General features: G+C 65.8%; 46 protein-coding genes and 3 pseudogenes. 26 read left to right on the plus strand and 23 right to left on the minus strand.

Features of this window, described 5'->3' with window-relative positions; all coding sequences use genetic code 11:
- The 4 genes from ACIRGA_RS31265 to ACIRGA_RS31280 form a co-directional block, all read left to right on the plus strand.
- On the plus strand, positions 1–627 hold a 627-nt coding region (locus tag ACIRGA_RS31265; protein ID WP_400947737.1), incomplete at its 5' end, for an AMP-binding protein.
- 670 nt (positions 628–1,297) lie between these two features.
- On the plus strand, positions 1,298–3,946 hold the full coding sequence (locus ACIRGA_RS31270) for a DEAD/DEAH box helicase (protein ID WP_400947739.1): 2,649 nt from the start codon (positions 1,298–1,300) through the stop codon (positions 3,944–3,946).
- 162 nt (positions 3,947–4,108) lie between these two features.
- Entirely contained in the window at positions 4,109–4,447 is a 339-nt protein-coding gene (locus ACIRGA_RS31275; RefSeq protein WP_400947741.1) for a hypothetical protein, read from the plus strand.
- A 1,268-nt stretch (positions 4,448–5,715) separates the two neighbouring features.
- Positions 5,716–6,990 (plus strand): methyltransferase domain-containing protein, encoded by a 1,275-nt coding sequence (locus ACIRGA_RS31280; protein ID WP_400947743.1) that lies wholly within the window; start codon positions 5,716–5,718, stop codon positions 6,988–6,990.
- 245 nt (positions 6,991–7,235) lie between these two features.
- On the opposite strand, the pseudogene ACIRGA_RS31285 reads toward ACIRGA_RS31280, so the two are convergent.
- Positions 7,236–7,457: pseudogene (locus tag ACIRGA_RS31285) on the minus strand (integrase core domain-containing protein); the annotation flags it as partial.
- 68 nt (positions 7,458–7,525) lie between these two features.
- On the opposite strand from ACIRGA_RS31285, the pseudogene ACIRGA_RS31290 reads away from it, so the two are divergent.
- Positions 7,526–8,637, plus strand: a pseudogene (locus tag ACIRGA_RS31290) (IS3 family transposase); the annotation flags it as partial.
- A 6-nt stretch (positions 8,638–8,643) separates the two neighbouring features.
- On the opposite strand, the pseudogene ACIRGA_RS31295 reads toward ACIRGA_RS31290, so the two are convergent.
- A pseudogene (locus ACIRGA_RS31295) lies at positions 8,644–9,013 on the minus strand (DDE-type integrase/transposase/recombinase); the annotation flags it as partial.
- A 672-nt stretch (positions 9,014–9,685) separates the two neighbouring features.
- Here ACIRGA_RS31295 and queF point away from each other — a divergent pair.
- The 5 genes from queF to folE are packed head-to-tail and all read left to right on the plus strand — an operon-like array spanning position 9,686 to position 12,654.
- On the plus strand, positions 9,686–10,090 hold the full coding sequence (gene queF / locus ACIRGA_RS31300; RefSeq protein ID WP_039923411.1) for a preQ(1) synthase: 405 nt from the start codon (positions 9,686–9,688) through the stop codon (positions 10,088–10,090).
- Positions 10,087–10,794: a 7-cyano-7-deazaguanine synthase QueC gene (queC, locus tag ACIRGA_RS31305; protein ID WP_400947745.1), complete on the plus strand. Its 708-nt coding sequence runs from the start codon at positions 10,087–10,089 to the stop codon at positions 10,792–10,794. The genes queF and queC overlap by 4 nt, the downstream gene beginning before the upstream one ends.
- A 17-nt stretch (positions 10,795–10,811) precedes the next feature.
- The gene (locus ACIRGA_RS31310; protein WP_400947833.1) at positions 10,812–11,255 is read left to right on the plus strand and encodes a 6-pyruvoyl trahydropterin synthase family protein; all 444 of its coding nucleotides are present in this window, start codon (positions 10,812–10,814) and stop codon (positions 11,253–11,255) included.
- Positions 11,252–11,977, plus strand: a complete 726-nt coding sequence (locus ACIRGA_RS31315; protein ID WP_400947748.1) for a 7-carboxy-7-deazaguanine synthase QueE — start codon at positions 11,252–11,254, stop codon at positions 11,975–11,977. Before ACIRGA_RS31310 ends, ACIRGA_RS31315 begins: the two co-directional genes overlap by 4 nt.
- Positions 11,978–11,982: 5 nt before the next feature.
- Entirely contained in the window at positions 11,983–12,654 is a 672-nt protein-coding gene (gene folE / locus ACIRGA_RS31320; RefSeq protein ID WP_400947751.1) for a GTP cyclohydrolase I, read from the plus strand.
- A 38-nt stretch (positions 12,655–12,692) separates the two neighbouring features.
- Here the strand turns inward: folE and ACIRGA_RS31325 are convergent, their stop codons facing one another.
- A complete protein-coding gene (locus ACIRGA_RS31325; RefSeq protein WP_400947753.1) occupies positions 12,693–13,577 on the minus strand; it encodes a helix-turn-helix transcriptional regulator in 885 nt (294 codons plus the stop codon).
- Between the two features lie 102 nt (positions 13,578–13,679).
- On the opposite strand from ACIRGA_RS31325, the gene ACIRGA_RS31330 reads away from it, so the two are divergent.
- Both ACIRGA_RS31330 and ACIRGA_RS31335 read left to right on the plus strand, forming a co-directional pair.
- Complete coding sequence (locus tag ACIRGA_RS31330) at positions 13,680–14,378, plus strand: SDR family NAD(P)-dependent oxidoreductase (RefSeq protein WP_400947755.1); 699 nt, start codon at positions 13,680–13,682, stop codon at positions 14,376–14,378.
- 152 nt (positions 14,379–14,530) lie between these two features.
- Positions 14,531–15,961: a DHA2 family efflux MFS transporter permease subunit gene (locus ACIRGA_RS31335; RefSeq protein WP_400947757.1), complete on the plus strand. Its 1,431-nt coding sequence runs from the start codon at positions 14,531–14,533 to the stop codon at positions 15,959–15,961.
- Here the strand turns inward: ACIRGA_RS31335 and ACIRGA_RS31340 are convergent.
- The 8 genes from ACIRGA_RS31340 to ACIRGA_RS31375 form a co-directional block, all read right to left on the minus strand.
- Positions 15,945–17,063, minus strand: coding sequence for a cytochrome P450 (locus ACIRGA_RS31340; RefSeq protein ID WP_400947760.1), 1,119 nt, complete (start codon positions 17,061–17,063; stop codon positions 15,945–15,947). The two genes, ACIRGA_RS31335 and ACIRGA_RS31340, sit on opposite strands and share 17 nt — an antisense overlap.
- Positions 17,063–17,371, minus strand: a complete 309-nt coding sequence (locus ACIRGA_RS31345) for a MoaF-related domain-containing protein (RefSeq protein ID WP_400947763.1) — start codon at positions 17,369–17,371, stop codon at positions 17,063–17,065. Before ACIRGA_RS31345 ends, ACIRGA_RS31340 begins: the two co-directional genes overlap by 1 nt.
- A 175-nt stretch (positions 17,372–17,546) precedes the next feature.
- Complete coding sequence (locus ACIRGA_RS31350) at positions 17,547–19,082, minus strand: FAD-binding oxidoreductase (protein ID WP_400947765.1); 1,536 nt, start codon at positions 19,080–19,082, stop codon at positions 17,547–17,549.
- Entirely contained in the window at positions 19,079–19,414 is a 336-nt protein-coding gene (locus tag ACIRGA_RS31355; RefSeq protein ID WP_400947767.1) for a MoaF-related domain-containing protein, read from the minus strand. The genes ACIRGA_RS31350 and ACIRGA_RS31355 overlap by 4 nt, the downstream gene beginning before the upstream one ends.
- Complete coding sequence (locus ACIRGA_RS31360; protein WP_400947770.1) at positions 19,411–21,084, minus strand: aromatic amino acid lyase; 1,674 nt, start codon at positions 21,082–21,084, stop codon at positions 19,411–19,413. Before ACIRGA_RS31360 ends, ACIRGA_RS31355 begins: the two co-directional genes overlap by 4 nt.
- A 59-nt stretch (positions 21,085–21,143) precedes the next feature.
- The gene (locus ACIRGA_RS31365) at positions 21,144–22,322 is read right to left on the minus strand and encodes a cytochrome P450 (RefSeq protein WP_400947772.1); all 1,179 of its coding nucleotides are present in this window, start codon (positions 22,320–22,322) and stop codon (positions 21,144–21,146) included.
- On the minus strand, positions 22,319–23,023 hold the full coding sequence (locus ACIRGA_RS31370; RefSeq protein ID WP_400947774.1) for an O-methyltransferase: 705 nt from the start codon (positions 23,021–23,023) through the stop codon (positions 22,319–22,321). The genes ACIRGA_RS31365 and ACIRGA_RS31370 overlap by 4 nt, the downstream gene beginning before the upstream one ends.
- 191 nt (positions 23,024–23,214) lie before the next feature.
- Complete coding sequence (locus tag ACIRGA_RS31375) at positions 23,215–24,183, minus strand: aldo/keto reductase (protein ID WP_400947776.1); 969 nt, start codon at positions 24,181–24,183, stop codon at positions 23,215–23,217.
- A 143-nt stretch (positions 24,184–24,326) separates the two neighbouring features.
- Between ACIRGA_RS31375 and ACIRGA_RS31380 the strand changes: the two genes are divergently transcribed.
- Positions 24,327–25,478 (plus strand): cytochrome P450, encoded by a 1,152-nt coding sequence (locus tag ACIRGA_RS31380; protein ID WP_400947778.1) that lies wholly within the window; start codon positions 24,327–24,329, stop codon positions 25,476–25,478.
- 13 nt (positions 25,479–25,491) lie between these two features.
- Here the strand turns inward: ACIRGA_RS31380 and ACIRGA_RS31385 are convergent, their stop codons facing one another.
- Positions 25,492–26,193, minus strand: a complete 702-nt coding sequence (locus ACIRGA_RS31385; RefSeq protein WP_400947781.1) for a LuxR C-terminal-related transcriptional regulator — start codon at positions 26,191–26,193, stop codon at positions 25,492–25,494.
- A gap of 81 nt (positions 26,194–26,274) precedes the next feature.
- Positions 26,275–27,486 carry a cytochrome P450 gene (locus ACIRGA_RS31390; RefSeq protein WP_400947783.1) on the minus strand — a complete coding sequence of 404 codons (1,212 nt, stop codon included), beginning with the start codon at positions 27,484–27,486 and terminating at the stop codon, positions 26,275–26,277.
- 513 nt (positions 27,487–27,999) lie between these two features.
- Here ACIRGA_RS31390 and ACIRGA_RS31395 point away from each other — a divergent pair.
- Complete coding sequence (locus ACIRGA_RS31395; protein ID WP_400947785.1) at positions 28,000–28,773, plus strand: helix-turn-helix domain-containing protein; 774 nt, start codon at positions 28,000–28,002, stop codon at positions 28,771–28,773.
- Positions 28,774–28,857: 84 nt separating this feature from the next.
- On the opposite strand, the gene ACIRGA_RS31400 is transcribed toward ACIRGA_RS31395, so the two are convergent.
- Positions 28,858–31,677, minus strand: a complete 2,820-nt coding sequence (locus tag ACIRGA_RS31400) for an AfsR/SARP family transcriptional regulator (protein WP_400947787.1) — start codon at positions 31,675–31,677, stop codon at positions 28,858–28,860.
- Between the two features lie 269 nt (positions 31,678–31,946).
- Between ACIRGA_RS31400 and ACIRGA_RS31405 the strand changes: the two genes are divergently transcribed.
- Both ACIRGA_RS31405 and ACIRGA_RS31410 read left to right on the plus strand, forming a co-directional pair.
- A complete protein-coding gene (locus ACIRGA_RS31405; RefSeq protein ID WP_400947789.1) occupies positions 31,947–32,210 on the plus strand; it encodes a hypothetical protein in 264 nt (87 codons plus the stop codon).
- A 232-nt stretch (positions 32,211–32,442) separates the two neighbouring features.
- Entirely contained in the window at positions 32,443–33,318 is an 876-nt protein-coding gene (locus ACIRGA_RS31410; RefSeq protein ID WP_400947791.1) for a hypothetical protein, read from the plus strand.
- Between the two features lie 428 nt (positions 33,319–33,746).
- Here ACIRGA_RS31410 and ACIRGA_RS31415 read toward each other — a convergent pair whose 3' ends face one another.
- The gene (locus tag ACIRGA_RS31415; protein WP_400947793.1) at positions 33,747–34,439 is read right to left on the minus strand and encodes a hypothetical protein; all 693 of its coding nucleotides are present in this window, start codon (positions 34,437–34,439) and stop codon (positions 33,747–33,749) included.
- A gap of 606 nt (positions 34,440–35,045) precedes the next feature.
- On the opposite strand from ACIRGA_RS31415, the gene ACIRGA_RS31420 reads away from it, so the two are divergent.
- Positions 35,046–36,074, plus strand: a complete 1,029-nt coding sequence (locus tag ACIRGA_RS31420; protein ID WP_400947795.1) for an alcohol dehydrogenase catalytic domain-containing protein — start codon at positions 35,046–35,048, stop codon at positions 36,072–36,074.
- Between the two features lie 59 nt (positions 36,075–36,133).
- Here the strand turns inward: ACIRGA_RS31420 and ACIRGA_RS31425 are convergent, their stop codons facing one another.
- Positions 36,134–36,325, minus strand: a complete 192-nt coding sequence (locus tag ACIRGA_RS31425; protein ID WP_400947797.1) for a hypothetical protein — start codon at positions 36,323–36,325, stop codon at positions 36,134–36,136.
- A gap of 515 nt (positions 36,326–36,840) precedes the next feature.
- Here ACIRGA_RS31425 and ACIRGA_RS31430 point away from each other — a divergent pair.
- From ACIRGA_RS31430 to ACIRGA_RS31455, 6 genes are all read left to right on the plus strand, one after another.
- Positions 36,841–37,617: a GntR family transcriptional regulator gene (locus ACIRGA_RS31430; protein WP_400947800.1), complete on the plus strand. Its 777-nt coding sequence runs from the start codon at positions 36,841–36,843 to the stop codon at positions 37,615–37,617.
- 227 nt (positions 37,618–37,844) lie between these two features.
- Positions 37,845–38,471, plus strand: a complete 627-nt coding sequence (locus tag ACIRGA_RS31435) for a response regulator transcription factor (RefSeq protein ID WP_400947803.1) — start codon at positions 37,845–37,847, stop codon at positions 38,469–38,471.
- A 48-nt stretch (positions 38,472–38,519) separates the two neighbouring features.
- Complete coding sequence (locus ACIRGA_RS31440) at positions 38,520–39,785, plus strand: extracellular solute-binding protein (RefSeq protein ID WP_400947805.1); 1,266 nt, start codon at positions 38,520–38,522, stop codon at positions 39,783–39,785.
- Positions 39,786–39,831: 46 nt separating this feature from the next.
- Positions 39,832–40,689 carry a carbohydrate ABC transporter permease gene (locus ACIRGA_RS31445; RefSeq protein ID WP_400947835.1) on the plus strand — a complete coding sequence of 286 codons (858 nt, stop codon included), beginning with the start codon at positions 39,832–39,834 and terminating at the stop codon, positions 40,687–40,689.
- The gene (locus ACIRGA_RS31450; RefSeq protein WP_400947807.1) at positions 40,689–41,531 is read left to right on the plus strand and encodes a carbohydrate ABC transporter permease; all 843 of its coding nucleotides are present in this window, start codon (positions 40,689–40,691) and stop codon (positions 41,529–41,531) included. The genes ACIRGA_RS31445 and ACIRGA_RS31450 overlap by 1 nt, the downstream gene beginning before the upstream one ends.
- A 10-nt stretch (positions 41,532–41,541) precedes the next feature.
- Positions 41,542–42,930, plus strand: a complete 1,389-nt coding sequence (locus ACIRGA_RS31455; protein WP_400947809.1) for a GH1 family beta-glucosidase — start codon at positions 41,542–41,544, stop codon at positions 42,928–42,930.
- Here the strand turns inward: ACIRGA_RS31455 and ACIRGA_RS31460 are convergent.
- The 3 genes from ACIRGA_RS31460 to ACIRGA_RS31470 form a co-directional block, all read right to left on the minus strand.
- Positions 42,902–46,579, minus strand: a complete 3,678-nt coding sequence (locus tag ACIRGA_RS31460) for a BTAD domain-containing putative transcriptional regulator (protein WP_400947812.1) — start codon at positions 46,577–46,579, stop codon at positions 42,902–42,904. The genes ACIRGA_RS31455 and ACIRGA_RS31460 overlap by 29 nt on opposite strands.
- Positions 46,570–49,680, minus strand: coding sequence for a BTAD domain-containing putative transcriptional regulator (locus tag ACIRGA_RS31465; RefSeq protein ID WP_400947815.1), 3,111 nt, complete (start codon positions 49,678–49,680; stop codon positions 46,570–46,572). Before ACIRGA_RS31465 ends, ACIRGA_RS31460 begins: the two co-directional genes overlap by 10 nt.
- Positions 49,681–49,982: 302 nt before the next feature.
- Complete coding sequence (locus ACIRGA_RS31470; protein ID WP_235096879.1) at positions 49,983–50,459, minus strand: hypothetical protein; 477 nt, start codon at positions 50,457–50,459, stop codon at positions 49,983–49,985.
- An 898-nt stretch (positions 50,460–51,357) separates the two neighbouring features.
- On the opposite strand from ACIRGA_RS31470, the gene ACIRGA_RS31475 reads away from it, so the two are divergent.
- Positions 51,358–51,696 (plus strand): hypothetical protein, encoded by a 339-nt coding sequence (locus ACIRGA_RS31475; RefSeq protein ID WP_400947818.1) that lies wholly within the window; start codon positions 51,358–51,360, stop codon positions 51,694–51,696.
- A 182-nt stretch (positions 51,697–51,878) separates the two neighbouring features.
- Positions 51,879–53,159, plus strand: a complete 1,281-nt coding sequence (locus ACIRGA_RS31480; RefSeq protein ID WP_400947821.1) for a helix-turn-helix transcriptional regulator — start codon at positions 51,879–51,881, stop codon at positions 53,157–53,159.
- A gap of 38 nt (positions 53,160–53,197) precedes the next feature.
- Here ACIRGA_RS31480 and ACIRGA_RS31485 read toward each other — a convergent pair whose 3' ends face one another.
- The 3 genes from ACIRGA_RS31485 to ACIRGA_RS31495 all read right to left on the minus strand — a co-directional run bounded on the left by ACIRGA_RS31485 (position 53,198) and on the right by ACIRGA_RS31495 (position 54,811).
- Positions 53,198–53,437 (minus strand): histone-like nucleoid-structuring protein Lsr2, encoded by a 240-nt coding sequence (locus tag ACIRGA_RS31485; RefSeq protein ID WP_400947823.1) that lies wholly within the window; start codon positions 53,435–53,437, stop codon positions 53,198–53,200.
- A 16-nt stretch (positions 53,438–53,453) separates the two neighbouring features.
- Positions 53,454–54,074 (minus strand): response regulator transcription factor, encoded by a 621-nt coding sequence (locus ACIRGA_RS31490; protein WP_400947825.1) that lies wholly within the window; start codon positions 54,072–54,074, stop codon positions 53,454–53,456.
- Between the two features lie 101 nt (positions 54,075–54,175).
- Entirely contained in the window at positions 54,176–54,811 is a 636-nt protein-coding gene (locus ACIRGA_RS31495; protein WP_400947827.1) for a response regulator transcription factor, read from the minus strand.
- A gap of 342 nt (positions 54,812–55,153) precedes the next feature.
- Here ACIRGA_RS31495 and ACIRGA_RS31500 point away from each other — a divergent pair, with 342 nt between their 5' ends.
- Positions 55,154–55,837: a GntR family transcriptional regulator gene (locus tag ACIRGA_RS31500; RefSeq protein WP_400947829.1), complete on the plus strand. Its 684-nt coding sequence runs from the start codon at positions 55,154–55,156 to the stop codon at positions 55,835–55,837.
- A gap of 72 nt (positions 55,838–55,909) precedes the next feature.
- Here the strand turns inward: ACIRGA_RS31500 and ACIRGA_RS31505 are convergent, their stop codons facing one another.
- Entirely contained in the window at positions 55,910–57,352 is a 1,443-nt protein-coding gene (locus ACIRGA_RS31505; protein WP_400947831.1) for an amino acid permease, read from the minus strand.
- Positions 57,353–57,671 lie beyond the last annotated feature (319 nt).

The following is a 57,671-nucleotide window of genomic DNA, read 5'->3' on the forward strand; positions in this document are numbered from 1 at the left end:
GAGCGGGGCGCGGTACCTGGTGACACCGTCGCCATCTCACTGCCCAAGGGGCCCGATCAGCTGGTCGGGGTGCTCGGCGTGCTCGCCGCCGGATGTACCTACGTGCCGATCGGGGTCGATCAGCCGGCTGCCCGCCGTGAGCGGATGCTCGGTCTCGCCAAGGCCGAACTGGTCGTCACCGCCGACCTGCTCGCACAGCACGCCGACCCGTTGCCGGCCTGCCGTCCCGCCGCCGAACTGGCGTACGTGATCTTCACGTCCGGTTCGACCGGCGAGCCCAAGGGCGTGGAGACCACCCATCGGGCCGCGCTGAACACCGTCGCCGACATCAACGAGCGGTTCGCCGTCGGGCCCGAAGACCGGCTGCTTGCCGTGTCCGCACTGGACTTCGACCTGTCGGTGTACGACATCTTCGGCCCGCTGTCGGTCGAAGCTGACCAGGTCGCGATGAGGTGGACCGCGATCGTTGCCGCCACCACTCAGGCGCGCCAGGGGCGGCTAGCCGACGATGCCCGTGCCGACGTGGTCGGGCGCCGGATCGACGAGCTCTACCGCAAGGCCCGTAAAACAGCTCGGCTCAACGGTCGACGGCCGCATCGTTCCCCGAGCTCCGCCCAGTACGGCTGACCCGGCTCCTTGTCGAACCCAACGTCCTTCCGCTCTATCGACGGTGCGCTCACTCTCAGAAGAATCTACGTGTTCTTCGGGTTGGAGGTCGGCAGCCGCTACGCGCACATCTGGGCACGAGAACGAATCCGGATTGCGGGTGGACTACGTGATAGATCCGCAACCTCGTGATGGATCTCGGTGATCGAGGCGCCGACTTCAGGTTTCTCAACCAGGACCGGGCTGGCCAGTTCACGGCCTCGTTCGACGCCGTCCTGGCCGTCGTAGGTATCGAGACGGTAGAAGGTCCCTCCGCGCTGCCTGCGGGCTGTGGCTGTACGAGCAACGGCCCGCTCCGGCTTCTGGGGTGCGGTGGAGCGGGCCGTTGCTCCTTCCTTTCGACCATGGCCCTCGAGATCTTGCTGAATTTCCGGAAGCAAGGTGGACTGGGGAGCCCCGAGCCTCGGAGATTCGATCGGGAGCCATGTACCTCAAAGCGTAGGCCTTCGTGCGGTGTGCATGGGGGCAGACAATTCTCGCGGAAAACGCTTGGCCTGCCCGTGAGATCTCTGCTATGGGTTCGAAGCCCGGTAGCCAGTCGTACCAACAGTTTGATCTCGATCGGCAGTGTCCGAGCCATCGCTCGTGCCCAGGCATCGACGGCCGGCGGTGATCGGCTAACGTGCCACGTGTGCCGGGAAACAGCGGATCGGGTGATATGGACTCCTCGCCTTCGCCGGAGCGGTACTGGCTCAAGATCGCTGACCCGCGAGCCGAGCCGCAGACCTTTCCCGACGGTGCCGATATCCGCGTTCTTCTCCCCACGTCCGATGAATTCCATGATCTCAGGGCCAAGCTGACAGCGAACGGCGTCGACTGGCGTGCGGTGCGCTATCTGGTGGACGACGAGATCATCACCCACCGAAGCTCGCAGGTTTCAGAGTGCTACCTGGCGCGATCCGCGCGCCGGCAACCGTTCACCACCACGGGCCCGGAAGCAGCTGTCGCCCAGGACGCCTTCAAAGTCCTCTGGGACAGCAACGCCGGAACATCCGAGACCGCGTCTTCGGTACCGACGGAGAATCTTGTTGCCCGCGACTGGCTTCGTTTTTTGCCATATCCTTCCTTCAATCCCGCTCAAGCAGAGGCTGTTCCGCCGATTTTGGGGGATTCGTCGCACGTCGTCGTGGTCGCGCCCACCGGTGCGGGCAAGACCACGGTCGGAATGGTCGCAGCGCTTCGCGCGGTGGTCGAGGAAGGCCGCAAGGCCGCATGGTTGGTGCCGCAACGATCACTGACGGACGAACTCGATCGCGAACTCGACCATTGGCGCAGGGAAGGACTTCGGGTCGAGCGCCTTTCCGGCGAGTACAGCGTCGATGTCGAACGTGTCCGGGAAGCGGACGTCTGGGTGGCGACAACGGAGAAGTTCGAGGCGATGTGCCGAGCGTCGTCCTTGCGCGAGGCTCTCGCCGAAGTCGCGTGCCTGATCGTCGACGAGATCCATTTGCTGGGCGACCCCGAACGCGGTCCGATCCTGGAAGCGCTCCTTGCCAGGATGCGTGGCAACGATCAGGTGCGCATCGTGGGGCTGTCCGCTACGGTCGCCAACGCCGACGAGATCGCGGCCTGGTTGGGAGCGCGGCTTGTGCGGGTGGCCTGGCGGCCGAGTACGTTGACCTGGCAGCTGCCGGTCATCTCCACTCATCGAGACTGGTCTTTGGTCGAGAGCGCACGGATCCGGATGGCGAACGCGCTCACCGGGATGATCACCCAGGACGGGGGCAGTGCGCTGGTGTTCTGCGGCAGCAAACGCGGCGTCCGGCGCACGGCTCTCGTGATCGCCGGCTCTCGGGGGGTGCGTACCGACGGCGTGCACCCTGACGATCTCGACCGGCTGTACGAAGTGTGTCGCGAGGCCCGGATCGGTCTTCACTACAAGGGCTGGGATCACAAACGGGAGGCGGAGAAGGCGTTCCGCGCCCGTGAGATCGATGTTCTCGTCGCGACGTCGACGGTCGCCGCCGGAGTGAACCTTCCGGCTCGGGCGGTCATCGTGCAGGACACCGAGGTCGGGATGAATCCGATCGACGTGGCGACCGTCCAGCAGATGTTCGGCCGCGCAGGCCGGGTGGGGCACGGAGAACGCGACGGCTGGGCTTTCTTGATCGTCACCGAACAAGAGCGGCAGCGCTGGCAGGCCAAACTCGTCGCCGGGAACACCGTGCGCTCCCGGATCGAAGCCAGCCTGCCGGATCATGTTCTCGCCGAGGTGGTCCAGCGGCGGGTCGGGTCATTACGGGAGGCCGAGGACTGGTGGGTAGGCACCTTGGCGTGCCATCAAGGCAGCCGTAGCCTGCAACCGCTGCGTGAGGCCATCCGGTTCCTCATCGAAGGCCAGTTCATCAGCGGAGCCGAGGCGGCCGACGGCGAGTTCGTACTCGCGCCGACGGACCTGGGAAAGGTCACGGCACGGCTCATGGTGCCCGCGGCGGTGGGACATGAGATCCGGGTGGCTCTCGCAGAGAGCGCCTTGCCGGATTCGCCGGACGAGGCGGAACGCACGGTCATCGACCTGATCGCGGGACTGGTGCCCAAGCTCGCCCAAAGCGCGATCAACGAAGAGCTGAAGGTCGTGGTCAACCGATTGCTTCATCCGGATGGCTCTGGCGTCTATCAACGGGGCGACCTGGCCAGGGTCGCACTCGGTCTCGTCGCGAGTACCCCGGAAGCGTTCCGCCGCGATGCCAGGACGATCGCCGGGATCCCCTATCTGGCCCTGTATCCCGTGCTGGAGGATGCTCCTCGATATCTCCATTGGATCGGCTGCCAAGGGCAGCTCGGCACTGTCCACCCTTGGAGCGCGGTCGTCGCGGCGGATCTGAGCCGCCGCGTGAAATGGCGACGATGCCAGCCGCCCCGCGGGGCCGGGCGGCTGCTGTGGATGTGCGAGCAGATGGCCACTCCCGCGCACGCTGAAGATCTCGTTCCCGCGCTCTGGAACGCCGCGAGAGCACGAGGCATCAAGGACCCGGACTGGTCGGCCAGGGGCGTTCCGAGTCGATGCCGTCTCGATGATGAGGCTTATCGAGCCTTGTTGAAGGAACGGGTGACCGGCGTCATTCTTGAGAGAAGTGCGGATCTGATCGCGGTCTCGGCACCGGACGCGAGTGTCGTCGTGACCTGGTCGGGCAGGCGATTCTCTCGGGTTTCCCTGTCGCAAGGAAATGCGTCGGTTCCGGTGTTCGACGACGACACACAGGTGGCCGTCTTCGCCTGGCGAGGTGACTATCGTGCGACAGGCTGGCTCGACCGGTACTCGCAGATGGAACCGTCCTGACCGAGACGGACCCGGGACGGCCGTAGTTCCCAAGCAGCCGCCGCGAGCTTGTCGATTGGATGGGGGCCGTGCTGACGGCACGAAAGGCGAGTGCGCAGCTGTGGCGCGGGCCCATACCGCTCCGGCAGATCATCACGACCTACTCATCGTCTGCACACAATCATGAACAAGATCCAGCTGGAGGACGGCTCCGGCTTCTCTTCGCCGGGCTGGACGGCGACTCGCGATGTCGCCCGTTTCGAAGACTTTTACCTGCACGTCGAAGGACTCGTCAACCTCGATGCCGACCACATGCTGTGGCGTACACGGCATCTCAAGGTCATCGAGCGCACCATCGGCGCCGAGGCGACAGGGTTGGCCGGTACCCCGATCGACGTAATCGCGAAGCTGCCCAAGCGACAGTTCTTCCCGGCACTCTGGGAGACCCGTTACCAGCTCATCGACGAAGCGGGCAAGGGACCGCTTGCCTATTCAGGCCTCGCCCCGCGCCAGCAGGCATGACGATGGATGCACTCGCCGCTTCCCCGACGGACTGGGACGACCTCACCCGGGCCGTGCGGCCGTACTTCGAAGCACTGATCGACACGCAACGTATACCGTCGACGCGGCCGATCCTTACCGATGACCAGACCGTCTACGAGAGTTCGAGGCCCCCCGGGGCCACGCCGGATACGAGCACCTCGTTGCCGGAACTGCTGGACGAAATCGTCGGAACCGTGCTGGAACGCGGCTACCTCAAACGGCGCGCATCCGCAGTACGTCGGCTATTTCCATCCACGTCCGCTGCCCGTAGCCGTGCTCGGGGACAGCATCGCCTCCCTGTTCAACCAGAGAGTCCGGCGGCGTGGCGGATGGGCCCAGCCTCGGCCGCGATGGAAGTGCGGACCCTTGCCTGGGCGCCGACTTCATCGGCTACCGAGGTGCGGCCGGCTCGGCTCTTCCCGCGGTGATCTTCACTTCGGGCTCGACCATGGCCAACGCTTCCGCGTTGAAGATGGCCAGAGACGCCCGTGCTCGGCTCGGAGAGCAGGTGCGGGGCGATGGGGACATGCTGGGGATGGGCCGGTGCTCGCTCCGGCTTGTCCCGGCCGATCGGACCGGACGCATCCGCCTCGACGCGTCGGGCATCGGCCGGTCGCGATCGTCGGCATGGCAGGGAGCGCATCCACTTGCGCAACACCTTACACTCGAATGGGCAATCTCGTTGGGTATGAACGGGCATAATCAAGGAAGTAGTGGGCAGTGACGAAGCACAGGTTGGACACTGATCCGCTCTGCCCGATAGAAATAGAGGCTCGCACAGGCAGCAGAGGAAAGTAACTGAAGGGAGCTCCCGATGTTTCTTGTGGTAGCTCGCGGTGCATGACTTGTTGATCGGCGCAGCCATTGGAGAATGGTAGTAGCTGCTCTATTCAATGAGCCTGTGCGCGTCATTCGATCGTTTGGCATGGGTCGAGTGGTCCATTTGGTTCGTCGCAGACCTGCCGGTCTCGTCATGTGGTGCCGCCGATAGGGCACTGAGTCCGCAAGCTTCAGCTGACTTGCAACCAGCCTGGGTGAGTTGAGCTGGCACTTTCAGTGATCCGCACGCTTTGACGGTCGATATGTCGAAGAGATTGACCTACTTTCCCGCGAGAGTCGAATACCTCATAGGGGCGCAGGTCATAATGGCCAAAGTCTCCGGCGAGAATCCGGTCGCTTACCCCTTCGAAGTCGGCGGCTGTTCAGGCGGCCCTGCGCTGAGACTCGATACCGCGTAAAGGAGATTTGTGTTAGAGGATGCCATCACGTCAGCCGTTGCCGGACACGCATGGGTCGGCTCGGTTCGTCGTGCGCCGTCCGGCGCGCTCATCGTTCGACCCTCTCCCGACACAATGCTCCTCAATGGTCAACCTTGGGCACTGCTCGGCGAGTATGTCGAGAACTGGACAAATCTGTACGATTGGGCTTTCAGGGCGGCCGATCTGGATGAAGTCGCCGACGCGGATATCGCCGGACTGACATCCACCAACCGGAAATTGCCAGAGAGTTGCGTGCGCGAATGGGTCGATGACACAGTGGCTCTGATCATAGAGTCTCGGCCTCGTAGACTACTGGAACTCGGATGCGGAACCGGGCTCTTGCTACGACACCTGTACGACAGTATCGGATGTTATGTCGGGGCTGATGTGTCCAGATATGCGGTGGATCGAATTCGGTCAGCACGTCTGCCTCGTGCTCACGCGGTCATTGCGGGTGCGCATGATATCGGTTCACGCCAGATCAAGCGGGCCATGAGCGACGTCATGGGCGCTGGACAGCGGCCGGACTGCGTGCTCATCAACGGTGTTGCACATTGCTTTCCAAGTACCGAGTATCTTGCTTCGGTACTCTCTCGCGCGATTGACCTGGTCGAGGATGGCGGCAGGGTGATCCTGGGTGATCTCCGACATCTGGGCCTTCGCGATGAGTATCTCGACTGGCTGGCATTAGACGAGGAGTTGGGAAGCGGCCGCTTCCATGATGAGGAAGAACTATTCGTCGATCCTCGGCTGATCTCATATTTCGCCGAAATTGCCGATAGGGAGGTCAAGGTCTCGGTTCGCGCGAAATGCATGAGTGGAGATATCGAGATTACCCGGTATCGGTACGATATGGTGCTGTATGTCGACGCGAAGACCGAAAAACTGACAACTCGCGAGATGCGATGGGAAGATCTCTCAGGAGATCGACTCGAGACGCTGTCGCTCTTGGCCAAGGCCGGGCCTGTCGTGGTAACCGAGATCCCGAACGCGTTACTGGACTCACATCCGGACAGTGTCACGGCCAACGCATTGAGCGCCGTACTCAAGGGCACGGGCTTGGTAGTCGCGATGTCACATGAGACCCCCACGCGGCTTGAGGTCCGACCAGCGGGCGGCGACATTCCAAACACTCGTGCCATGCCACCACAGGACGAGCCACTCAAACGGTTCGCTGCTCGCCGGCTCCCAGAACTGCTCCGCGGCTACTTGGCCGAAACCTTCCCTGGGGCTCGACTGCCGGAAATCATCGTCTACCCGTAGCCTGCCGGGTGAACTTCAAATCGCTCGCGCTCGCTCCACTATACAGTTACCGGGCGGGAGCGTCTTGCCTCGGAATATGCGCTCGTCGTTTGGAATCGTGACCGGGTTCTTGTTGCTGGTATTGGAGCAGCCTGCGATGAGCTGGTGTTCGCACGAGCGCGACAAACCGCGAGGTGGACACCTCACCCGTGCCGGTCGTCCTGCAAGGGACGTGCTCGATACTCGACCCCTGGTACTCCAGCTGATCATGGTCGGTTGTCAGGTGGGAGATGGGGGCGTTTGCCGCCGAGCGCGGACTGGGCTCGGCGGTGATTGTAGAAGAGCAGCCGGCGGGGCAGGGTGGCATGGCGTTGGTCGTTTGACTGGTAGATGGGGGCGTAGGCTCAGCCGTCGGCGAGGGTGCGGTGGAATCGTTCGATTTCACCGTTGCTTTGTGGCCGGCAGGGCCTGGTCCGTTTGGTGTGACGCTGAGCTTCCCCCGGTTGTCCGGACACCTCACCTGAGGTGACCACTGGTCACCAGGGAGGATGTTCTGGTGCCTGCACCTCACCCGCCTGAGTTTCGTCAGCGTGCCGTCGAGCTGGTCGGGATCAGCGAGTCCTGCCTGCGGAACTGGATGGCCCAGGCCGATGCCGACGAGACCGGCTCGACAACGAAGCTGACGAGCACGGAGAAAAGGGAACTTGCCGAGCTGCGGCGGAAGAACCGGCAGCTGGAGCTGGAGAATGAGATCCTGAAACGCGCGGCGGCCTACTTCGCGCGGGAGAACATCCTCCCAAAGTAACGTTCCCGCTGGTCCACGAACTCGCCGCGGACGGTATCGATGTCGCGGTGGCCTGCCGGGTCTTGAACGTGTCCCGCTCCGGCTATTACGAATGGCGCGATCGGCCTGTCTCACCCCGAGAGGAGAGCAATGCGTTGCTGCTGAAATACATCGAACAGATTCATGCTGATTCCCGGGGCACCTATGGCTCGCCGCGGGTGCACGCGGAATTGACGCTCGGGCTGGGTCTGCCGGTGAACCGGAAACGGGTTGAGCGGCTCATGCGCGAGGCCGGGATCCAGGGCCTCTACCGGCGCCGGCGCACCTGGACCACGATCCGTGACCCGCACGCGGATTCCAGCCCGGACCTGGTCAACCGCCAGTTCACCGTCGACGCGCCGAACCGGTTGTGGATCACCGACATCACCGAGCACCCCGCCGACGAAGGAAAACTCTACTGCGCGGCGGTCATGGACGCCTATTCCCGGCTCATCATCGGCTGGTCCATCGCTGATCACATGCGAACAGAACTAGTCACCGACGCCCTCGGCATGGCCATCCTGCGCCGACAGCCCAAGAGTGAAACCACGATCCTGCATTCCGATCACGGCTCCCAATACACCTCATGGGCGTTCGGGCAACGACTCCGCGCCGCCGGGCTGCTCACTTCGATGGGAACGGTCGGAGATTGTTACGACAACGCCATGATGGAATCCTTCTGGGGCACCCTCCAACTCGAAATACTCGACACCAAACAATGGAAAACTCGCGACCAGCTTGCCAACGCGATATTCGAATGGATAGAGTGCTGGTACAACCCCAAACGGCGCCATTCCAGCATCGGGATGCACGCCCCGGTCACGTTTGAGGCCCTCCACACGCCGTGTCCGGCGAACGGGGGGAACCTCATTTGGTGTGACGCCGAGCTGGGTGCAGGCTTCGCGCCAGGCGTGGGATTTGCAGGCGGCGCCGTTGTCGCACAGGACGCGTTCGACGGTGACGTTCTGGTCGGTGAACCGAGTCACTGCACGGCGTAGCACTCCGATCGCGGTGGCGGCTTTCTCGTCGGTGTGGATCTCGATGTAGGCGACTCGGGAGTGGTCGTCGATGACGGTGTGCAGGTAGCTGATTCCGGGACAGGGTTCGTGGCGGTGGTTACGCCGGCCTTGGCTCCGGCCGACGAACCGGTGGCTCCCGCCGTCGGGGATGTTGGATCAGCGAGCCGGGATGGTCGTGTTCGCAGCGGTTCCCCGGTGACCCGTTCGATGACCAGGCGAGGGTGCTGCTGCCGTACTTGGCGGGCGTGCTGATCGAGAAGATCGAGCAGGCCGGGACTGGCGTGCGGATGTGGGCGCGCGTCAGCGCGGAGGGCGGCACCTGTCCCTCATGTCGGTCCTGGGGCTGCTGATCGCGATCCGGCAGTTGTCACTGCGTGTCGCCTCTGCGGAGTGAACCGGCATGCGGGGCGTCTGCTGTTGGTCTCGAGGGGCCGAGCGAAGCCGCGGCAGCAAGCTCGCGGAGCGACGTCAGCCCATCCGAGAAAGACCTGGTGGTCCGGTCGCGTCACATGAGCCACGACGGGAGGTGACTCCCAAGATCGCCTCGCGCCCACGGAATCAGACAGCTGTTTCGCTACCGGGGCCAACGAGAGGTGCCAGCCCGCCGATTCTGCGTCCAGCCACTCGTCGGCGCGGACCGCAGGGTACGCCACTCCCGCGTAGCGGACAGGGGATTTTCATCCCATGGAACAACAAGATGCGCACGGCCGGGTAGTCGGGTGGATCGGTGTAACCGAACTGGAGGTTAGTGCTGTTCTCGTTGACCGAAGTGGACACTCCTGGCTTAACTGAGCATGCGGCCGAGTGATGTGGAGCACGCATCAGCCCGCAGTTGACTGCGTATGAGGCCCGGGCAGGGCGGACAGGGGTTTCCATGAGTGCCGATCCCACAGATTCGCTGACGTTGCTGGGAAATACGGTCCGAGGTGCCGTGGACGCCGGCGGGTTGGAGACCTTCCCCGCTCCTGCCGGGATCGGTGTCGTCCGGTTCCGTACGGCGGAGCTGACCGCGTTCTGCCCGGTGACCGCGCAGCCGGACCTTTACGCGATGGACTTCGGGTATCTGCCGGATGACCGATGCCTGGAATCCAAGTCGTTCAAACTTTATCTGCACAGTTTCCGCGACCGGGGAATCTTCTGCGAGACCCTGGCGGTCACCTTGTTGCAGGACCTGGTCGCCGTCCTGCGGCCACGGGCGGCCACCGTCCGGCTCGAACAGCAAGTGCGTGGCGGCTTGGTGCTGCACGCGCAGGCGGATCACGAAGGAGGAGTGCGATGAGCGCCCGAGAACTGGTCGCGGTGGTCCTGTCCGGAGGGATGGACTCCACCACTGTCGCGGCGCACTATCACCACGACGGTCATCCTCTGCTGATGATCACCGTGGACTACGGTCAGCGGCACCGTAAGGAGATCGACTCGGCAGCCGCTGTCGCACGTCACTACTCCGCCGAGCACGTCGTGGTCGATCTGCGTTCCGTGGGGTCCGCGCTCACCGGTTCGGCGTTGACCGACGATACCGTGGCGGTGCCCGACGGTCACTACGCGGAGGCGACGATGAAGGCGACGATCGTCCCCAACCGTAACGCCATTCTGGCCAATGTGGCGGTCGGTATCGCGCTCTCGCACCGGGCCGCCGTGCTCGCGCTCGGCACCCACGCCGGCGATCACTTCATCTACCCGGACTGCCGCCCGGCCTTCATCAACGCACTGTCCACCCTGGTCGAAGTCGCGAACGAAGGGATGAACCCGCCGCGAGTGGAAGCACCCTTCCTGCACTGGAGCAAGAGTGATATCGCGCGTCATGGCACGATGCTCGGCGCTCCGATGGAGCTCACGTGGTCCTGCTACAAGGGCGGAGACCGGCACTGTGGCGTCTGCGGTACCTGCTATGAACGCCGTGAGGCGTTCCGCGACGCGGATGTTCCCGATCCCACCGCTTACCTCGATAACACGACGGAGTTCCCCGCGCCGGCGGCGCTGTGAGTACTCATGCCGTGACGGTGCGGCACAATTTCGAGACCGCGCACAGGCTGCCCCATCTAGGGGGAAAATGTGCGAGCCTGCACGGCCACTCCTGGTGGGTGGAAGTCACCGCGGCCTGCCAGGAACTGGCAAGTACCGGCACGGTCGTGGAGTTCGGGGAGTTCAAGAAACAACTCCGTGAGTGGATCGATCTACGTCTCGACCACGGAACGATGCTGGGATATCAGGATCCACTCCGCGACGCGCTTACCGCGGATGGCTCGAAGCTGTTCATATTCGGGGAAGCGGAGGCAGGACCGGCTGTCGCGGACCTGGAATGGCCGACCGTCGAGAATGTCGCCGTCCTGCTCGGCAGGATCGCCGGGAAAGTCATCGAAGGCACTGAAAGCGCGCAAGGGGCCAGGATCACTCGGGTCGTGGTGAAGGAAACGCACGTGAACGCAGCGGAGTGGTGCCCATGATCCCGAAACAGGCAACTGGAGTGGAGTCGCTGGTCGTCTCCGAAATCTTCGGTCCGACGTTCCAAGGGGAAGGAGTGTCCACCGGGAGACACGCGTCCTTCGTGCGGCTGGGCGGATGCGACTTGCACTGTTCATGGTGCGACAGTCCCTACACGTGGGACTCGTCGCGTTTCGATCTTCGTGCCGAACTGGCGCGACGGCCTGTCGCCGACATTCTTCAGGACGTCGACGAACGTGGAGCGGCCCTGACGGTATTGACCGGGGGAGAACCGCTGTTGCATCAGCGGCAACGTGGCTGGGGCACGCTCTTGCGCGGGCTCACCACACGTGGCCGTGAATTGGAGATCGAAACGAACGGTACCAAGGCGCCGGATGCGGAAACCGTGGAAAACGCTCACCGGTTCACGGTTTCGCCGAAACTGGCGCATTCGGGCGACCCGCAGGGAATGCGCATACGGCCGAACGCGCTCAAAGCGTTCGTTGACAGCGGCAAGGCTTCGTTCAAGTTCGTGGTGGCGAGCGTGCACGACCTTCCGGAGGTCGACCTGCTCGTCACGACGGTGGGCATTCCGCCGGAGCGCGTGTGGATCATGCCTGAGGGTACTGGATCCGACGTGATTCTCGCACGATCGCAGGAACTCGCCGACTCGATACTCCAGCGTGGATACAACTTCTCCAGCCGCCTGCATGTTCTCCTGTGGGCCGACGAACGAAAGCGTTGACGATCATGACCACTGATTCTTCGCCCTCGAGGCTTGCCGGGATTCCGTTGCCGCCCCTCGACGGTGTGGTGCCGGACAGCCCTGAAGTGGACATCGACCTCGCCGCCAAACATGCGGAGGCAATGCTCACCGCGTTGGGTCTTCCCTATGACAGCGAGCACAATGACCGCACTCCGCGGCGCTTCGTCCGCGCGCTGGCGGAGATGACCGAGGGCAGGCTCGTTGACCCGGGCCGGCACTTGGAAGTCACGTTTCCCTCCGTCTCGGACAATCCCACCATGATCCTGGTGGTCAACGTCCGCTTCGTTTCACTGTGCGAGCACCATTTGCTTCCCTGGGTCGGTCGCGCGTCCGTCGCGTACCTGCCCGCTACGGGGGCCAGGATCGTCGGGCTTTCCAAACTGGCCCGCCTGGTCAAGGAGTTCGCGGCGCGGCCGCAGGTCCAGGAAAGGCTTGGCGAGCAGGTCGTCACCACGATCGAACGCATGCTTGACACGACAGGGGTGGCGTGCTTGATCCGCGGCGCCCATTCCTGCATGAACCTGCGGGGGGTCGAGGCCGAAGACGCCAGTATGGTCAGTTCGCACCTGCTCGGCCGGTTCCGGGACGAGCCGGCGGTCCGCGCCGAGTTCATCGCGGCGGTCGGTTCGGCCAACTCACTCGGCGGCGGTGGCTGACGTCGCGGAATCCCATGGCCGCGCACCATTCCTGAAGCCTAATCGCCCACCTGCGTAGGTGAGTTCGTGGGGTTCGGGTGGCCGACGACCCCGGTGAGCCGCAGCTTGGTCTCGTCCTCACTGCCGGGCACGGCGGTCATGATCACGATCTTGAGTTCGGAGTCGCCGTCAGTCAGCACGTCACAGTCCACCGTGACCGGTCCGACCGACGGATGCTCGATCGTTTTGTGGTCCTCGCGGTGAGTCGCCACCGTACCGGTCGCCCACAGTTCGGCGAACCGTTGGTTCCCCGCGCTCAGTTCACGGATCAGGCCCGCCAGGCGTGTGTCGGCGTGGAAGCGGCCGGTGGCGCGTCGCAAGTCGGATACGACGGCGGCGTCGGTGGCGTCGCTGTCCTGTTCGGCCACGGGCCACAGCGCGAGCCGAGCGGGACCCACACTCACGGGGAACCTGTCGCGAGCGAAGTTGCGCAGCTCCGGGGGAGCGGTCGAAGGATCGCCCAGCAGTGCCGCCCAGCTGCGGTTCCACCAGATCAGCCGCCAATCCGCGGCGAACACCGCGACCGCGACGTCACCGAGCCGGGTGAGTACCCGGTGCACGCCGGGCGGGATCTGGTCGGGGACCGTGCCCTCCGCGGGCGAGATGAGGGTGGCCAGCTGGTACAGGTGATCCCGCTCGGCAGAGGTCAGCTGAAGGGCGCGTGCCAGGGAGGCCACCACCGGCGCCGAGGGTGTGGTGGCCCGTCCCTGCTCCAGTCGTACGAGGTAGTCGACCGATATCCCGGCGAGTTCGGCGAGTTCCTCGCGACGCAGCCCGGCCGCGCGGCGAGCAGGACCCACCGGCAGCGCCGCGGCCGAGGGCGGCAACCGGTCCCGCCACGTGCGGATCATCGCACCCAGTCCGGCACCAGACTTCGTGGTCACGACCTCATCCTCCCACGTTTCCGGCCCTCGAGGGTGGTATTGCCATTCCTACCGTCGAGGCGGCCCTGGCAAAGGCTCCGGCGAAAGACGGATGCTGATCGCATGACGATCACATTCATCACAGGAGCGAACAAGGGGCTTGGCCGCGAGACCGCCCGACGCCTCGTCGAGCTCGGTCACACGGTTATTGTCGGCGCACGCGATCCCGAACAGGGCGCGGCGGCCGCCACCGCGCTCGGTGCGCGGTTCGTCCGCATCGACGTTACTGAAGACGCGGCGGTCACCGCCGCGGCTGCGGACGTCGCCGAGCACGAGGGCGTGATCGACGTCCTGATCAACAACGCCGGTATCCACGGGCCCAGCGGTGATCCCAGCATCCTGACGGGGATCGATTCCCTCAGGGTCTTCGACGTCAACGTCGCGGGTGTGGTCCGCACGACCACCGCGTTCCTGCCGCTGCTGCGCCGATCAACGGACCCCGTCATCATCAACGTCAGCAGTGGCATGGGTTCACTCGCCCACACCCATAACCCGGCACGCCCCGAGTCCAAGGTCATCGCACCGCTTTACACCGCGTCGAAGGCGGCGCTGACCATGCTGACGACCCAATACGCAAAAGCACTGCCGAGTATGCGCGTCAACGCCGCCGACCCGGGTTACACGGCGACCGACCTCAATGGACACAGCGGTCCCCAGACCGTCACGGAGGGTACGGACGCGATCGTGCGTCTCGCCACTGAGAAGCCCGGTGCCCGGTCCGGGCGTTTCGTCGACCGGACCGGCGAGATCTCTTGGTCCTGATGGTCCTCCACGGCTGAGTTGTCCTGTACGCGGCGTCCGTCACGACTGAGGCTTCAGTCGGAGAAACCGTTTCAGCCGGTGATACGACGCCCGTCTCCCGTGCCTCCCACGGCTATGGTTCGAAGTCGATCGGCCTGCGCTTGGGAGGCGACGTGACCGGATCAGAGGGCAAGCCGTGGGGAGCGTTGGCCGCGCTGTGTTCGGGAGTGTTCCTTTTCATGCTCGACACGGCGATCGTGCCGGTCACGGTGCCTGTCATAGTCCACGAGTTGTCGACGAGCCTGAACTCCGTGGTGTGGGTGACCAGCGTGTACCTGCTCGCTTCCGCGGTGCCGATGTTGTTCACCAGCAAGCTCGGCATGCGCTACGGGCCCAAGCGAGTGTTCGTCACCGGCCTCGCGTTGTTCACCGCGGCCTCGGTCGCCTGCGGTGCCGCCACCGATGTCGGCACCCTCATCGCGGCCCGAGGCGTGCAGGGCCTCGGCGCGGCGCTGATGACACCGCAGACACTGACGCTGCTCACCCACCTTTTCCCACCGTCGAGCCGTGGTGTGGCGATGGGTGTCTGGGGAGCCGTGTCGGGCCTAGCCACGGTCATGGGCCCCCTGCTGGGCGGCGTGGTGGTGGACGCGTTCGGTTGGTCGTGGATCTTCTACCTCAACGTGCCGGTCGGTGGTCTCGCGCTGGTCCTCGCGGTGGTGTTGATACCGGACTGGCGGCCAGGCGACACCGGCCGCTTCGACACACCGGGCATCGTGCTTTCGGCCGCGGGGCTCCTGCTGTTCGTGTTCGGCGTGCACAACGGGCAGCTGTTCGGCTGGGGCGAGATCCGGGCCGGCGTCACCGTGCCACAGGTCATCGTGGGCGGGCTGATACTGCTGGTGGCGTTCGTGTGGTGGCAGCGGATCACCGGGAGTCCGCTGGTGCCACTGAGGATGTTCGCGAATCGGGACTTCGCCGCCGGTGTGGTGACCCTGGTGTTCTTCAGTTTCGCCGTGACCGGCATGTTCTTTCCGTTGATGATCTATTTTCAGACCGTGCTCGGCCTCTCGCCATCGGCTGCGGGGATGCTGACGGCACCCATGTCCTTGTTGTCCGGTGCGGTCGCGCCGTTCGGTGGTTGGCTGGCAGGCCGGTTCGACGCGAAGATCATGCTGGTGTTCGGTCTCGTGCTGGTCGCCGGTGGGCTGACGGTCATTGCGACGATGGCGGAGGCGGGCGCGAACCCGTGGTCGCTTCTGCCGGGGCTCCTGCTGTGCGGAACCGGCATGGGACTGGTGTTTTCGCCGATGAGCACCTTGACGATGGGTTCGGTGCGGCCCGAGCTTCTCGGACCCGCGTCCGGCACGTTCAACACGGCCTTCCAGCTCGGTGGCGTGCTCGGCAGCGCCACCGTCGGGATGGTGCTGCAAGCCAGGATCGCGGTGGCGGGGGAGAACTCCGGCGCCACCGGGCTGGCGGAGGCCGTGCGGGAGAGCTTGTGGCTGCCGGCCGGAGTGCTGCTGGCGGGCGCGCTCGTCGCGACAAGACTGCGTTCCGCCCGGCGGCGGGCGGAACGCGGTCTCGTCAGACCGGAGAGGTGAACCGTACCGGCAACGAGGTGAGCAGATGCATGATGCCACCCGGCTGCCATCGCACCCCTTCCTCTCGCACCGTGATAGGTGAATCAGAGCGAAGACGAAGGAGCGCGGCGACGGCGGCTTCCGCTTCGACTCGTGCCAGGTTGGCACCCAGGCAACGGTGGACGCCGAAACCGAACGACAGGTGCGCGTTGTCCACGCGCCGGATGTCGAAGGTGTCCGGATCGGGGAATCGGTCCGGATCCCGGTTGATGGCGGGCATCGAGCAGATGACGATCTCGCCGGTGGGGATCGTGACGCCGTCGATTTCGAACGGTTCGGTGGTCATGCGGAACGCGGTGACGTCCAGCGGCGATTCGAACCGCAGTGCCTCGTCGACCATGCCGGGCAACAGCGAATCGTCCGCCCGTAACGTGGCGAGCTGGTCTGGGTGCGTCAGCAGCAGGTGTACCGCTTTGGCGATCAACTGGCTCGCCGCGGTCTGTCCCGCGATCAACAGGACGAATACCATCGAACTCAGCTCGTCGTCCTCCAGATCGGCGGCGATCAACCGCGACAGGAGGTCGTCACCGGGCTCGAGTCGCTTGCGCCGCACCAATTCCGCCGCGTACTGACTCAACCACTCCGCCGAAGCCTGCAACTTGTCGCTGATCAGCAGCAGTTCGGAGACGAAGGTGTCCGACCAGTACTGGACGTCCGGACAGTCCTCCTCCGGGATCCCGATCAGCGCGCCCAGTACCAGGGTCGGCAACGGTTGCGCGTACTCCGGGACGAGATCCACCTCTGCCGAAAGGTCCACTTTGGACAGCAAGCTGTCGGCGATCCCGTCCGCGAGCGGTCGCATCTCCTGCACGCTTCGAATGGTGAAGTTCTGGGCGACCAGGCGCCGCAACCGGGTGTGCTTCGGCGGGTCGGTGTTGAGCATGTCCTGCGCCATCACCTCCCGCACCGAGGCGGGAAGGGCGGCGAGTGGCGCCTTCCCGCCCATCCGCGAGGTGTCGTTGGACAACGTGGTGTCGCTCAGCACTTTTTTCGCGAGTGCGTACTTGGTGACCATCCAGACGCTTCTCCCGTCGGGAAGTTCGATCCGATCGACCGCGGGCATCAGGCGTCGATCCTGCTGATCTTCCCGGTGAAGTTCATCATCGAGCTGTCGTGGTGTACGAACATGGTCGTGTTGACGGTGTTCGCCGCGAGATCCTCGATGGCGACCATGGACGCGTATCCGCCGTCTTCGAACCGGAGCAGATAGAGGTTGTCGCGCAGCTTGGTGACGGCAAGGTCGACCGTCATGGTCGAACCGTCGGTCGGCAGCACGAAACTGAGCTTGCCCGGAACCCGGTAGTCGTGCTCGAACGCGATCTCGCCGTAGTCGATACGCCAGATCTGTCCGGTCAGCGGGAAGTCGTTCATGATTTTCTCCCTAAAGGTGGTCGATGTTCAGGACCGCAGGTTTCACCCTGCGGGGAATCTCGTTTCCACAACAGCGCGAACGAACCGACGGGAAGGGTCCACACCCACGCTTCGATCGCGCCCGAGTGCCGTCTGGTCGACGTTGCGCGCCGACCGCGGCGGCGCCAAGGCACGATCATCGTGACTCCCCTGTGGTGGTGGGGCAGGTGACGGACAACTCGTGCCGGAACACGTCACCGGGGTCCCAGCGGGCCTTGACCTGTTGCAACCGTGCGTAGTTCTCCTTGTGGTAGAGCTCGTGCCAGCGCACGCCCGAGGTGTTCCACGCCGGGTCGGCCAGATCGGCGTCGGCGTAGTTGATGTAGGCCCCGTCGCTCACGTCGCCCGGTACCGGCACCCCGCCCGTCTCGCGGTAGACATCCCGGTAGAACTCCCGGACCCAGCTCAGGTGCGTGGCGTCTTCATCGGGCTGGGTCCAGTTGACTCCGAAAAGGACCTTGAGCACGGAGTCGCGCTGGGCGAGGGAGGTGGCCGCCGGGGCCACCGCGTTCGCCGTTCCGCCGTAGGACACCAGGCAGAGGTAAGCCTCCGGATGGGCGTAGTCCGCTGTGGTGAGATGAGCGTGGGCGGTGGCGAGTTGTTCGTCGGTGAAACGCTTGCGCAGGTAGCCGGACTTCACCTTGGCCCGGCTCTGGGCGTCCTGCGGGATCGGATTCTTCGAGACGGTGGTGGCGAGCATGGCCTGCCACCACGACCGGACGGACCGCAGCCGCAGGCTGGGTTCGGCCACTCCCTCCGCGAGTGCGGCGACGAAGTCGTCCGCCAGTTTTTCCGCTCCCGGCTCGTTGGTGCCGGTCTGCACGTCGAGCACGATCTTGCCCGCGGACCGGTGCGGGATCATCAGGACACTGTGCAGCGCGGTGGCGGAGGAACCGGGGTCGCTGTTGCGTTCCGACCAGGTTCCGTGGTTCGCCATGAAGCGTACGAACGTGTCCTGGGAAGCGAGGTCCGGCCAATCCCACATCACCAGGTCGCATTGGATCGCCGGGGGCGGGGCGGGCAGCGACCGCGCCGGGTCGTCCCCGGTCGCGGCCGCCGAGCGCAGCCAATATCGGGTCACCACACCGAAGCTGCCGCTCCCGGCCCCGGTGTGCGCCCACCACAGATCGTGCTGGGGGTCCCGAGGATCACGGGTGGCGACCACGGCGCGAACCTTGCCGTCCGCTCCGGCCACGACGACTTCCACCGCCTCGATGTATTCGGCCAGCGTGCCCAGGCTGCGGGACAGTGCGCCGAAGCCCCCGCCCGCGAAGTGTCCACCGGCGCCCACCGAAAGGCAGACACCACCGGGAACCGTTACCCCCCAACCGAAGTACAGCGTTCGGTAGACCTGCTCCATCGTCGCGCCCGCCTCCACGACGAAGGCGTTGCGCCGGTGGTCGAAGTCCACAAGCGACATCCGCGACATGTCGATGAGCACGCGGACGGCCGGGTTGTCGACGAAGTCCTCTCCACAGTGGCCTCCGCTGCGCACGGCGATCCTCCGGCCGGTCCGTACCGCGTCGGCGACCACCCGGACCACCTCCTCGGTGGACCGCACCGGGTGGATCTCGTCGGGCCGGTTCGCGAACCGTGGGTTGTGACCCCGTCGGATCAGGTCTTCGTAGCGGGGGTCACCGGGAACGACCGCGGGAGGGGTGGGGCCGGTCATGGTTCCACCCGGCTCAATACGCCGGTCATGTGCAGCAACGTGTGGTCGCGCAGGATCATCGTCGAAGTGACCCGGTGCGTGGCCAGATCCTCGACCGCGACCACCGAGGCGTCCGCGTCCTGGAAGGCGAGCACGAACACGTCGTCCCTGATCCGCGTGACCGTGAGCTCCACCGTGAGTCTCGTGCCGTGCTTCGACACGAAACTGATCTTGCCCGGCTCCCGGTAGTCGTGCTCGATCACCAGATCGCCATAGTCGGCCTGCCAGATCTCCCCGACGAGCGGGAACTCCGCTTGTGCCGCCGGCTTCTGTGTCGCGTCGGTTCCGGTCATCGCGCGTCTCCGTGTCCGTGGTGTCCGTTGGCCGCGGGTGCGGCCGGTGACGTGACGCTGATCAGCGCACCGGATCTGATCAGCTCGACGACCGCGTGGATGTCGCTCTCCATCGCCCGGTCGTCTTCGACGAAGGGCACCCGCTCGCGGATCAGGGCGTGTGCCGCTCTGGTCCGGCTGGACGCCTGCGCCGTCCCGCGCAGGTCCAGGGCCTGGCACAGTGCCAGCAGGTGGATCGCGGCCACCTCTTCGGCCATCGAGACGACCTGGAAGGCGTCCCGCGCGGCGATCGCGGACATGCTGACCTTGTCCTGGTTGTGCGCCTCGCTGGACCGGGAGAACACGCTCGCGGGTGTGCTGGTCTTCAACGCCTCTGCGGTGATCGAGGAGCACGCGATCTGCATCCCCTTGAACCCGTGGTGCAGGCCGGCGCGCCAGTCCGTCGGGGCATGGCGGGGGATCAGGTTCGGCGTCAGCCCGTTGTTGAACTTCTCGTCCACGACGAGTTCGAGCTGGCGGTCGAGCAGGTCCGCGATGTTCGCCACGGCCACCTTGAGCGAGTCCATCGCCTGCGCGACGTGTCCGCCGTAGAAGTTGCCGCCGCTGTGCACCTCGCGTGCGGCCACGTCGAACAACGGGTTGTCGTTGGAGGAGTTGATTTCGATCTCCACCCAGCGGCGGGCCCAGTCGAGCGTGTCCCGCAGGACGCCGACCACATGCGGAGCGCACCGCACCGAATACCGGTCCTGAATGGACCGCTTCAGCTCCGCGTATTCCTCACCGCCCAGACCTCCGGTCAGTTCGATGACCTGGCTGTGATCCAGTGCCAGCTTCGAATCGGTCAGCAAACGGGCGATCTCTCGCGCGGAGGCGACCTGTCCGGGATGCGGTTTGGCCTGGTGGATGAACTCCGCGAAGTGCCCGCGGTTGCCCAGCAGCGCCTCGGAGGCCATCGCCGTGCTCAGCTCGGCGATCCGGACCAGCCGGGTCGCCCCCAGACAAGCCAGTGCGGCGAACGCCGACGAGAAGGACGTGCCGTTGATCAGCGCCAGGCCCTCCTTGGCCTCCAGTGTCAACGGCGCGAGACCGACCTCCGCGAGTACCTCCCCGGCCGGGCGCAGCCGCCCGTCATAGGTGACGTCGCCTTCGGCCAGGAGGCTCGCGGCGAGGTGGCACAACGGCACCAGATCACCGCTGGCCCCGAGCGAGCCGCGCTGGGGCAGCCGGGGCAGGATCCCCAGGTTGAGCTGGTCCACCAGCCGGGCGACCACCTCCGGCCGGACTCCGGAGTTGCCTTTGGCCAGACAGTTCGCCCGGATCAACAGCGTCGCGCGCACTACGTCGGGCGGTGTCGACGGTCCCGTTCCGTTCATGTGGTAGCGGATCAGGTTGTGCTGCAGTTCGGCCGACTTCACCGGCGCGATCTGCCGGATCACGCTGTCCCCGAAGCCGGTGGTCACGCCGTAGATCGCGTGGCCGTCGGCGACGAGATCGACCTTCAGCTCACGGGACCCGGCCATCAGCGGCAGGGACTCGTCCCGCAGCGCGGCACCGCTGCCTTCCACCGCGACCGCGTGCAGGTCTTCGAGGGTCAGCGTGTTGCCGTCGATGACGATCGGTGCGCCGGTCTCCAGCGCTCCATCGGGGGCCGTCTTCACATCCACAGACATCGAAGCTCCGTTCACAGATCTTGCGGCGCGGTGATCACGTTCGCGGCGGTTCCGGACGGTCACCATCCGACCGGCATGGTCCGCAACCCGCGGATGCCCATCTCGGTGTTCCACACCGCCTCGCCCGCCGGACGGAGAGTGGGCATCCGCCTCAGCAAGGCGCCCAGCTCCTCGTACAACGCCATGCGGGCTAGCTGGGCGCCGAGGCAGAAATGGATGCCGTGCCCGAAACCCAGGTGGCGGTTGTCCTCGCGGTCGAGGACGAGCTCGTCCGCGTCGGCGAACACCGACGAGTCGCGGTTGGCCGACGCCATCGACACCAGAACCGGTTCTCCGGCTCGCACCGCTACGCCGCCGATCTCGATGTCTTCGGTGGCATAGCGGGGGAATGGCGCGCCCTCGACGAGTGGCACGAACCGGACCAGCTCCTCGATGGCACTCGGGAGCAGTCGCGGTTCGGCGACCAGCCGGTCCCACGTGCCCGGCTGCCGCATCAGCGCGTGGACGAAGTTCGGCACCTGGCTCTGGTAGGCAGGCAGCAGGATGTCGATGCACACGTTGACCAGTTCGTCCTCGCTGAGCCGGTCCCGCACATCTCGGGCCGCGATCAGCGCGGTCATGAGGTCTTCACCCGGCTCGCGCCGCCGGCGCTGCACCAATTCGGCCATGTAGCCGTTCAGCTTCACGTGGTTCGCCCCGAACTCCTCCGCGGACATCGCGCCGGTGGAGAGCACGCCCTCGCAGAGTCCGCGGAAACCGTCCCGGTCCTCCGGCGGGATACCGAGGAGTTCGAAGATGACAGTGGACCGTGTCGGTTTGGCGTAACCCTCGACGAGATCGACAGGCGGCGTGCCGGAGGCGATCCGCCCGGCCAAGGTGTCGGTGAGCTCGTGGACCTTCGGTCGCAGGGCCGCGACCTGCCGCATCGTGAACGCCTTCGCCACCAGACCGCGGATGCGGGAATGGTCCTGGCGATCCATGAAGAGCAGGCCTCCCCGCTGCACTCCCTCGGTCGTGCGCGGACAGTTCTCGGTCATCGACATCGCCCTCGAGAACCGGGGATCCGCGAGCACGAACCGGACATCTTCGTACCGGGTGGCCAGCCAGGCGGTTTCACCGTAGGCCTGTTGCACCCGGACGAGCCCCGTGGTGGTGCGAGCCCGGCGGTACGACTCGTTGAGTTCCAGACCTTCCTCGTCGAACGGGAAGTCCCACACGTCCGCGTCCACCGAGCTCACTCCTGTTCCCGGCTCTTCTTGCGGGCGATGGTGAGTCCGTCGGACATCGGCAGCATGACGGTTTCGAAGCGATCGTCCGCCGCCAGTCGCGCGTTGAGATCGCGCAGGGCGGCCGACGCGCCGCGGATCAACTCCGAGGGCGCCAGTTCCGGAGCGAGGACGTATCCGTTGAACAACGCGTTGTCGACCAGAAGCAGGCCGCCGGGGCGCAACATGGGCTCGATCAGGTCGAAGTAGACACCGTAGTTCTCCTTGTCCGCGTCGAGGAACGCGATATCGATCCGGGTCTCCTCCGCGGCGAGTGCTTCGAGCGTCGCCTCGGCCGGGCCGAGCCGGAAGTCGATACGGTCGTCGACACCGGCCCACTTCCAATGGTGACGTGCCACGTCGAGATGCTCGTCGCTGATGTCACAGGTGATCACCCGGCCAGTGGGGGAGAGGCCTCGGGCGAACGCGAGCGCCGAGCAGCCGGTGAACGTGCCGAGATCGAGCACGATCGCGGCCGACTGGACCTTGGTGAGCAGGGTCATCAGGTTCGCCTGCTCCTCGGGCACGAGCATGATCGAAAGTTCGCTCACCCGCTGGGTTTCGTCCACCAGACTCGTCATCACCGGGTCCAGTGGTGTGCCGCTGCGCAGGACGTACTCGCGCAACACCGGACTGATGGGTAGGTGCTTGAATTCGCCGAATCGACGGCCCATGGCCACTCCTCGTTGTCAGTGTCTGTCGGTGAACCCGCGTCCGCGATCGTGTCGACAGGGCGCGACCTGGCCATATCTCTCACGTTGGCGACAGAGGCGCCCTGCCGCCGCGATAGCGGGGCCTTCGGCCGGGGCGGGTTCGCGCGTCATGTCCCTTTCGCGAGGCACGTCGCAACTCCGCCAACAGGCTCTCAGACAAGTCGTTCGGGATAGCCGACGTACGGTGCGGAGACCTCGTCCAGCCGGGTCCTGATCTCCCCCGGCAGCTCGAGCGATTCGGCGGCCAAGGAATCCCTGAGTTGTTCTGCGGTGCGCGCTCCCACCACAGGGGCGGTCACCGACGGCCGGTCCCGGACCCACGCCAGCGCGATCGCGACGGGAGCGGCGCCGAGTTCGGCGGCCGCCGACGCCACCGCGTCGACGATCTCGTCGGTGCGGGGTGCGTCCAGGTGATGGCCGACGTACCACCGGAAGAAGGGACTCTTCGCCCGTTCGAGCGGCACACCTGACCGGTACTTCGCGGTGAGCACTCCTCGGCCAAGCGGTGCCCACGGCAGCACCGACAGCCCCAGCGCGGCGGCGGCAGGGAGCACCTCGCGCTCGATACCGCGTTCCAGCAGGGAGTACTCGACCTGCGTGCTCATGAGCGAAGGCCCACCGCCGAGCCGCCTCCTGGCCGCGAGCGCGGTCTGCCAACCCGAGTAGTTGCAGATCCCCGCGTTCCGGACACGTCCACTTTGTACAGCGGTTTCGATCGCGGACAACGTCTCCTCGATCGGCGTCCTGTCGTCCCAGACGTGCATCTGCCATAGGTCGACGTAGTCCGTCCCGAGTCTGGTGAGCGACGCGTCGAGCGCGGAGAGCAGAGACTCCCGCCGGGTGTCGGCGTCGCCTGGCTTACCTCCGGGAACACCGCCGGCTTTGGTGGCGAGTACCACCGACGAGCGGGGCACGACCGTTCCGAGCAGCTCGCCGATGACCTTTTCGCTCGCGCCCGCGCCGTACACGTCGGAGGTGTCGAGGAGATTGCCACCCGCTCCGACGAACTCTACGAGCTGTTCAGCGGCCTCGTCGCGGTGCGTGGTGAGTCCCCAGGTGGCGGTGCCCAATGCCATCCGGGAGACCTTGATACCACTACGTCCGAGCTCTCGTTGTTTCATGACGGCTCCGGATCACTGGTGAAGGAATCCTTGTGGTCGAACGGTATCCGTAACGCCACAGGCGCCGTCGATAGGAAATCGTCCAGGGAAATGTGGACGATCGGCGAATGGACACCGCGGGTGATCTCGTCGAATCTGGGCCGATGAACGCTGCGACCGTGAGTTCGCCCGGTGTCACCCGTGTGAAGCTGCCGGACGGTCGTACGGTGTGGATGGTCACCAAGTACGGCCTCGCCCGCCGAATGCTGAGCGACACCAGACTCACCAGTGATTCGTCCACAATGGGCGAGATGGCTCCGCTCGCGTCGCTGCCCACCGACGTCAAACGGATCATGGAACGCGACATGCTGAGTCAGGATCCCCCGGTGCACACGCGGATGCGCAAACTGGCGGCGCCGGGTTTCACCACGCGAGCCGTCACCGCCGTACGGCCCGCCATCGAACGCATCGCGGGCGACCTGGTGCGAAAGCTGTCCCCACGGTCCGAAGTGGACCTGGTCGCCGACTTCGCCGTCCCGCTGCCGACGTTGGTGTTGGGGGAGATCTTCGGAATTCCCGCGGACGAGTGCGCACAGGTGCGCAGCTGGTCGGACGTCTTCGCCGCGGGCCTCCTGCCGATCAAGGACACCCTGCGGCCATCGATCATGTGGCTGAACGACTACGCGAAAGATCTCGCCGGACGACGGCGTTCCGACCCCGACGATGGCCTCATTTCGCGCTTGACCGCCGACCTCGATGACGACGAGGTCAGTTCGATGGTGTTCCTGTTGCTGGTAGCGGGCCAGACGGCGACCACGCAGCTGATCGCCAAAGGCATGAGCCTGCTGCTGACCCACCCCGAGCAGCTCGACCGCGTGCGTGGAGACCGGTCCCTCCTGTCCGGTGCGGTCGACGAACTGTTGCGCTACGACCCCCCGCTGCGCGTGACGGCGTTCCGGATGGCCGTCGAACCCATCGAGGTCGAGGACGTCACCATCGCCGCCGGCGACGTCGTGATGTGTTCCGTGACCGAGGCGAACCGTGACGGAGAGCGGTTCACCGACCCCGATCGGCTGGACGTCGGCCGCCAGGACAACCAGCATCTCGCGTTCGGGCACGGTATCCATCGTTGCCTGGGCGCGAATCTCGCCAAGGCCGAGGCCGAAATCGCGTTCACCACGTTGCTGAACCGCTTCGAGCGGATCGAACTCGCGGTGCCCGCCGTCGATCTGCGGTGGGAAGACGTCGGAATCATGAACCAGTTGACCGCGCTGCCTGTGCGGTTGACCCCGGCGAAGGCCGGGTGGGTGCCCTGAGCGCGGCACTGCGTCAAGTGACGATGGGGCTGGGGGAGGGGAGCCGGGACTGCCCCTGCTCGAGCTCGAACAATCCCGAATCGCAGGCGATGATCGCCGCTTGAACGCGGTTGGCGCAGCCGAGCTTGGTCAGCAGATGACTCACATGTGCCTTGACCGCCCCTTCGCTGACGTACAGTCGGTGCGCGATCTCCGCGTTGCCGTATCCCTTGGCGACTTGAGCCAGCACCTCCCGTTCGCGGGGGGTGAGCGCGTTGATCCGGTCCTGGGCGTGACAGGCCTGATTACGGGTGTAGCGAAGGAATCGGTCGGTCATCCGCTGGGCGATCGACGGTGAGATGATCATCGAATCCCCCGACGCGACGGCCGTGATGACGTTGATCAGTTCCTGCGGGGGCACGGGCCCTTCGAGCAGGCCTGCCACACTCCCGGTCAGGGAGAAGTACGCGACTTCGTTCGTCGTCACCGGGGCGATCACGACGACGCGCGTGGCAGGCAGTTCGCAGCGGAAGCTCCGGATGGTCCGGGTCAGCGACTGGTCCTTTGTGGTCAGATCGACCACGACCACGTCCGGTTGGTTGGCGAGAACCAGCTCCGCGATCCGTTCCACGGTTCCGGTCTGCGCCGCCACCTCGATGGTGCCGGATACCTTGAGAACACTGCATATGCCGACGCGGAAGATTTCATCACCGCCGGCGACAACGACCTTGATCATCGGACTCCCAGTGCGAATTCCGTACTCGGTAATGGTGGAATCGGCAAAACCTTCCCAAGGGCCCGCCCTGCCGATCCGTCGTCAACCCACCACGACGGGCAGCGAGTCGAGCCTCCGCATGAACATTCCCGGTCGCCAGCGGATTTCGCCGTCGGTCGCGGCCAGGCGGATCTCGGGGAAGCGGGCGAAGAGCGTCGACAGCCCGACCGCCGTTTCCAGTCTGCCCAACTCTGCTCCCAGGCACCGATGGCGGCCATGGCTGAACCCGAGGTGTTTGGATGTGTCACGGGTGATGTCGAAACGGTCCGGGTCGTCGAACTGGACCGGATCGCGATTCGCCGCTCCGGTGGAGATCAGCAGCAGCTCACCCGCTGGGACGGTGACACCGTTGAGTTCCAGTGGATGGTCGAGATAGCGCGGGGTGAGCATCCGGAACGGCGTCTCGAAACGAAGGACCTCCTCGACGCAGGCGGAGATCAGCTTCGGGTCGGCGCGCAACCGCTCCAGTTCGCCGGGATGGCCCAGCAACACACGAATCCCACTGCCGATCGCACTGGCGGGCTCCAACCCGGCGATCAACAGGAGGGTGATCATGGAGATCAGTTCGGCGTCGTTCAGCGCACCGTCCGATGCCGCCTCGACCACCGTCGTGAAAAGGTCGTCGGCCGGTTCGGCTCGCTTGAGCGCGATCATCTCCTCCGCGAAACTCCGCATCCCGCGTCCGGCGTCCTCCACCTCCGCTTTGGTCGGCGCCGTGAGGATCGCGGTCTCCCAAACCGGAAACTCGCTCCGTGAGCCCTCGGGAACACCGAGCATCTCGGACAGGCAGATGGCTGAGAGTGGCCTCGCGTACGCGTCGATGATGTCGACAGGTGCCCGCACCGGCAACCGATCGAGCAGTTCCCCGGCGACCTGCTCGATCCTCGGCCGGTGCTTGGCCAGACGGGACGGAGTGAAGTGCCGGGCGACCACGGCCCGCATCCGCCGGTGATCGGCGCCGTCCTGGTCGAGCATGCTGCGACGCAATTCGCGTGGCAGCTTCGGTTTACGTCCGGCGTCGACCAGGTTCTGCCCGACGACCTCGTGACGGTGTTTGATCAGGTCTCGGTGGAGGGTGGAGTCCGCCAGGAGGGTTCGTGCGTCCTCGTAGCGAGTGATCACCCACATCCGGAAGCCACCGTTCTCGACCGGCACCGCCGCGTGGGTGCTCCGTAGTGCCGCGAGCGTGGGATAGGGATCGCGCATGAACGAACGACTGAGCAGTGGTACGAGGTCCTGGTCCACGACGGTCACTCTCCCTCTCGACGCCCGTGTCATCAACAGGCTGTCGGATGTCATCCGAGACATGAGGCTTGCCGAACTCTAGCGAGATGGTCTGCTCGTACTCACCGAAGTTTCGCCCCTCGGAACTCCTGCTCGAGCAGTTGCGGAAGCGAAGCATCTCGGTCGCGGCACAGGATGGATGCCGGTGGCGTCGGCCTGTGCAGGGCAGGCGGCCACTGCTCATGGGCAGCGATACACCACGAATATCCAATGAGGACAAAGGGCTGCCGCTGTGGCCGGGGGACTGACGTGTTCGCTACTTGACGTGCCGACAGGGGCGCTGTCCGTGAAATTACGGGCATTGTGGACGGTGTGGACCCGGCCATGAGATGTCAATCGCGAACGGTCCGCCAGGGCGGTCAAGGCAGATTCGCTAGACGAAAGGCTCGGTCGAAGTCGGCCGTGGTCTCGATGGGCTGACGTCGACTTAGGATCGTCATCGGTAGGCAATCAGATGCCGACAGTCGACCCCTTGGATTTCCCATGAACGCGTCTTTGGCAAGCAAGTCGGAAGAGGACGGCTTCGCCGGCGGCACAGGTCATACAGCCGTGGACAAGGCGATGGTCGTCCTGGCGTCGTTGATCACGAGCGAAGTTCCACTCAGCCTTACCCAGCTCAGCCAGCATACCCGACTCGCGAAAGCGACAGTGCACAGGGTGCTCGCCGTGCTGCAGGCCCACGGCATGATCGTCAGGGCAGGCGACAAATATTCCCCCGGCGGTATGGTGCAGCCCGATCGCAGTGCCGAAGACGGTTTTGTCGCGTCGCTACGCCAGCACGCCACGCCTTATCTTGTCGATCTCCATCAGATGACCGGTCATACCGCGAGCATCAGTGTGCTGGCCGGTGAATCGGCTCAGCTCGTCAATCAGATCTTCGGCCACCGGACGCCAAGGTTGCCGAATGTGGTCTCGGTCACTTCGCGCTTTCCGCGAACCGCGATAGGTCAGATTCTTCACGCGTATCAGGTCGGGCGGGACATCGGGCTTTGCGCAGCTCCGGATACCGACCGGTTATCGGAGATCCGCCGTACCGGCCTCGCGCAGGTAGATGATGTCGTACAGAAGCTCACGACCATCGCGGTGCCGCTCACCGGCGTTCAGCGGCCGGCCGCGCTGGCGGTGACCGGTCATTTCAAGCAGGTCAACCCCCTTATCGCGGCCAGGGCCCTCAGGCGGGCGGCCTTCGAGTTCGGCAGGACGTTGATGGCATATCGGGTGATCGCGAACCCGCTTGAGCGGACCGCCTCTCACTGATCGGCGGCCCGCGTTCCCGTCGCGCGAAACACGGCCGGTGAGGCTCTGGGGGCCACCGGCCGCCGTCGTTTTCGCCGATCGGTGTCAAGATGTCGCGCCCGCGTCGAGCGAAGCGAGGAAGGCGAGCGTCACATCGGACTCCTCGCCGCCGAGTTCGAGGAAGATGTCCAGCGCGCGGTGTGCGTGCTTCCTTGCGTCTTCGTACTGGCCCATCCGGCGGCGCAGTTCGGCGATTCCCAGCAAGGCAAGAGCTTCGTGATATCGGTCGCCTTGCCTCGTGCACAGTTCGAGTGCCGCTTCGTATTCGCGCATCGCCATCGTCATGTCGGCCATGTCCCGGTACGCGTGTGCGACGTTCACCATCATGTTGGCCTCGAGTAGTGCCGCGTCGCAGGCGCGGGCGGCTTCCAAGCCGAGTTCGGCGTAGCGCAGCGCTTGTTCCGGCTGACCGGATTCGACGTACAGCTCGCAGAGGGCGTCGATGCTGCCCGCCTTCTGGTACTGCGGTGATTCGGGCTTCACCAGCTCGACTGCCTCACGGGCGTAAGCGATGCCCTCTTCATACCGCTTCATCTCGCGAAGCGTGGAGGCCAGATTGGCCAGCATGCTGGAGCGCAAGTGATCGTTGTCGATGCCGCGGGCGACCGACAGTCCGCGTTCCAGGTATTCGACAGCTGCTTCGTTCCGTCCGATCCGGGAGTTCCCTATACCGAGGAACATCAGAATCCGCGCCTTGGGGCCAGGGTCGGCCAGCTGCTCGGTGGAAGCCAGGGCGACGGTGAGGATCTGGATCCATTCCGACATCAGCCCGGTCGCATAGAAACTGTTGTAGGTGCACCAGGCCAATTGCCAGGCTATCTCGTGTTCCCCGAGCTCTCCCGCATGTTCGATCAGTGCGGCTACGTTTTTCGTTTCTTGTTCATACCATTTCCATGCCGACTCGCGGGTAGTGAGGTCCGGCAGCGGATGCGTCGTTTCCGGAATCTCGAGAGGTGGTAGCGGGTAGTCCTTGATCAGGCGTACGAGTGCCGTGCGCATTCCGGTCAGATACCAGACCATGAGCTCGCGAATCGCTTCCCTGCGAGTCTCCGGAAGCTCTTCGCTGTACGCCATTTCGCCGGCATACACCTTGATGAGGTCGTGGAACCCGTACCGATCCGATTCGGGTTCGAGCAGATGTTGTTCACTCAGAGTGCGAAGGAGGTCTCCGGTTTCGGCGACCGGCCTGCCTAACAGCGAGGCCGCGGCGAAGGCATCGATGTTCGGAGCCCGGACCAGGCCCAGCAGACGGAAGGTCCTGGCCAGTTCATCCTCGAGGGAGGTGTAGGACCAGGAGATGACACTTCGCACGGAAGTCATCTCGTCATCGTCGACATGGAGGTTGTCCAGCCGGTCCTGTGCGGCGTGCAGGTTCTCGACGAGTTCACGCAGGCTCGTGTCCGGTCTTCCCGAGATCTTCTCAGCGGCGACCCGCAAGGCCAGCGGCAGATAGCCGCACAATCGGACGAGTTCGGCCGCCGCGGCCGTGTCGTCGTCGATGCGTTGGCTGCCGACCGTGTTGCGCAGCAGGTCCAGCGCTTCGGATTCGGTCAGCAACCCCAGGGTCAACCGGCGTGCCCCGTCCCTGGCGACCAGGCCACTGAGCCGGTTGCGGCTGGTGACGAGCACCAGACTGTTCGACGTGCCCGGCAGCAGATCACGTACCTGCTCCGTCGACACGGCGTTGTCCAGCAGAATCAGCACTCGTTTGTCGGAGAGCACGGTTCGGTACATCGAGACCAGCTCGTCGGGTTCCGATCGTTGCCGCGTGCTGCCCAGTGCCCAGAGCAGCTGGCCGAGCGCGTCGTTCGCACTGAGCGGCGCGCGGTTGGGGTCGAAACCGCGGAGGTCCAGGTACAGCTGACCGTGCGGGTAGCTCTCGGCGACCATCCTGGCGAACCGCACCGCGAGCGTGGTCTTGCCGATCCCGCCCGCGCCGTCGATCGCCGAGATGACCAGAGCCTTGCCGCTCGCTCGCGTCACCGCGCACCACGTCGCCAGCTGTTCCAGTTCGGTCGCCCGGCCGACGAAGTCAGGCGCCTCGTGCGGCAGCTGCGCCGGAACCTGGGGGCGTGCCTGTGCCGGTGTCTCGGCAGGGGATTCCAGCCCCGGTTCGGAGCGCAACATCCGCAGATGCAGCTCGGTGAGCGCGGCGCCGGGATCAAGGCCGAGTTCGTCGGCGAACAATCGGCGCACCGCCTCGAACTCGGCCAACGCGTCCGCACGGCGCCCGCTCCGGTAGAGGGCCAGCATGAGCTGCGCGCGCAGGCCTTCCCGAAAGGGCTCTGCTTCCACGGCCTCGCCGAGTTCCGTCACCAGTTCCCGATGCCTGCCCGCCGCGAGCATGAGTTCGGCCCGCTCTTCGACGAGCTGGTAGCGCAGTTCCGTAAGGCGGACGCGCTCCGATTCCGCGAACGGTCCCGGCAGGCCGGAGAGCGGAATCCCGCGCCACAGGGCCAGGCATTCGCTGATCAGGTCGGCCGAGGCGGATCCCTTGCCTGCCCGGGCCAGACCCCGTGCCTCAGCGAGCCGGGTCTCGACCACGTTCAGGTCGAGTTCCCGCTGGCCCAGGACGAGCTGGTAGCCCGCTCCAGTGCGCGTAAGCACGGCCTGGTCCGAGACGGACAGTGCGCGGCGAAGGCCGTGGATGTAGGTGTGCACACTGCCTTCGACGGACGCCGGTGGGGCATCACCCCAGACACCATCGATGAGTTCGGCGCGCGAAACCGTCTGGTTGGCGCGCATCGCGAGAATGGCGAGGACGGCCCGTTGCCGGGGAGGACCGAGAGTGATCTCCTGTTCTCCCGCGCGGGCCTTCACCTCACCCAGTACCTCTACCCACATCGTCTGTTCAACACCGGCCACGACTCTCCAACCTCCAGCCGAGAACCAGAATCGCGTACCAGGCGTGACCGGGCAGGCCAAGTGTGGCCTGGTATGCCCTTTATTACCCGCAGCTCTGGACTTTTGATCACGGCACGGGATGTCCGTCAGCGGAGATGAGCCGTGCCGTCGAGTGGCCGCGCCGTCGACGATCTCGGGATCCGCTCGTCTCCACGGCCAGTGAAGAAAGAATGAAGTGTTCCGCCGCAAGCTGAAAGCGGCAGAATAGCCGACCTTGGACGGTGATCGTGATGACCGGTATCCGAATCGAATTGAGCCGGCGAGAGCGGGCCATACTGCGAGCGGTCGCGGCCGGGCGTGGTGTCCTCATCTCCAGTTGCGAACCCGCCCTCACGATCGACGGCTGCTGGTGCGATCACATCGCGGTGCACAACCTCATCGAAGTAGGGCTCATCAGGGAAGAGTGCCACGTGGCGTACGGCCAGCCGACGCCCGCGGTGATCACGAGAGCGGGAGTGGCCGCGCTCGCCGAAGACGCGGGCATCGCCGCCTGAACCACAGGGTTCGCGACGTGCCTGCCCGAACTTCTCTCGATGCTTCCCTGAAGTCTCTTTTTGCTTGACAATGCCTTCCGCCGGTGAATGTTCCGGCGAAGATTTCGAAATTTCTTTTGAACCGTCCCGGTGATTGAGCCGTGTGGACGGCATAGGGCCTCCGAAAAGTTTGGAGGCAGGGTGTAGGGAGATCAACTTGTTCAGTAAACGACTTGTATCCGTTGCCGTCCTCATGACCGCGGGAACACTGGCGCTGGCGGCCTGTGGCTCACCGGCTTCCGCGCCCAGCCCGGCGGCGCCGGCGCCGGCGCAGACGGAAGCGGGGGATGGCCCTCTGGCCCTCCTCGCCGGTACCGCCAAGGCGAACGACGCACAACCGAAGACAGGAGACTGGGCAACCGGCTCGGACGGCACGTCGAACACCGCCGAGCAGACCACCGCCCGCAAGTGGGTCCAGCTCAAGGCCTCCGAGGCGGGCGAACTGAACCCGGTCGTCGTGAACGGAGCGGGCCTGACGCTCTATCGTTTCGACAAGGACACCGCCAAGCCGTCGAAGTCAACGTGCGAAGGGGAATGCGCGAAGACCTGGCCGCCGGTTCTGGTGACCGGCGGAAGCAAGATCTTCCTTGCCGGTGTGAAGAAGTCCGCGGTGGGCACGGTCGAGCGGAGCGACGGCACCCGGCAGGTCACGATCGCAGGCTGGCCGGTATACCGATTCGCGAAGGACACCGGACCGGGTGACACGAAAGGCCAGGGTGTCGGCGGTACCTGGTTCGGCGTCACACCGAACGGTGAGAAGGCCGGTCAGGACGGCTCTGTCGCCGTTCCTCCGAAGACGCCGCCGTCGGAGGAACAACGGCCCGCGACAAGCGCGGTTCTGTTCGATGGCAAGAACTTCAGCGACAACGAGCCTTCGCAGGGGGTGGCCGGGAACGGCTGCAAGAACGTCACCCGCCCGGGTGTTGCCTCGTCGATCGCGGCTTCCGGTTCGGTGAAGATCTGGAGCGAGAAGGACTGCAAGGGGAAGTCGCTGGTCGTCGACGGCGATGTCGCGGATCTCGCGAAGGTCGGCTTCGACAACGCTGTGGCTTCGGTGTTCTTCGGCTGAGCGTGACAAGGACTCCTTGAGGGATCCGTATTTGCTTACCTGATGGCCCCCTTCCTTGCGCCAGGCGCAAGGAAGGGGGCCATCACGTACTTCCCCGAGCACGGCCGCGGGACACGGGTAGGTACCTACGAGAGGGGTAAGCCAAAGGTGTCGGGTCGCGGGGATTCGCTCGCGGCCGTGGGGAGGTCGTGTCGCGAAAGCCACTTTCGGGACCTCTGGCGTCGCGAAAGTGGCTTTCGCGACGTGTCTCGACCGAGGGTTTCAGTGGCAGCGCCGGCTCAGCGAGGATTCTCTCTTCGCTGCCGCGTCCTGCTCTGACGTTGCGAAAGCCACTTTCGCAACGCTGAACGTTGCCAAAGTGGCTTTCGCAATCTCCCACCTTTGCCTTACCCCTCAATAAGAGAGGTCCGCTGGCCCGCGGCTCCCGTTCAGGAACGCTCCGGCGGACTCTGTCGCCTGGCCTTGCGCATGGCCTCGATCGCCGGCCCCAGTGCGGCAGAGGAAGACGAGCCCGCGAGGGCGAAGACGGGCGAGGTTCGCTCGGGTGAAACTCGCGGGGGAGGGCCGGACCGGGCGGGACGGGGCTTTTCCGGAGCAGGCCGCCGCAGGTTCGCGAGCAGGGCCGGACTGGGTCTCTCGGGGGCCGCGAACCGAACCGAGACATCCGGCTGCGGCGACTCGTGGACTTCCACGACCGCCGGTTCCATGCCGGGAGAGATCGTGTCCGGGGCTTCGAGGGGCGGAGCCATATCGGAGAGCGGCGAAGAGGTGTTCGACCCGGTTCGGTGCAGACGCAGGGACGCGGTCAGTTCGCGAACGGCCGCGAACGTGTCCGGATGGACGATATGACGCTTTCGCCGAACGGGTGCCGGAGGATTCTTCCGGCGTTCTTCGACGGTCGTCACGGTGACTTTCGATTTGATCCGGTAGCTCTGGGCGTACTTGGCCGCCGAACGCTGATGTTTCCGCCCTGCGCCGAAGGGCCTGAGCCGCATCAGCCGGTTCAGTTCGGGGTCGAGTTCGTTCTCGACGTCGTGATCGGGGCACGTGCCACGCCACGCGCAGCCGTTGATGGCACAACGGCGTAAATGAACAGTTGATCCACTGGTTTCCGCGGCCATGCCTCACCGTACGGTGAGGCCGCATGACTTGACTGAATGTATGCCTCGACGGCCAGTGATCGTGCCCTTATTTCCCACCTCCGGGTGTCCTCACCCATGGATCGGCGAGGTTCCCGCTGGTCGCGCTCGGTCACTTTGTCCAGTAATGGTGCCCCACAAGGCCGCTGATCCCGGCTAAGGTCGTCGGTGCGGGACGTTCGGAGGAACTTCTTGACAGGGCACAAGTGCGGACCCGTATCGGCATGGCTTCCCTGAAACGGAATTCTCGGATCTTCCGAATGCCGGCCAGCGGCGGTCTGCTCCCAGGTACCCTGATCGACGGAGCAGGCCGCCGTTTGTCCGCTATTCACGGAAAATCACCGTGGAGAATGCGACCTCGGCCGGTACCGAAAGGGTTACACCCGTGTTACGCTGCCAGCAGAATCGAGGGGGTCTGTATCTCCCTTCGGGCACGTATCGGCATGTTCGCGCTGCCTGCGACGGCTCTGGAACCCGTCAGCTTCGCGCGATACTGAGGGGAGTACCGGTGAGCTTGGCGAGTTTTGTTTCGCATGGCGCGACCGGCCTATGAAGTCTCCGCGTGCCTCGGATGGCTTGCCCTCGACGATGCGGGCGGTCCGATTCGATTCCGTCGCCGGGAAACTGGAACTGGCGGAAGTGCCGATTCCGGAGCTTGAGCGGGACGAAGTCCTGGTCAAGGTGGCCGCCTGCGGCATCTGCGGGTCCGATGTGGCCCGGATGGACGGTTTCGTCCAGTCTCGGATGCCGATCTACACGCCGGGACATGAAGCCTCCGGGGTCGTCGCGGCGGTCGGGGACGACGTACGGTCGTGGACACCCGGTGACCGAGTGGTCGTCGCGGCAGGCCGGGAATGCCGCAACTGTCCCGAATGCAGGGAAGGGCGCGGTTCGGACATATGCTCCGACCTTCGGCTGATGGCCGTGCACTACGACGGTGCGTGGGCCGAATACCTGGTCACTTCCGCGACGGCGTTGGTCTCGGTGCCCGACGCGATGCCGCTGGAGCATGCGGCGGTTCTCTCCGGCGCGGTGTCCACGCCCTACGGCGCCATCGACACCGCGCGGTTGCGACCGGCCGAGGCCGTCGGCGTCTGGGGTGTTGGAGGACTCGGCACTCATCTCGTCCAGTTGGCCCGGATCTGCGGGGCCACGCCGATCATCGCACTCGACAGGCGTCCCGAGGCCCGCGAGCGGGCTCTTGACCGGGGTGCGGACGTCGCTCTGGATCCGGCGAACAAACGTGTCGCCTCCTATATCGCGGAGATCACGAGAGGCCGGGGTCTGGACGTGGCGTTCGATTTCGTCGGGCGTGAGTCGACGCTCGAGCAGGCGCGGGCGGTTCTGGGCGAACGAGGACGTCTGGTGCTGGTGAAGAGAGCGCCCGAGGGCTCGCTGGTCGAGCATTTCTCTGAAGGGGAGGATGGCCGGACCATTATCGGCCACACCGGATACCGCGTCCGCCACCTGAAGGCTCTGGTGGAACTTACCGAGCGTGGGCGGCTGGACGTCTCTTCGTCGGTCAGCGCGATTCTTCCGCTGGCGCGGGTCGTGGAGGGACTCGCCAAAGTGCGTGAGTACGAGGGCAATCCACTCCGGGTTCTGCTCCGGCCATGAATACCCGGCACCGATCGGGCGACCGCCAGGTCGGCGGTGGTGACCCCGTGGAACCGTGATCACAATTCCTCGGGTCCGAGCGACCAGGTGACCTGACGTCCCTTCTTCGTCGCCTTGACCCGACGGAGGCGCCCCAGGTCGTTGAGCAATTCCGAAGCGCGGGTCTGATGGATCCGCATGGCGCTCGCCACCTCGATCGTCCGCAACGGGGGCAGGTGGTTCTGTTCGGCCTGCCGGATCAACCAGATCACCTGTCCGATTTGGGTCCACAGGGGATCTCGATCGAAAGCGTCCTGTTCCTCTCGGGGCATGTGCTGCCGGCATGACGGCGCGTACCGGCGCAGAGGCGCGGAATAACGGACCACGCCCTTGCAGGCGCCACCGGAACGTGACTTGCATCGGCAGCGTGGCCTGTCGACTTTGAAAGCGGTCACGGATAGGCCTGTCGGAATATTCGAGTTGCCCGGCGAGCACGGGTTCAGTGCTACCGAGAAGATGGACATCTTCCAGGTTTTCAGGGGTGATGCTCCGTGTCGAGGCAGTAAATCGGTGACTTTCGGACCTTGACTCACCGCCAAGAGGAGGTTGTCGAAAAGGCCCCGTACTGCCTCGGTCGCCTAGGCTTGTGCCCTTTAGTCTCCAGAACCCGGAAACCGCTTTGTCCCGACCACGGAGAAACGCAGTGTGGTGCGTACTCGTTCCGGCCGTGCCGTAGGGGAGTGTTTTGTACCGACAGAAAGAACCGACGCCGAGAACGCTCTCCGGTGTGATAGCCGCGGATATCCGGGACCGCATCGACGCGGGGCGGCTGAAGCCCGGCGACCGGGTGCCGTCGATCCGGAAGATCTCGGTGGAGTGGCAGGTGGCGCATGCGACCGCCACCAAGGCGATGGCCATCCTTCGTGCGGAAGGCGTGGTCGAAGCCATTCCCGGCGCGTACACCGTGGTGGCCGGCGGGCCCGGCGGGGGGAGAGGCAGGCGGGACAACTCCCGTGAACGGATCGTTCTCGCCGCGATCGAGATCGCGGACGCGGAAGGGCTGGACGCGGTGTCCATGCGCGCCGTCGCGGCCAAGGTGGATAACGGCACGATGTCGCTGTACCACCACGTCAAGGGCCGGTCCGAGCTTGTCGACTTGATGGCGGAGACCGCTTTGGCGGGGAACACACCCGTGGACGACGCCCTGCGTGGACGGGCCCGGCTCGAGTCGGCGGCACGGTCGCTGTGGGCGACGTACCGACGGCATCCGTGGTTGACGCGGTTCGATATCGGCGGGCTGCGAGCGCTGTCGTGGCTGGCCGCACACGGAGCGCCCGTCGCACTGGGGGCGGCCGAACAGGGAAAGGGCTCGATGACCGCCCTTCACTACTGGGTTCTTCTGCACGGGCTCGTTCGCGGACTGGCGTCGGACCTTTACGGCGAGAAAGCGGAGTCCGGCGCGCCGGGGAGGTGCGAGGGCGAGGTGACGGATTTGGCGAACGAGGCCGAGGTGATTTTCGATCTGGGCCTGCGCCGTCTGCTTGATGGGGTGGCTTTCGCCTGAGGAGTGGATGCGACGACGGAGCGGCCGCCCATCGAAGTAGATTGCATACGCAAGGTAGCTATATGTGTACATAGAGTGGTGTTTGGCTTTGGGGGCGGCTGGCGAGATGGAAGGTGACCGACGGTTCGGCCGAGCCATCGGCAGGTGGCCTGACCTGGGAGTTAAGAGATCGTGAAGTCCGATTCCACATCCTCTGACTCACTGGGTACGGAGCTCGGGAAGGACACATGATGGAACCGGTACGTGTTGCGGTACATGCGACCGACATGATCATGCAAGTGGGTCTGACGAGCTATCTGCGAAGCCGCCCCGAGGTGGTGGTCGTCGACCGCGACGAGTTGACCGAGCGGGACGTCCTGGTGGTCCACAGGGACCGGATGACTCAGCAGGCGGTCGCCGACCTCTGGGGCGACCCCGTCACGGCACGGGTCTCCAAGGTGCTCGTCGCGAACGAGCTGCGGGAAAACGACATCCTTACCGCTGTCGAGTGCCGGGTGGTGGCCGTGCTCGCCCGTGCACAGACTTCCGGCGATCGCTTGGTCGAGACGATCCTGTCCGTTGTTCCCGATCGTGGTCTCCTGCCGGCGGACCTGCTCGGACAGTTGCTCGACGGCGTGCGACGGCTGCAGCGCGACGCGCTCGACCCGCGAGGGCCGGACACCGCCGGCCTGACGCCCCGTGAAGTCGACGTCCTGCGGTTGATGGCCGAAGGCCACGACACCTCCGATATCGCGGACAAGCTCTGCTATTCGGAGCGGACCGTGAAGAACGTGATTTACGGGCTGACGAACCGCCTGAATCTGCGAAACCGTCCGCACGCGGTCGCATACGCGATGCGTGCCGGTGTGATCTGAGCTGTTTCCGGTGGCGTCGCGGGTGACGTCCTGACGGGAAGGACCGGAATGATTTCCGGCTTGCGCAAGCGTGTTCTCGCGGTCATTGTCCTCGCGAGCGTGGTGGGTGCCGGGTGCGCCCCGGCCGCCGACGAGGGGATCGAGCTGAGCATCGCCACCTTCGGCGAGTTCGGTTACAGCTCGCTCCTCAAGGAGTACGAGGCGGCCCATCCCGGGATCCGGATCCAGAACCGGGTGGCCGATTTCGAAACGCATCACAAGGGCATCGCGACCCAGCTGGCTGCGGGCCGCGGCGCGGCCGACATCGTGGCGATCGAAGAGCAGTACATGCCGCAGTTCCGTCAGTCGGCGGACAAGTTCGTCGATCTCAACGGTTTCGGCGCCGCGAACCTGCGCGACAGGTGGCCGCGGTGGAAGTGGGAGCAGGGCCTCGCGAACAGTGGCGGCACCGTGATGGGGCTGGGCACGGACATGGGCGGGCTCGCCATGTGTTTCCGCAAGGACTACTTCGCCCAGGCCGGCCTGCCGACCGAGCGGGCTGCGGTGGCCGCGTTGTGGCCCACGTGGGAGGACTATGCGAAGACCGGGGATCTGTTCTCGGGTAAGGTTCCCTCGGCCAAGTTCGCCGACTCGGCCGGCGGCGTCTACACCGCGATCCTGAACCAGTCGCCGGAGAACTTCTTCTCCGCCAAGGACGACTCCTTCATCGCCGACCGGAACCCCGCTCTGCGCCGGGCATTCACGATCGCCGGGCAGATCGGTGCGAAGGGACAAACCGCGCGGGTGACCCCTTTCACCCAGCCGTGGAACGTCGCCATCAAGCAGGGCTCCTTCGCGACCATCGCCTGCCCGGCGTGGATGCTCACCCAGATCCAGGAAGCGGGCGGCCCGGAGAACGCGGGCAAATGGGATGTCGCCGCGGTGCCCGGCGGCGGTGGCAACAACGGTGGGTCGTTCCTGACCGTGCCCACGCAGAGCAAGCATCAGCGTGCGGCCTACGACCTGGCGAAGTGGCTGACCGAGCCGGCGCAGGAGGTGCGGCTGTTCACCGAGTCCAACATCCTCCCCAGCGAGCCGGCCGCCTACGGTGCGCCGGAGGTGCTCGGGAAGACCGATCCGTACTTCAGCGGAGCGCCCATCGGCCGGATCTACGCCGCGTCGGCCGACAGCCTGAAACCCAACTACCGCGGCCTGAAGGACGCCAAGGTGCGCCCTACGTTCGGCACCGCGTTGGGCCGGGTCGAATCGGGTAAGCAGGCACTCGACGCGGCCTGGGATCAAGCGGTCACGGAAGCCCGTGCCGCGGCTTCGTGACCGGCGGTTCTCGGTTCGATGGGATCGGCGGGTCACGCCGATCCTCATGGTCATGCCCTTCTTCGCGCTCTTCGCGTTGTTCGGGCTGTTTCCGATGCTCTACACGCTTTGGGTGTCGCTGCACGACTGGCAGTTGATCAACGGCGACGAAGGCTTCGTCGGACTGGACAACTACTTCGCACTGTTCGGCGACGCCAAGTTCTACAACGCCCTCGGCAACACGCTCACGTTGCTGCTGCTTGCCACGGTGCCGCAGATCGTGCTCGCGCTGGGTATCGCGGCCCTGCTTGATCGCCCGTTGCGCGCCAAGACCTTCTGGCGGTCGGCGGTGCTGCTCCCGAACGTGGTTTCGGTCGCCGCGGTGGCACTGGTCTTCGGCCAATTGTTCGGGCGTGACTTCGGCGTCATCAACTGGCTGCTCGGGCTCGTGGGCGTGCCACCGCTCGACTGGCACGCCCAGGGCTGGTCCGCGCAGGCGGCGATCGCGCTGATCGTCGTCTGGCGCTGGGCGGGTTACAACGCGCTGCTCTACCTGGCGGCGATGCAGAGTGTGCCCGCCGAATTGTACGAAGCCGCGGAACTCGACGGCGCCTCCCGGCTCCGTCAGTTCTGCTCTGTGACGCTGCCGTCGATCCGGCCGACGATCCTCTTCACCGTGGTGGTCTCGGCCATCGGTGGGATGCAGCTCTTCGTCGAACCGCAGTTGTTCGACACTAACGGCGTGGCGGGTATCGGCGGTGACGAACGCCAGTTCCAGACGATCGTCATGTATCTGTATGAGAAAGGGTTCGGGCAGTTCGACGCCGGTTACGCGGCGGCGATCGCCTGGGTGGTGTTCCTCGTCTGCGCGGTGCTCGCGGCGGCCTGTGTCGTCATCGCCCGCCGGATTCCCGGGAGGGTCTGATGGCGGAACGACGCCGCAGGCCTGGCTTCTTGGTCTATGGTGCGCTGCTGGCGGTCGTGACCGGATCGGTCTTCCCGCTCTACTGGTCGTTCGTGGTGTCCACGAGGGACGGATCCGCGATCGCCCAGCGGACTCCGCCGCTGATACCGGGCGGGCATCTTCTCGACAACGTGCGCGAGGTCTTCGACAAGGTCGATTTCTGGCTCGCCATGCAGAACTCCCTGATCGTCTCGGGCACGGTGACGGTGTCCAACGTGCTGCTGGCCAGCCTCGCCGGGTTCGCCTTCGCCAGACTGCGGTTCCGGGGCCGGGACACCCTGTTCCTGCTGCTGATCGGCACCGTCATGGTGCCTGCGCAACTGGGGATCATCCCGCTGTACATGGTGGTGAGTGAACTGGGCTGGTATGGCGAACTACCGGCGGTGATCGTGCCGGGCCTGGTGAGCGCGTTCAGCGTCTTCTGGATGCGTCAAGCCTGTGAGGAGGCCATTCCCGGTGAGCTGCTCGACGCGGCCACCATGGACGGTTGCTCCGTGTTGCGGGCCTACTGGCACGTCGGGTTGCCCGCGATCCGGCCTCAGGCTGCCGTGCTGGCGATGCTCACGTTCATGGCGGCGTGGAACGACTTCTTCTTCCCGTTGGTCGTCCTGGACCCGCATGACAGCCCCACCGTCCAGGTGGCGCTGTCGACGCTCGCCAGCGGTTACTACACCGACTACGCGCTGATGCTCACCGGTGCGACGCTCGGGGTGATCCCGGTGATCGTGCTGTTCGTCCTGCTGGCGCGGCACATGGTCCAGGGAGCGCTTCGAGGTGTTCCGAGCGCAGGTTTCAAGAGATGAGAGGAATGTGATGAATGAAGCGCAGCTGAATCGTTTCCCACCCGGTTTCCGTTGGGGGGTGGGCACTTCGGCCTTCCAGATCGAGGGCGGCGTCGCCGAGGACGGGCGTGGCCGGTCGGTCTGGGACACCTTCACCGGCGTCGAAGGCAAGATCCATTCCGGGCATACCGCGGACGTGGCCTGCGATCACTTCCACCGCTACGAGGAGGATTTCGCGCTGATTGCCCGGCTCGGCGTCCCGGGGTACCGGTTTTCGGTCTCGTGGCCACGCGTGATGCCGGACGGGCGCACGCTGGAAGTGCGCGGGCTCGCGTTCTACGACCGCATGGTGGACGCACTGCTGGACCGCGGGATCAGTCCTTCGGTGACGCTCTACCACTGGGATCTGCCGCAGGCGCTCGAGGACGAAGGTGGCTGGCCCGCCAGGGACACGGCTTACCGCTTCGCCGACTACACGGCATTGGTCCAGGAGTTGCTCGGTGACCGGGTCGATCACTGGACGACGGTCAATGAGCCCTTTTGCGCGGCGTTCTTGGGATACGGCACTGGGGTGCACGCTCCCGGGCGCTCCGACGAGGTGCTCGCGATGCGGGCCGCTCACCACTTGATGCTCGGACACGGCCTCGCCATGCAAGTGCTGCGCGCGGGCGCCAGGCAGGGACAAGAGTTCGGCCTGGCGCTGAACTTCGCCCCGGCGCTCACCGACGTCGACGACGCGCGGTACCGCGAAGCCAGGCGCAAGTTCGACGGCCTGCACAACCGCTTCTTTCTCGACCCCGCCCTGGGCCGGGGCTACCCGGAGGACGTCCTGGCCGACATCCGGCACCTCGGCGACTGGACGTCGGTCATCCACTACGGTGACCTCGAGACCATCGCCCAGCCTATGGACTGGCTCGGGGTCAACTATTACGCACCCGCGAGGGTGATCCCGCTGGAGGACGCCGACGCTGTGAGCAACTGCGGACTGCCGGGCCTGCGTGGGGTGGACGTGACCCCGCCGCGAGGACCGCTGACGTCGTTCGGATGGGAGCAGACGCCGGAGTCACTGACGGATCTCCTCGTCTGGCTGCACGAGTACACGGGCGGGCTGCCGACGGAGGTACTGGAGAACGGCGCGGCTTTCGAAGACCGGGTCGAGCAGGACGGCCGGATCCACGACAGTGAGCGCGAAAGGTACCTCCACGAGCATCTGCACGCGATACTCGCCGCGATCCACTCGGGGGCGGACGTGCGCGGCTACGTCGTCTGGTCGCTGCTGGACAACTTCGAATGGGCGCTCGGATACACCCAGCGGTTCGGCCTGGTCAGGGTCGACTTCGCCGACGGACTGCGCCGCACGGTCAAGGACAGTGCCCGCTACTACGCGCGCGTCATCGAGAAGAACGCGCTACCTGTCTGAGCGGTGTGTCCATGGGCAGGCCGGCGAGCCCGTTGCGTGAGGCGAGGCCGAGTTCGGCGAGCACCCGGGTGACGTGTGCCTGCACGGTACGGCGGGGGAGCGCCAGCGCGGTGGCGATCTCCGGATTGGAGCGGCCCTGTCCGGCCAAGGTCGCGATCGCGCGTTCCATCGCGGACAACGAGGCCCAGCCCGCAGCCGAGACGGCTCGGTTCGGCCGCCCTGGCGTGATGCCGTATTTCCGCAATCGTTGCTCGAGCGCCCCGGCGTCCCACTGCGCACCGAACCGGTCCAGCCCGGCGACAGCGTCGTCCGCCGCGGCCTGTGCCTCTTCCCGCCTTCCCCGCTCGGCGAGCAGGACGGCGGCATCGCCCAGCGCCGAGGCCAGCTCCATGCGGCGGCCGACCTTGTCGTAGTGGTCGATCGTCCGGAGCAGGGGGTCCGGATCGCCGGACACGAGGGCCGCGCACCACTGCGCGGCAGCGGTCGCTCTCGTGGGCGTGATCTCCTTCGTGGCCTCTTCCCGGCAGACCGCGAGGGCCTTGGCCGCGATTTCCTCGTCGCCTTGGGCTTGAGCCAGCCGGATGAGCCAGGGAAGCCATTGGTGGCGCAGCATCATCGCGGCGTAGGTGGGATCCATGACCGGACTGAGGAGGGCGACGGCCTGGTCCAGGTCACCTCGCTGTTCGGCTTGCAGGGAGCGGGCGACCAGGAGGAAGTCGCAGCTCTCCCGTTCGGAGCCGGTGACCGGGATGTGCTCCTCGGCGGCGTAAAGATGGGCGGCGGCTTCGTCTGTCTCGCCGCGGCGGCCGTGGATCAACCCGGCGACGCCGTGCAGCAGCAGCGCGGCCGGACCTGGCTCGCGGTGACCGTGGAAGGTGATCGCCGGCCCGTCTTCGGTGACGGTGTCGAGCTCCGCCAGCGCGTCCTCCCATTCGCCGGTCCAGTAGTCGTGTACGGCAGAGGAGACCTGGAGTCCATGGGGAAGCGAGTACTTGGCCGCCACTCGCCGGGCGGTGCGCAGTGTCGCGTGGGCCTCGTCCAGCAGGTCGAGGTTCTGCAGGGTGAAGAGGCGGTTGTCGAGCAGGTCGAAGTAGAACCCCGCGTGCTCTTGATGGCCTTCGACGGCTTCGATGGCGTGCTCGACATGGCGCAGCGCGCTGTCGTGGTCGCGTTCGATCGACTTGACGAGCCAGAGCGTCTGCAGCGCGTGCCCGATCGGATAAGGTTCGCCCACCACGAGCGCCTGACGGTAGGACCGCAAGGCCTTTCGGGCGGCCTCTTCGAGATCGTCGAGGGTGCCGCGGGCGAAGTTCGCCAACAGTGCCCGCCGTCGCTGCCGCCAGATCGGTGGGGTTTCCGGAGAATCGTTACCCTCCAACAGCGTCGTCGCGGTCTCCGGCTCACCACGACGGTGCGCCATCGCCGCCGCGAGATGCCGCATTTCCGCCGCCCTGGCCGGGTCACGGCTGACGAGCATGGCTTCTTGCGCTAGATCGAAAGGCTCTTGATCGAGCCTGAACAAAACGAGGACGTACGCGGCGAGCAGCACTTCGCGTCGGGGATGATCTGCCGGGCACTCGTCCAGCACCCGGTGCAGGAGGACGGCGGCGATCGAGGGGGCGCGGTTGGCGAGGGTCTCGTGATGATCGGCCAGCCAGCCGATCACCCAGCCGTCGACCGCCGCCGGTACGGCGACGAGTTGCTGGGCGACGTGTTCGACGCCCGAACCGATTTCCGCCAGCGCCTCGGCGGCGCGGCGGTGCCATTCGGCCCGGATGTCCTCGGGGATTTCGTTGTACAGAGCCCAGCGGAGCATCGGATGCCGGAACGCCAGCTGCGTCCCGGTGTCCACGATGATGCGCAGCTCCATCACTTCTTCGAAGACGCCGAGCAGTTCCGACGGTATCTTGCCCATCGTGGCGGCCACCTGCGCCAGGCCGAACTCCATACCCAGCACCGCCGCGCGCCGGACCGTTTCCCGGGAAAGCTCGCCCAGCAGCTCCAGTGTCCGTGCGACCGCGTCGAGCAGCGATTCGGGCGCCTTCAGATCCGTGCCGCCTCGAACCTGGGCGGTGCCGTCCACGATCTCGAGGGCCTCTTCGCGCACCAAGGCACCCGTCACCTCGCGGAGGTAGAGCGGATTGCCCGCGGCCTTGACGATGAGCGAGCGGAGTTCCTCGCTGGGGCGGGCGCCGATCAGGTCGCCCAAGAGGTTCTCGGCGGCGGATACGGTGAGCGGGCCGAGCGTGATCGATTCGAGTCCGCGGGCCTCCGCCGCCTGACGTGCCTGAATCAGCTCTTCCCGTCGCGGCACCGGGCGCGACGCGGCGATCAGCAGCAGCGGAAGCTGCCGTGTGGCCGCGGAAAGCCGGTTCCACATGAGCACGCTTGCCTCGTCGGCCCACTGGAGGTCGTCGATGACCATCACCAGCGGCGCGGTGACGCACAGCCGGTCGACGTGGGCGAGGATCCGGTCCGCGGTCGCGGCCACCGGGTCCGTGTCGCTTCCCGACGCCTCCGCCCCGGTGTCTTTCGCGTCCAGTCCAAGGCATTCCAGGACCACCTGCAGTGGGAACAGCTGCTCCAGTTCACTGGCGGCCGCCCAAGCGACATGGCAGCCGCGCTCACCGATTTCCGCGAGTGCGCAGGTGAGGACTTCGGACTTGCCGATGCCGGGCTCACCCTCGATCCACACCGTCCGGCCGCGCCCGCCCAGGACGTCTTCGGCCAGCCGCCGGAGAAGGGCGACCTCCTCTTCGCGGCCGTGGCATACGGGCGACGTCTCGCGGCGGGCTTCGAGGGCGTGAGCGATCGGGCCGGGGAGGACCGACAGCGTCTCTACGACCGCGGCACGCGCGGCGGCCGGGGCCAGTCCCGGGTCGTTGACGAGGATCCGCTGGTGGGTTTCGGCGAGTTGCCGTCCAGGTTGGACTCCCAGCTCGTCACGCAGGATCTGGCGGGCGGTGCGGAAGGCGTCCAGTGCCTCGGTGGTCCGGCCGCCGCGGTGCAGGGCGATCATCAGCGACTGCCACAGCGCTTCCCGCAGCGGGTGCTCGCGCACGAGGACGGTCAGCTCGGGGATGAGATCGTCGTGGGCGCCCAAGACCAGCAGCCCGGCCGCCCGCATTTCGAGCGCCGCGAGCCGGTGTTCGGCCAAGCTGGAACGCAACGACTCGGCGTGTGGGCCGGGGACACCGGTCAGGGCTTCGCCGCTCCACAGGGTCAGCGCGCTGTCCAGTGTTTCGACCGCGCGGGCGGCGTCGTTCTCCTGCCAGTGCGCGCGGGCCGTTTCGCGGAGCCTGTCGAACTCGGCGATGTCGAGTGCGGCGGGGGCGAGCCGGAGCCGGTACCCGGCGGAGTCCGACACCAGCAGGCCGTCGGTGGACCAGCGGGTCCGGCTCGGTTCCAGTATCCGGCGCAGGCCGGAGATGTAGGTGTGCACGCTGCCGTTCGCGCTGGCCGGTGCGGCGTCGCCCCAGACCGCCTGGATCAGCTCGGCCCTGGTGATCGGCCGGGCGACCGCCCTGGTCGCCAGCGCGGCGAAAACGGCGCGCTGGCGGGCGGGTCCCAGCTCGAGTTCGGTGTCGCCGAGCCACGCGCGCAACGAGCCGAGAGCCTGGACTCGGAACAGCTTCTCGCTCATCGGCATGCCCGCTCACGTCCGCGAGCGAATCGCTGCTTGGCCCTCCGGATGTCGGCGAGCGCACCGAGTTCGTCGTAGCCGTTCAAAGCGACCCGCAACGCCGCTTCGCCTTTGACCGTCTTGCCTTGCCGGGCGAGGAGAGCGGCTGCGTCTTCCATGGCCTGCGCTTCGCCGAAGCGGTTCCCCGCCGTCCGCAGATTCCCGGCCGCTTCGAACGCGGGCATCGGGTCCTCGACGAGGATGGCCCGGCATCGGAGCGCGTCCGCCTGGTACCCCGCCGTGCGTTCGCACAGCGACGTCGCGAGTTCAGCGTCCTCGTTCTGGCCCAGTTCGACCGCGATCCGTACCAGACCGGGTAGCCAAGGACACACCGCCTCGTCGTCGAACTCAAGCAGGCCCGACAACAGGTTGAACGCGACAGCCTGCTGATTCTCCGCCTCGGCGAGCATCGCGTTGGCCCCCAGCATGAAGTCCGTACCGTCCTGACCGAACTCCCCGCCGGGAGCCAGGGCCCACACGGACATCAGGTGCGTGCGCGCGTCGTCCGGCCTGCCCCGGTGGGCGGCGATCACCGCGACGACCCCGCTGAGCCGCCGCAGAACCGGGGATCGGTCGAGGGTGTGCCGTGCGAGTGTCATGCCGCTGCGAAGGCGACGGGTGAGGTCCTTCTGCGGTGCGTCCCAGCGGCCGAACCAGTAGGACTCCGCGGGGTCGAGGGCCGGCATCGTCCGCTGTGGCGGGATCGGGAGTGGACGGGGCTCCTCGGCGGGTTTCCCGTCCCCTGGCAGACCGCTGGTCCGGGCACGGGTCAGCAAAGCCTCGTTCAGGGAGCGCCAAGCCGAAGGCAGGTCCTCGTCCCCGAGCGCCTCCTGGACTCCCTCCACGGCCTGAGCGGGTTTGCCGCGGAGGACGCGCGAGAAGGCGAGCAGCCAGCGCATCTCCGCCAGCACTTCGGGGTCCTTCGTCCGGGCGGCGACCTGGCCCGCCTCGGCGGTGAGGTCCCGTTCGAGCCAGAGTTTGATCCGTGCGGTCGCGATTCCCAGCGTTTCACGGAGTGCCGAGGGAACGGTGCCGGAGGTGTTCACTCGCTGGAGCAGCCGCATCGTCGCCAGAGGAGCTCGCGGCGCCAGTCGGTAGACCTCGCGCGACAGCCAGGTACAGAACCACCTGTCGACCGGGACCGGAGCGGCGAGCAACTGGAACGCCACGCGTTCGACGGGGGCGCCGACGTCGGCGAGTGCTTCCGCGAGTTGCCGGTGCAGGGCCAGCCGGATCGCGGTCGGGGTCCGGGCGTAGAGCGACTCACGGACGACCGGATGCCGGAAGGTGAGCTTGCCCCGGGTGCGGGTCACGAGGCCAACGGCCTCCACCTCGGCGACGACGTGATCGAGCTCTGTCACCGGCCTTCCCAATGCCGCTGCGAGATCGGTGCGCGTGAAGAATCGGTCCAGCAGAGCCGCCCACCGGAGCAGCTCCGAGGCGGCGGCGGAGAGGAAGCCGAGGCGACGGCCGATGGTTTCCAGCGCGGGCTGCGGAAAGACCGGACGGCCCTCGGTGGTCGTGGTCTCCGGCGACTCGTTCCCGTCCCGGGCATTGACGAGGTCTCGCAAGAAGAGCGGGTTCCCCGCCGCGCCGCGCGCGAGTTCGAGGAGCGCCGGGCTCGGGTCGGCGCCGGTGAGTTCGGCGAGGAGAGCGTGGATCTCCTGGTGGGAAAGCGGGACCAGGCTGTGGACATGTGTGCTCCCCGAGGTGATCCGGGCACGCAGCGCGTTGAGCCGGTGATCGGAGGGCACACGCATGCTCACCCCGATCAGCAGCAAAGGCAACCGGTCGGCCTCGGTCGCCAGCCGTCGCCACGCTTCGAGGCTGGCCGGGTCGGCCCACTGGAGGTCGTCCATCACGAGGATCAGTGGGCGTTCACGGCACAGGTTTCCGACGAGTTCGACGACGAGGTCGATCACCGCGGCGGTCCCTGCTTCGTCGTCCGTGGCGATGGCGCGGGCCGCACGCGCCACCTCGCGGCGGCGGTGGTCCGCCGAGGTCGGTTTGATGTCGAGGCAGTCGAGCACGACCTGGAGCGGATCGTGCTGCTCCAGTTGATCGGCGCAGGCGATGGCGACCGCGCAGGCCTCGGCTTGTGCGAGCCCCGCGTTGAGCAACGCGGACTTGCCGACGCCTAATTCGCCTTCGAGCCATACGGAGCAGCCAACGCCCTCGCCGAGCCTGCGCACCGCCGTCCGGATTGTGGCCAGTTCGCATTGCCTGCCGACGAGGGGCTCGCGAAGCTCGGAGCGGGGCGTCCGGGCGGCGGCCGTCACTTGCGGTGCGGTCGCCTGTCCGTACCACAGCGCCGGGTCGTCGGCGCGGATCTGCTCGTACCGCGCCGTCAGGTCGGTGCCCGGTTCGACGCCGAGTTCGTCGATCGTGGTGGAACGGAGTCGCTCGAACGCACCCAGCGCCTCGTCGCGGCGTCCACACCGGTAGAGCGCGAGCAGGTGGAGGCTCTGCAGGCCTTCCCGGACCGGGTGTTCCGCGGCGACCGGCGCCAGTTCGGTGAGCACCTTCTGGTGCTCGCCGACGTCGAGCAGGATCTTGGCGCGGCGTTCGACGACCTCCAGCCGCAGTTCCTTCAGGCGTTCGCGCTGGGTCTCGGCGTAGGGGCCGGGCAGGCCGGCCATCGGTTCGTCCTGGAAGAGCCCGAGCGCGTTGTCCAACGCGGTGAGCGCGCCGGTGACGTCCTGCCCGCGCAGGCACAGCCGGGCCCGTTCGCGGAGATTCTCGAACCGGGCGACATCGATCGCCTCGGCTTCGACCCGGAGGCAGTAGCCCGGTCCGCTCGAAGCCAGCAGGGCGGTGGCGTCGCGCAGGGTGCGGGTGGGGTCGAGGGCGGACCGCAGGGAGGAGACGTAGGTGTAGATGCTGCCATTGGCGCTGGCTGGCGCGTTTTCGCCCCAGATCGCGTCGATGAGGTCCGACCGCGTGACGACCTGGTTGGCCTGGAGCGCCAGGATCGCCAGCAGTGTTCTGCGCTGGGCCGATCCCAGCACGACTTCGTCGTTGCCGCGCCAAGCGCGGACTGGACCGAAGAGGTCAAGTTGCAAGAGCATCTTCGCCTCCGCGGTGTGCTCGCAAGTACCGAATGGCAGTCAGTGGTGTTGATCGACCGGGTTGTCGGAGGAACCGAATCACCCGAACGGTCTCGCTGGCGTGGTTGAATAATCTGCTGATTACGTCCGGTAGGCGTAACGCTGGGGCGAGATACTGTGGTTGGACCCCAGGTCACCCCCGGCGAATCCGCAAACTCTTCATGTTCTGGCAGTGGTGCTGGGGGAAGTCGCCGCGTTGCAGGAGGTTGACCTGCGATGGCGCGACTGCCGCCGACTTCGGACAGGCCAGGACAGCTGAGTGGTCAGCGCGCGGTCCCAATCCCCGTGTGGGTGCTGTGGGACAGGACGGTTGTTGCGTCCAGTAGTCGGTCGCCGTCGAAGAGCGCCTCACCCGGGGTCGGCTCGCGAATCCATCCGACGTCGGTCACCAGGGCTGTGTCATGGGGGAGTGGGAGGTCCGAGCCTTCGCTGAACATCCACAGGTCGCGCGTCGGTGGCACTCGCCACCGCTCCGCCGGGGTGATGAGGAAGGCCCACCACTGCCGTCGGCTCCCGCGCAGGCTCACGACTCCGCCGCGGGCTCCCTCTGCTTCGAGTATTTCGAGCAGCGGTCCGCCGCGTCCGGCGGGCATGGCCACCGCGAGCAGATCTTGCTGGAGAGACAGCACGACTTCGGTGTGGTTGGTCCTGACCGGCCAGCCGAAGTCGCTCCAGTAGCGTAAGGCGGCCTCGCGGACTTCCCTATCGGTTCCGGCCAAGGAGAGTGCGGGGCTCGTCATGATCGGCACACCTTTCGCTCGCGGGTCCGGCCATCTGAGGTGGACATGAAGAAGGTTGCCCGCGCCGTCTTCAGAGTTTCTTAATGCGGTGCCGTGGGCGGCGATGAGGAGATGACGCCCGGGTGCCGAAAGTCTGTCGCTTTCATCGGATGAGGTGATGTTCGGCGGATACTCGCGTGGCGCGTACGCCTGATCGGGGGTGTCTGAGGGTGGGCGAGGGAGAGCCTTCGGTGCCTACTCGCGGCCTGCGGCCTTTGCTCACGTACTGGGGGAAGGTGTGAAGGTCGAGTTTCCTCGACTGAGCCGAGGGAAAGGGTCCTTGACGCGCCGCCGTTGCGCCCGGCGGTGCTGCTTTTCGCGACGGGTGAGGGGAACTTTGAGGGACTCTGAGTCCCTTAAGGAGTCCTTCACGGCCCAGCCGTTACCGGCGCCCATTTGGCTTACGACTCGATAAAATGTTCGGTACCGGCGGGTTTGTAGCGAAGCCGAGTCTGGAATTTCGAATGTCCGAACGGTCTTTCAGTCACTTCGATGACCCGTGGGGTGGACGTTGCCTGCCCGGATGGATGAACGGTTGATCATACCTTTCCTCCCTGCTCCACGGTGAGTGAGGATGCCGGTCTCGTTGGCCCACTGTCAGAGGCTGCTCGCCAGATGCCGCCTCGGTAAGTGAATTGAGATTCCCTTGCGGCGCAACGATGGAGTCCGCGATCGGTGATTAATTCACCGTTACGTCCCGGCGGCGTGTCCGTCGTCTCATGATGTTCCGTTCTCTGCTAAGCTGAAATACGGTTAATGGCTGTGGGTAAAGCGTGGACGCCCGAAAAACGCGAAACAGGCTCCGAAACGAGGGTTCGGGTCGGCTTGTGCGCGACGACGACAATGAGGGTGAGGCATCGTGAGGTCAGAGGGGCTCGGCAAGCGGCGTGCGGGAATCAGGTGGACCCTGCCGGCGGCCGACGCCCCGCCAATGCCTTTGGGGGTGCTGCTGCCGCATATGGAGCTGGCCAGCTGGCTGGACAGCTATATCGATCGGCTGGTGCGTCTCAACACCAAGACGTGTGACGTGCTGGCCGAGGAGCAACGGGCGGACCTCATGGTCGGCCTGTCGAATGCCGCTGAAGCCCTTCGCGCATCAGAACGCTGCGATCACGAATCCGCCGAGCGGATGCTTCGATCGGCACTCGACCTCATTCAGGACATCGATCTGGATCGATTCGCGTTGTCCGCTCATTAGCCAGGTGGCGGGAAGGCTGTTCAGCGGCGCCATCGACCTGCTGATGATCGCGGAAATGGTGCGGGACCGTCGAACAGGACGTTAGACCACTCGGCATATCTGTCTAGTCTGATCGGGTGATGCTCTGATCGTGCCCTTTTCGTGCCAGGGAACCACGCCGGTGGGCGGCTATCGTCCTGGCCATGGGAAACTCCTGGAAGACCGACGACACGCAGGAGGCCCCGCGGGGGACGGCGCCGCGCGCGGTGCGGGATCTCGTGGGTCGTGTCGAAGTCGAGACGATCTGGGATCCCCTGCCGAAGTCGCACGAAGGATGTCCGGCAACGGCGGCACTGACGAACCTGATTCGGTGCACCGACCGGCTCGGTGCCGTCCGGCAGGCGGAAATCGCGCTCGCCGACGATTCCTGTACGAGGTACGCACGATGCGTTTGGCACGGGGTGACGGTGCTGATCTGTGCCGGTGAGCTCCTGAGCGCGGACGGGCACATAAGTAGGTTCGAGAACTCCGCTGATGACCGGCTCGACGATGTCGTGGCCCTTTTGCGGGCTCAGCACGCGAAGCACGCCGGGGACGTGTCGGGAGTGAGGGAACTGCTGGAGCGGCTCATCTCCTCGACGCCCCACCGCTTCGTCCGTGATCTCGCCGTGCCCTTCCTTGTCGAGGCGCTCGCAACCGCCGGAGACGTCGCAGCCGCTGAGGCGGTCCTCGACGAATACGATTTCGATGAGCTGCTCGCGGGACGGCCCGCCGCCCGGCCCCTGTTGCTGGCCATACGGGGCGAGCTACATCTGGCGGCGGGCCGTCCCGCCGCGGCCTTGGCGGACATGCTGGCGTGTCTGCGGGGCCCGGTCTCCGAGGTGGCCGCGCATTCCGCGGTCGTACGCCGCCGGGGGGTGGCGGCATTGGCCGCCGCCGCCGATGGGCGGTCCGAACTGGCCTCCGCGTTGGCGGACGAGGAGGAAGAAGCCGCTCGGGGCTGGGGAGGCCTGGCCTACGTCGGCTGGGCGCAGTACGTACGCGCGATGGTCGATGAACCCGATCGGCCGTCCAGGCTGCTCAACGACGCCATCGACCTGCTGGACGCCGCCCTGTCACCTGCCGGGATCGCCGCGAGCAGTTACGAGCAGGGCGTCCGGCTGATGGAATCCGGCGACGGCACCGCGGCGAGGGAACAGTTCAAGCGAGCCGGTCAGATGGCCCGGCGGATCGGCAACACGAAGGTCGCGGAGCTGGCTGAAAAGATGTTGGGCGAGCTCACGCAGTCCCTGCGGCAGACGTCGTTGACCATGCAGGAGCGGAAGATCGCGGAAATGGCGCAGGCAGGCTACAGCAACAAACAGATCGCGGAGCGGTTGGTGCTCACCGTGCGCACGATCGAGTTCCACCTTTCCAACGTCTACCGCAAGCTCCGGATCTCCGGCAGACGCGCGTTGATGAACACGACGCTGGAGACGCCTTGATCCGGTACCGGCGGGCGCCCGCGCCACCGTTCTGAAAGTCATTGTTCACAAGAGAAGTACGCACCCGGTTTCCGCCGCCCCGCCCTGATGTACCGCTCCAAGAGTCTCCGCAGGCTTGCCGCGCGATCAACGGTAAGATCGATCTCGTAGTCGACGTCGTCGAGGGAGAAGGGCACCGTCTCGACGACCACGGTTCTGTCCAGTTCAGCCCAGGGCGATGTACGCGGTTTGTCCACCGCTGCTACCTCCTTCCAGGAACGTGCTGACGACGGAAGCACTGAAGGCGCGCCGGGATCAGATGATGCCGGCCTGCATGGCGTAGGCGACGGCGTGCGGCCGGTTGCGCAGATTGAGTCTGCTGGTCAACTCGTAGATCACGTTCTTGACCGTGCGCTCGGAGTAGCACAGTTTCTCGGCGATGTCACCGGTGTCCCAGCCATCGGCCATGAGCCTGAGGACGTCGACTTCGCGCGAGGTCAGGCCGGCCGCGCTCAGTCCGCGCGGCGAGAGCACGTCGTGCTGGAGCCGCCGCACACTGTCGAGCAGCTGACCGAGCAGGTCCGGCGGCAGCTGGCCGCGTCCGGAACCCGCGGCCAGGATGGCCTCGACCAGCCGGTCACCGGACGTGCGGTTCCGCGGGAGCACCGCGACCACGCGGCACTCGACAGCACTGAGGACGTCGTTTTCCCGCAGTTCACCGATCAGCAGCACCTTGGGGACCATGGCAAGGGCACCCTGACGGAGGTTCGCGACGATCTGTGGAGTCATCCGGTCCGCTTGGACCATGAGTACGTCCTGCTCGGTCACCATGTCGATATCGGTCACGGCTACCTCGGAACGGGTCCGCAGAAAGCTGGTCAACCCGGTCTTCGTGATCGAATCCGTCGCTTGGACGGCTACCTGTACCGGTTCCATTTCGACCCTCCACCTGGCCGCGATCCCCGTCGGATCGTCGGCCGTAACTCGAGCAGATCTGCCACAGTTCTCATCGACACGCCGGTATCCCGGAGTGCGGATCAAATCAACCCGGCCCGCATGGCATAAGCGACCGCCTGGGATCGGGTGTTGAGTCGTAGCCGGTTCATCAGCCCGTACAGGACGTTCTTGACCGTGCCTTCGGAATAGGTGAGTTTCTTGGCGATCTCGTCGGTCTGGTAGCCCTCGGCGATGAGCTGAAGCACGTCACGTTCCCGCGTTTCGAAACCGAAGAGCGTCAAGCCCGCCGGCGCCAGCACCTGGAATCTGAGCTGGGTGAGCTGGTCGAGGAGGATGCCTTGCAGCCGGTAGGGCATCAGCGCGGCCCCCCGGCTCACCGCGAGGACCGCGGACGCCAACGTGCCCTCTGTGATCTCGTTCCGGGAGAGCAAGGCCGTGACCCCACATTCGACGGCGACCAGCAGGTCTTCGTTGCGGAACCGGTCGGCGACGACCACGGCGCGTGGTGCCGAAGTGACGCCCGTCCCCTGGTACTGACGCAGGAACGCGAAGGTACTGCTTCCCACGACCCCGTCCACGACCACCAAGATCACGTCCGGACGTCCGGCGCGGGTGTCCATCAGCAGCTGAAGCTGCTCACTGGCGCCCAGCATGGCCTTGACGCCCGCACCGGTGAACTCGTCACTCGCCTGCACCAGGACTTTCACCGCATCCATGGCACGAACTCCTCTCCCGCCCGTCTCGGGACATGAAGAAGAGTGACGCCGGCTACTTCATAAGCACTCTATTACCCTTCGCGACCTTGGCCGCCAGAGCGCTGCCGGGGCGGAAAGCGGGGTTCGCACATCCCCGTTCGACGCCTCCATCGCGGATGGAAGGGCTGGTTACCAGCTTAGTCGCCGATTGCCAAGACGCCGGGCATGAGAGCGGACGAGAGAGTTTCGGCGTCGATTCTTGCCTCGAAGACTCTGGTCGCCCCACCGAAGGTGGCGGAGAGTAGTCGGGTGCCCCCTGATCTCTCGAGACCTAACAGGCGTTTCGCCGAGAAACGCGAGCAGGTGCGTCGCCATGTCGTGCGGCTCATCGGCGACACGGCCCCCGGCGTGGTGGTGGCCTCCGAGCGTGACGTCGCGGCCGAGCTCGGCGTATCCCGCCCTACCGTCCGTGCGGCCGTCGAAGAATTGGCCGACGAGGGACTGGTGATCCGCCGGCACGGCCGTGGCACGTTCACCGGTCCACTGCAGGACGTCGCGGATACGCCGGTCACTCCGCCGGCCGTGGTGAAAGGGTTCGACGAGGCGGGGTGGTCGAGCAGGGTCCTCTCGTTCACCCGCCCTCTCACGACCCCGTCGCGGACCGTGCGGCTGGAGGTGAAGAACCGCGCGCCCGTGGTAAACGTCGTCCGGGTCCTGGAACAAGGCGACGTACCCATCGCGATCGAACACGTCGCTTTGCCAGAGGACTTGCTTCCCGGTCTCGTCCCGGCCGATTTGGCGGTCCCCGATCTTCACCGGCTTCTGCGCGAACGGTTCGGGATGGTCGCGCGGACCGCGCGGGAGACACTGGAGCCAGGGCTAGCCGATCCCGGCCAGGCCGAACTGCTGGGGGTCGACGTCCACACGCCCGTCGTGCGGGCGGAGCGGCTGATCCGCGACACCCGCGGCCGCGTCGTCGCATTGAGTGAGGCGGTCTACCGGGGTGATCGTCACCCGGTCACGTCGATACCGGGTTTCGGTGGTTGATCGGGGTTTTCCGGCGGCTGACGATGCGAAGGGAGCTTTCCCCGCATGAGATGCGGGGAAAGCTCCCTTCGGTCACTCCGACTCCGTACTCACCTCGGCGAGCTGCTCACGCTTGCGTCGGCTGGCGAACCAGCCCACGACGAGGGCCGCCGCGATGAGCGGAAGGCAAAGCAGGGTGACCCGGCCCGCGCCTTCGTCGAGCCACATCAGGATCAGCACCGACGCCAGGAAGGCGAGGGTGACGTACTGCGTCACCGGCGTCCACGGCAGCCGGTAACCCGGCCGCTCGACGAGGCCCGCCTTCGCGCGTTTCACGAAGACCAAGTGGCAGATGACGATCAATCCCCAGGTGGCGACGATCGCGACCGCGGAGAAGTTGAGAATGATCTCGAAGGCGCTCGCCGGGACCAGATAGTTCAGGCCGACACCGAGCACGCATACGCCACCGGTGAGCAGAATGCCGCCGTAAGGTACCTGGCTCTTGTTCATCACACCGGTGAATCCGGGCGCGGAACCGGTCTTCGCCATCGAACGCAGGATGCGGCCGGTGGCGTAGAGGCCCGAGTTCAGGCTGGACAGCGCGGCCGTGAGCACGACCAGATTCATCACGTCGCCGGCGGCGGGAACACCGATGCTGGACAGGACGGTGACGAAGGGGCTTTCTCCGGCGCGGTACTCGTCCGACGGCAGCAGCATGGACAGCAGCACGACCGAGCCGACGTAGAACACGCCGATCCGCCACATGATCGAGTTGATCGCCTTCGGCATCACCTTCGCCGGTTCGGCGGTCTCACCCGCCGTGACACCGACGAGTTCTACCGCCGCGTAAGCGAAGACGACACCCTGCACGACCAGGATCAGCGGCAGAAGACCGTTCGGCATGATGCCGCCGCCGTCCGCGATCAGCTGCGGCCCTGGTGTATGCCCGTCGACCGGTGTGCCGGTGACCAGCAGGAAGATCGCGATCGCCATGAACACCACCACGGCGCCGACCTTGATGATGGCGAACCAGAACTCCATCTCGCCGAAGATCTTCACCGAGACGAGGTTCAGCGTCAGCACGACGGCCAGCATGATCAGCGCCAGTATCCACTGGGGAATGCTGGAGAACATCGACCAGTAATGCGCGTAGATCGCGATCGCGGTGATGTCGGCGATCCCGGTGGTCGCCCAGTTCAAGAAGTACATCCACCCGGCGACGAAGGCCCCTTTCTCGCCCAGGAATTCCCGCGCATAGGAGACGAAGGCGCCTGATGACGGACGATGCAATACCAATTCGCCCAGCGCGCGAACCACGAAAAAGGCGAATACACCACAGATCGCGTATACGATCGCGAGCGCGGGGCCTGCGGAGTTCAGCCGACCGCCCGCGCCGAGGAACAGACCGGTGCCGATCGCGCCACCGATCGCCATCATGCTGATATGCCTTGGCTTCAGGGACTTGCTGTAGCCCTCGTCGCCGGCGTCGTGAGACACGCCGGCAGTGGCCACTCCCTCTTTTCCTGAAGTTCGCATCAGGGTTTCAGCCTCTTGTCCTGTGATAACGGACGACCCGGGTGCCCACTGAGCATCGGAGGCGCCAGGCCGGCGAGCTTGTCAGTGGGCTCGCGAGGGGAACTGTGAAGCCATGCGGAGCCGGGGTCAATACCGCGGATACGCAATCTGAACTTCTGGATAATGAGGGGGGCTTCTACGGGAAACGCTTGAGCTACTTTTGAGTTCGACTTAAGGAAGACTTGAGGTGAGTATTGTGAGCCAGGTCGCATTCCTTGCTTGAGACGGTGCTCGTCCCGAGGCCTTGAAGGACTCCTTGAGGGACCCAGAGTCCCTCAAG

The organism is Amycolatopsis sp. NPDC102389, assembly GCF_044765885.1.
GTDB lineage: Bacteria > Actinomycetota > Actinomycetes > Mycobacteriales > Pseudonocardiaceae > Amycolatopsis.

Excerpts from the sequence above, each read along its gene's own strand:
- ACIRGA_RS31345 (WP_400947763.1), bottom strand. The coding sequence starts at position 17,371 with ATGAACGACTTCCCGCTGACCGGACAGATCTGGCGTATCGACTACGGC.
- ACIRGA_RS31360 (WP_400947770.1), bottom strand. The coding sequence starts at position 21,084 with ATGTCTGTGGATGTGAAGACGGCCCCCGATGGAGCGCTGGAGACCGGC.
- ACIRGA_RS31370 (WP_400947774.1), bottom strand. The coding sequence starts at position 23,023 with ATGGGCCGTCGATTCGGCGAATTCAAGCACCTACCCATCAGTCCGGTG.
- folE (WP_400947751.1), top strand. The coding sequence starts at position 11,983 with ATGACCACTGATTCTTCGCCCTCGAGGCTTGCCGGGATTCCGTTGCCG.
- ACIRGA_RS31420 (WP_400947795.1), top strand. The coding sequence starts at position 35,046 with ATGCGGGCGGTCCGATTCGATTCCGTCGCCGGGAAACTGGAACTGGCG.
- queF (WP_039923411.1), top strand. The coding sequence starts at position 9,686 with ATGAGTGCCGATCCCACAGATTCGCTGACGTTGCTGGGAAATACGGTC.
- ACIRGA_RS31340 (WP_400947760.1), bottom strand. The coding sequence starts at position 17,063 with ATGCCCGCGGTCGATCGGATCGAACTTCCCGACGGGAGAAGCGTCTGG.
- ACIRGA_RS31385 (WP_400947781.1), bottom strand. The coding sequence starts at position 26,193 with ATGATCAAGGTCGTTGTCGCCGGCGGTGATGAAATCTTCCGCGTCGGC.
- ACIRGA_RS31355 (WP_400947767.1), bottom strand. The coding sequence starts at position 19,414 with ATGACCGGAACCGACGCGACACAGAAGCCGGCGGCACAAGCGGAGTTC.
- ACIRGA_RS31505 (WP_400947831.1), bottom strand. The coding sequence starts at position 57,352 with ATGCGAACTTCAGGAAAAGAGGGAGTGGCCACTGCCGGCGTGTCTCAC.
- ACIRGA_RS31380 (WP_400947778.1), top strand. The coding sequence starts at position 24,327 with ATGAACGCTGCGACCGTGAGTTCGCCCGGTGTCACCCGTGTGAAGCTG.
- ACIRGA_RS31395 (WP_400947785.1), top strand. The coding sequence starts at position 28,000 with ATGAACGCGTCTTTGGCAAGCAAGTCGGAAGAGGACGGCTTCGCCGGC.
- ACIRGA_RS31405 (WP_400947789.1), top strand. The coding sequence starts at position 31,947 with ATGACCGGTATCCGAATCGAATTGAGCCGGCGAGAGCGGGCCATACTG.
- ACIRGA_RS31495 (WP_400947827.1), bottom strand. The coding sequence starts at position 54,811 with ATGGATGCGGTGAAAGTCCTGGTGCAGGCGAGTGACGAGTTCACCGGT.
- ACIRGA_RS31455 (WP_400947809.1), top strand. The coding sequence starts at position 41,542 with ATGAATGAAGCGCAGCTGAATCGTTTCCCACCCGGTTTCCGTTGGGGG.
- ACIRGA_RS31275 (WP_400947741.1), top strand. The coding sequence starts at position 4,109 with ATGAACAAGATCCAGCTGGAGGACGGCTCCGGCTTCTCTTCGCCGGGC.
- ACIRGA_RS31375 (WP_400947776.1), bottom strand. The coding sequence starts at position 24,183 with ATGAAACAACGAGAGCTCGGACGTAGTGGTATCAAGGTCTCCCGGATG.
- ACIRGA_RS31450 (WP_400947807.1), top strand. The coding sequence starts at position 40,689 with ATGGCGGAACGACGCCGCAGGCCTGGCTTCTTGGTCTATGGTGCGCTG.
- ACIRGA_RS31315 (WP_400947748.1), top strand. The coding sequence starts at position 11,252 with ATGATCCCGAAACAGGCAACTGGAGTGGAGTCGCTGGTCGTCTCCGAA.
- ACIRGA_RS31465 (WP_400947815.1), bottom strand. The coding sequence starts at position 49,680 with ATGCTCTTGCAACTTGACCTCTTCGGTCCAGTCCGCGCTTGGCGCGGC.
- ACIRGA_RS31460 (WP_400947812.1), bottom strand. The coding sequence starts at position 46,579 with ATGCCGATGAGCGAGAAGCTGTTCCGAGTCCAGGCTCTCGGCTCGTTG.
- ACIRGA_RS31415 (WP_400947793.1), bottom strand. The coding sequence starts at position 34,439 with ATGGCCGCGGAAACCAGTGGATCAACTGTTCATTTACGCCGTTGTGCC.
- ACIRGA_RS31490 (WP_400947825.1), bottom strand. The coding sequence starts at position 54,074 with ATGGAACCGGTACAGGTAGCCGTCCAAGCGACGGATTCGATCACGAAG.
- ACIRGA_RS31410 (WP_400947791.1), top strand. The coding sequence starts at position 32,443 with ATGACCGCGGGAACACTGGCGCTGGCGGCCTGTGGCTCACCGGCTTCC.
- queC (WP_400947745.1), top strand. The coding sequence starts at position 10,087 with ATGAGCGCCCGAGAACTGGTCGCGGTGGTCCTGTCCGGAGGGATGGAC.
- ACIRGA_RS31445 (WP_400947835.1), top strand. The coding sequence starts at position 39,832 with ATGGTCATGCCCTTCTTCGCGCTCTTCGCGTTGTTCGGGCTGTTTCCG.
- ACIRGA_RS31330 (WP_400947755.1), top strand. The coding sequence starts at position 13,680 with ATGACGATCACATTCATCACAGGAGCGAACAAGGGGCTTGGCCGCGAG.
- ACIRGA_RS31440 (WP_400947805.1), top strand. The coding sequence starts at position 38,520 with ATGATTTCCGGCTTGCGCAAGCGTGTTCTCGCGGTCATTGTCCTCGCG.
- ACIRGA_RS31435 (WP_400947803.1), top strand. The coding sequence starts at position 37,845 with ATGATGGAACCGGTACGTGTTGCGGTACATGCGACCGACATGATCATG.
- ACIRGA_RS31470 (WP_235096879.1), bottom strand. The coding sequence starts at position 50,459 with ATGACGAGCCCCGCACTCTCCTTGGCCGGAACCGATAGGGAAGTCCGC.
- ACIRGA_RS31350 (WP_400947765.1), bottom strand. The coding sequence starts at position 19,082 with ATGACCGGCCCCACCCCTCCCGCGGTCGTTCCCGGTGACCCCCGCTAC.
- ACIRGA_RS31480 (WP_400947821.1), top strand. The coding sequence starts at position 51,879 with ATGGGAAACTCCTGGAAGACCGACGACACGCAGGAGGCCCCGCGGGGG.